Genomic DNA, 57,671 nt, shown 5'->3' with positions numbered 1-57,671 from the left:
TTTTGCCCGCCTTCGCGCATTGTCACGTCCAGCGCTTCCGGATTGGTGGCGATGAAATTGACGGGCGATGCCATGTCGAGCAGCTGGCGCGCCACGAACGACACCACCTGCTCGTGGTGCCGCGACACGCCTCCGATGCCGGTGGTAACGTTGTGCCACCACTGCTGGTTCAGCAGAAAACCCTGGTGGATCAGGTCGAACGGCCATTGCTGCCATTTCTGATCGCGGAAGCGGCGATCCTGGAACAGCGGCTCGATGCACGATTCGCACTGCTCACCGCTCATCCTGCGCTGGACATAGCGGCTCAGGCGCAGCGACTTGCGCCAGGCCTTCTCCACCAGCTTTTGCCATTTCCCCGGCGACTGCGCCAGGTGCAGCGCCCAATCGGTGTAAGCCAGTGCCAGGCTGGCAGGCGAAATGCCGAGGGTGGCACGCCCGTACGCGGCATGCAACACGCGGTCGATCGTTTCCGGCGGTTCGATATCCGGCGCCGCGCCAGGCACCAGCGCCGCCTTGGCCGGCAGCGCCGCCCCCATGTCCACCCGTGGCTTGTCCATCTCTTGTTCTCCTTGTTTGTGGCTGCGCCAGCCGGCGCGACACGTCGTGCGGAATTAATGCGACATCAGCACCGGCACTGTCATTGCGTCGAGCACCGCGCGCGTGACGCCGCCCAGCAGCACTTCGCGAAAGCGCGCATGGCCATAGCCGCCCATCACGATCAGGTCGGCGCCGAAATAGGCGGTATGCGCCAGCAGTGCGCCGCCGACATCGCCCGCCGAGGACAGCAGGCTTACCTCGACCTTGACGCCGTGGCGGGCCAGGAACAGCGCGATGTCGGCGCCCGGCTCCTCGCCATGCGCCTGCGGTCCGATTTCCGCGTCGAATATCGCGACCTGGACTTGGGCGGCCTGCCGCAGCAGGGGAATGGCGGCATGCACCGTGCGCGCGGCCTGCATGCCGCCGTCCCAGGCGAGCAGCACGCGCGGCGCGTCCAGAGTAAATGTCCCCTCAGCGGGCACGATCAGCACCGGGCAAGCCGAGTTCATCATCACGTATTCCGTCAGCGTCTGCCCCCGCAGGGAGTCGGAGAGGTCATGCTGACCGATGACCAGCAGATCACTGTAGCGCGCCTGCAGGCAAAGCGCCGCCCCCGCATCGTCCTCGATCACGCGTTTTTCGAACGACTGCACGCCGGCTCGGCCGGCGGCGCGCGCGAACCGCCCCAGCGCGGCGTACGCCTGCTCCTTGAGCTGATCCAGGTAGGCCGGCGCCGCCGCCGCTGCGACACCTGTCAATCCGCCGAGGTGGAAATACGCCGGCAAACCGGTTGCCGCCACGCCCACCAGATGGGCGCCGCAGCCCACCGCATAGTGCGCGGCCAGCGCGATGCGCGACTGCGCCTGGGGCGAATCGTCGACGTAGACACCGATTGTGCTGTACCCATGAACCATGTGACACCTCCCTCCGGCCGTTGCGCGCCGTGTTGCAAATAGTTATTAAAAAAATACTATGGTCAATGCCCAGCGATTTAAATGACCAAGATCAAAAAATCCCCTGTGTGTGCGTGCCGGAATTCATTGACTTGAGTCATGCAATTTTCCTGACCGGCGTCTTACCATGGGCCGCTCGCGTCGCACCAGCCAGCGCCATCCTTGCAGTGCCGGCGGTGCGCGGCGCTTTTACCCACACAGGGAGAACCCACATGACTTATCGCATCGTCGCCGTTCATGTCAACGAATCACAGCATCTGATCGACCGCATCAACGTCGCGGCCCAGGTCGCGCGCGACGCCGGCGCACATCTCGTCGGCGTGGCGTGCAGCGGCCCGGCCGACAACTACTACATGGCCGACCTGCTCGGCGCCGGCGCGGCCGGGTTGAACATTTACCGCGACTTCATGAAGGAACAGTGCGCGACCAATCTTGCAGCCTTCGAGGCGGCGGCCGACAAGGCCGGGGTGCCGTTTTTCGAAAAGCGCGTGATCGAGGACGAAGCCGGCATCGCCCTGTGTCTGCAGGCGCGCTACAGCGACCTCTTGGTCGTCGGTCAGCCGGATCCGGACGAAATGCCGCCGGCGCAACGTGCCGACATGGTCGAATACGTGCTGATGCATAGCGGCCGGCCGCTGCTGCTGGTGCCATATGCATGGAAGGCCGGCGCCATCGGCAAGAGGGTGATGGTGGCCTGGGACGGCAGCCTGGAAGCGGCGCGCGCCGTCTCCGGCGCCATTCCGCTGCTGCGCAACGCAAGGCTGGTACAGGTCAACGTATTCAATCCCGAGGTCGGCCCGGACGCGCACGGCGAAGAACCCGGCGCCGATATCGCGCTCTACCTGGAACGGCACGGCATCGAGGTCGAAGTCTCGCGCCAGCACGTCGGCCACCAGATCGATGTCGGCAATGCGATGCTGTCGCACGCGGCCGACATCGGCGCCGACCTGATCGTGATGGGCGGCTATGGCCATGCGCGCTTTCGCGAAGTGCTCATGGGCGGCGTCACGCAAACCATCCTGCGCTCGATGACGGTGCCGGTACTGATGTCGCACTGACGCCGGCGACCAGGCCCGGGCACTGCCGAGCACGTTCGGGCGCGACGTTGCATAATCCTTGTTTAAGGATTACGCATGGAGCGCACATGACTTTCGCCGCCTGGATCACCTTTTTCTTCGCCGCCTGCATCATCGCCGTCTCTCCCGGGTCGGGCGCCGTACTGTCGATGTCGCACGGCCTGTCCTACGGCGTGCGCAAGACCACCGGCACCATCCTCGGGCTGCAGCTCGGTCTGCTGCTGGTGCTGTTCATCGCCGGCGCGGGCGTCGGTTCGCTGCTGCTGGCATCCGAAGTCGCCTTCCGCGTCGTCAAGACCGTCGGCGCGCTGTACCTGATCTATCTCGGCTTTGCGCAATGGCGCGCCAAGGTGCAAGTGCGCTCCGACCTGCCGGCGCGGGAACCGGCGCAGACAGCCGTGCCGCCGCTGCGCCGGCGCCTGTTGCTCGGCTTCCTCACCAATGCCACCAATCCGAAAGGCATCATCTTCATGGTGGCGGTACTGCCGCAATTCATCACACACGACGCGCCGGTGCTGCCGCAGTTGCTGATCCTGGCGGCCACCATGTGCACGGTGGACCTGGCCGTGATGCACGGTTATGCCTTCGCCGCATCATCGATGCAGCGCTTTTTCCGCGACGCACGCGCAGTGAAAATGCAAAACGCGTTTTTCGGCAGCATCCTGATGGCCGTCGGCGCGGCGCTATTTTTTGTCAAGCGCAGTCCGAACGCCTGATCGCGTTTCATGCAACGACACGTTGCGGCCGGCGCAAGACAACATGACTTGCAGCGCCGGCCTTTCTTCCCTCTCCTTTGCCCGGAAAAAATGATGGCCTTCGCGCACGGCGTGCAATAACGCCGGCAAGCATCAATGCGGCGCGCATGTGATTGCCGCGTGCGCGCCGCCCCCCAAACTTCGCCGCTTTTGGCCGGCACCTTGAGCTTCTACAAACCGCACGCAGGAAGGCGAAATATCTTGAGTAGTACTGCGCCCGCGATCGATGCCGCTTGATCGCAGGCAGCTTGCCCGACCATCCATCAAACTCCGCAAAGGAGAATGACATGCAGCATGCCGCCTGCTCCTCCGCCATCCGCCTGCTTTGCTGCATCGGCATTACTTTGTTGACCGTTACCGCCCGCGCCCAGGTCAGCGAGTTCGCCAACGCGGCCGAGTGCCGCATGCATTGGGACGATGAATTCGCCAGCTATGCGCGGCAATACAAGGCTTGTGGCCCTGAGTGCCTGTCGAGCGAAACCAGGCGCCACGAATACCTGCGGTACAGCGACTGGCTCAACCGGCTGGAACAGTGGCATGAATTCTGCCGCGCCATGAACAGCACCGAGCTGCAGCTGCGCGAGCGGGAAGCAGCTGCCGCCTGGCGGATTTCCCTGCGCGCGGAGGGACAGTCGAGCTGCGAACTGATCCGCTCCGGCGAAGTGAAGTTCCGCTTTCAGTGGAAGGAAAAAGGCGGCAAGCGGTGCTATTCCAATTCCGGCATGCACAAGCGCGCCGCAGCGTGCTGTTAGACGTCACACTGGGTCACGCAGCTATAAGTTGTACCACGCCTTAATCCAGTGGCCGGTCGGTATGCCGCCATACCGCGTCCGGCTCGCTCCTGGCGACGATGCGCTCCCACTTGGTGCCGCAGGCATGGCAAACGTAGTACTCGACGTGGCCGGTCGCGGTGGCACCGAAATTGATGCCCGCCTGCGAATGCAGCAGCAGTTCGGCGTGTGGCGACACGGCGGCGTTGCGCCCAACGAGCGCCTTGCAGTCAGCGCACTCGGCCATGTGCCGCTCCGCTGCTGCATGAATACGCTTGCATTGCCATAGTCCCTCCAGAGTTTCGCACGGATTGGCGAGTTATCTTCACCTTCATACGGTGCGTTGACCTTGACGACAACACCTTGCGCCGTATCAGACGCGGGATTTGAATCGCCGCAAGACTGTGCCGCCGGTTTTCCGTTGCACATGTTCCATTCCGAAAGCTGTTGTATGCACGCTGCAGCGGTATCGGGACGCGTGAGATGGATCAACGCGCGCAGCAGCCCGGCAAACGACAGTTAACCCCGGCTCGACAACCCCGGCGGCGCCCCCTACTCCGACATGCACCGCCGTTTGCGGCGCCCGTTCCGGCGAGGAAGGCGCCCCGGTCCGACGCCTTCCCCCCAACCACCAAAAAGGAATCCCCATGATCGCATTTCAGGCAAAGGAAAGCACCGCGCAACTGCAGGACGCCGACGTCACCGATGTCGACACCCAAACCGACATGCATGCAGCCGCCGGCAACGAGGGCGCGGCGGCGGTCAAGGAAAGCATCGTCAGTCGCCTGTCGGGCAAGGCCGCCGATGCCGACATCGTCATCGTGGTCAGGGCCACGGTGTCGGACGCGCTTAAGGCCGGCGGCGGCGCGGCGGCCGAACTCACGCAAGTCATCCACAACGTGGTCACCGGTGCCATCCAGGCCGCCGAGCAGGTCGGCCTGGACCTGACCGCCAGCATCAAGAGCGTCACCAAGGGTGTGGTACAGGGCGTGCATGAAGTCGGCGGCGACGTCATCGCCGCGGCGGCCGAAACCGCGCATGCGGTCATCAAGCATGCCTCCATGGTCGGCAACGACGCCGGCCGCGCTGCACGGCATGCGGCCAATGGCATCATCGAAGGCGCCGCCGACACCGGCGGCAACGCCGCCCACGCGGCAAAGCGCGCCGCCGAAGGCGCCATCGTCGAGGCCGGCAAGATCGGCAACCTGGCGGTCAGGACGGTCAAGGAAGTCGTGATCGGCGTGAGCGACAGCGTCGGCCAAGTGGTCGCCAGCGTGCTGCCGCACTCGGTGCGCCGCGCCGCGCAGACGGAGCACGCGCCACAGGATTGAGCGAGCCGCGCAAGCGCTGCTGGAAAACTGGCCGGGCCACGAGCCCGCCAGTGCCGCGCTTGACGGCGTGGTGAATGCGAGCACCGCTAGCGCGGCGTCTTCAGCGGGTGAGATTCCACGACTGCTGTTGCGGATACCGGTCCCAGAACTGTCCCCACTGCGCCAGGTTATCTCGCCTGCCGGATTTCAGGATGCAAGCGCGCCACTGTTCGCTGCCCTTGGCATAGCCGGCCTTTTCGCATCCGGGACCATACTGCGGCGCCATCGCGAGGGCCGGGTCGGCATCGTACGCAGCTCGCTGGTCGGCGGTCGAGCAAGCCGCGAGCAATGCCATCGCGGCCAGCAACACAATTGGTGTACGCATCGCGATCTCCTTCATGCTTAAGTGAAACACCTCCACGATGGAAGCGGTTCCCGCATGAAGGATTGGAGCGCGGCGCGGAAACGGAAGTTCGATCTGCCTGCAATGTCGTTACGGCAATCACAGCATCAGGCTGCGTTCTGTTCCCGGGCGCGCAATGCCATTGCCATGCCGAACGCCGACTGCATGAAGGCCAGCACGCTGGCGAATTCCTGGTCGTTCAATTCGCGCGCATCGTCGCAGGCGCGGTAGATGTTGGCGAACTCGCGCTCGCGCCCGGCCTGCACCAGTAACCGGCCAAAGCCGAGGTCTTCAATGATCTTCCACAACTTCGGGTTGTAGCTGCGCGTCAGGTTCAGGAAAAACACCACCGGGTCCTTGCGCCCGAGGATCGCGGTCAGGCGCAAGATGATTTCGAACGGCAGCGCCGCCTTGCCGTTTTCCGCCAGGTCCAGCAAGACCGGGTCCTGCAAGTCCACCGCCTTGCCTAGTTCCTCCAGGCTCAGCCCGGCCGTCTTGCGCGCGCTGCGCAGCAGGTCGCCGGTTTTTTTCAGCATGTCCTTCTGTTCGGGGCTGCTGATGCGTTGCCGCGCCAGCGTGATCGTGATATCGGTGGCGGCCACCGATATGTTGAGCAGGGAATCGGTCCATTCCCGCACTTGCCGCACCAGGCGGAACACGGCCGAATCGGAGGCCGGCGGCGCCGTGAGCGTTGTTTTCCGGGAGGGCTTCTTGCGCAGGGCGCGAACAGGTTGCGCCGCGCCGCGCGCGCGCGCCGCTGTGGTTTTCTTTGGTGTAGCCATGGAACGTGATCCGTTTTCTTGTCATCCGACGGCAGTGGTGAAGCGCCGCACGTTGTAGGGAGGCATAAAAAGCCATCTGCGCTGCGCAGTTTGCCGCGCAATCTCCAAGGGCGGCAGCGGAATGTGGATGGCGCTTGATAAAAATCTAGTGCCGATTGGAAATGCGGCGATGCAAAACGATTGCTTGATCGCGTTCAATAGCACTTTCTCGGCAGGCAGATTGCGTAGCCAGCGCGTCGCGTTAACGACCCTTTCCTTTGGCACGGAAAGCAGTTACATTTAGTTACCGTAGGGAAACAGCCAGCCGTGAGTCCGGTCATGGCTGGACGGCACCGTTGTCACCGAAGGGTTCTCGCATGCGCTCGCTTTCTTCCGTTTGGAACCTTCTCGTCAGCACCGATGAAAAGATCCGGCGCCAGCTCGGCTATTGGGCGGTCACCGCCGGGATGTATTTGCTGTGCACTGCCTTGCTCTGGCTCGAAGTCAGCTTCGGCGAGGCGCCGCGGCAGGCGACGATATGGACGTCGATCGTGATGCTCGGCGGGTTGCTGCCGTTTTTCCTGCTCATCCGCCTGAGCGCCCGGCTGTCACTGCGGCCGTCGCAGCTGGCGCTCGCCCAGGGCATCTTGGCCATTATCTGCACGGTCTTCTTCTACGCGCTGAGCGGCCCGGCGCGCGGCGCGACACTCAGCATCCTGCTGGTGGTGCTGGTATTTTGCACATTTACGCTGGAGGCGGACAAAAGCCACAGCCTCAGCGTGTTCGCCATCGGCTTGCTCGGCTTGACGATGGCCGCGCTCCCGTGCATCGATCCGGTGCGCTTCCCGCCACGTCTGGAAATGATCCACTTTTTCATCGCGGCAGCGACGCTGCTGGTGGTCGCCTTCCTGACCGGCAAACTGAGCCAGCTGCGCTCCCATCTGAAAGCGCAAAAGGCGGAACTGGCCGACGCGCTGGCGCGCATCCGGATCCTGGCCACGCAGGACGAACTGACTTCGCTGGCCAACCGGCGCCACATGAGCGAAGTGCTGGCCGACGAAGAGCGCAGGCTGCGCACGTCCGGCCAGCCGACCTGCCTGGCGCTGCTCGACATCGACTGGTTCAAGCAGATCAACGACAAGCACGGCCATGACGCCGGCGACGCCGTGCTGCGCCTGTTCGCCGGGCAGGCGCAAGGCGCATTGCGCGCGACCGACGTGCTGGCGCGCTGGGGCGGCGAGGAATTCCTGCTCCTGATGCGCGATACGAGCCTCGACGACGCCACTCAGGTGCTCGGCCGCGTGCGCGACCGCATTGCGCTCGCCTGCGCCGTCGAATTGCCGCACCTGCCGGTGGTGACGTTCTCCGCCGGGCTGGTCGCCATGTCGCCGGGCGAGGGAGTCGCCGCCGGCATCCGCCGCGCCGACCAGGCACTTTACCGCGCCAAGTCCGAAGGGCGAAACCGCGTCATGTTCGCCTATTCCTGAGCGACGGCCGCCTGCTGCGACAGGTTGCGGATCTGCTGGATGTCGTCGAAATCGCGGCGCAGGATTGCCACGATATCACCGTCTAGCGCGCCGTCGCACACCTGCTTGTCGAGAACCGCCAGACACTCGGCGCGTGCCATGCCGCGGCGATAAGGCCGGTCTTCGGTGATGGCGGTAAATACGTCGGCCACGGCGATGATGCGCGCGCCAGGCGGAATGTCGCGTGTACGGAATGGATAGCCGGTGCCGTCGAGGCGTTCATGGTGCAGCGAGGCCCAGATATCGACCTGCTCCAGGCCCGGCACCGTCGACAGGATCTGATGCGTGTAGTACGGGTGCTGCTTGATGACGAACATTTCCTGCGCCGTCAGCCTGCCCGGCTTGTCCAGGAGCGCCGGCGGCACCGCCAGCTTGCCGATGTCGTGCAAATAGCCGGCCACGCCGATCAGCCCGCGCTGCGCCGGCGCCAGCCCCAGACGCGTCGCCAGTCCTTCGCTGGTGGCGGCCACCCCGCTTGAATGCGTCGCGGTAAACGCGCTGCGGTAATCGATGATCCGGCCGAAGATCCTGGACAGCGCGCGCAGGCCGTCCAGGTCGAACGGCACGGTGGCGCCGCCGAAGCGGCGCATGAGGATGCGCTCCTTGTGGCGGCTGGTCAGGTCGAGCCAGAAGGACTCCTTGTGCGAGAGCGCGTCGAACGCGTCGGCCACGTCCGGATGAAACAGGCGATTGCGCCCGGAAGCGACCGCCGCGCGCAGGCCCGCAGCCTGCGCCAGCACATCGGCGCTGTCGCCGGGCAGCACCGCCACGCGGTCCGCCAGGCGCAGGATATGGCTCGACAGCGGAACCGGGATGCCGCCGAATTCGCCGCCGCGGCCGAAATCCCAGTCGACATGATGAAAGCGGATGGCATGCGCGGCCCGGGCGAAAGGCAGGCAGTCGCGCAGCATGAGATAGCCCTGCATGCCATGCCGGTGCACTTCATCCGATATCTGGGTACGGCTGAGCAAGTCCTGCGTCAGGGCGTCCTCCAGCAGCCCGGCCCAGGCCGGCGAGCTGACGGCGGCCAGGTCGTGCAAGGCGCCGGCGATCAGCACATCCTCGATCTGCGCGCCGCTCAAGCCGAGTTCCTCGGCCACGCAGGATGCCGCATAGGCCACCCGCAGGTGATGTTCCGACACGGCGGGATGCAGGAAATCGATGGCGCGCGCCAGGCACAGCACCATGTCAAACGGGTTGACCTCGATTCCCTCGGCGGCAGCGGGCACGGTCGGCACGGTCATTCCAGGCGGGATAAATCAGCTGGCCTCGATGACCGGGTAAAAGTCGGTGTCTTCCTTGCGCATGCGCTCGTACAGCACCTTGAGCACGCTGTTGGCGTCGGCGCGGAATTGTTCCGGGTTGCCGGAGACGGTCGCCGGCGTGTTCCAGCGGCGCGCGAAATCGAGGTAGGCCTGCGCGATACTCGTCATTTCATCCTGAAACCGTTTCCCCATGCGCGCGAGTGCGGGATTTTTCGTCGCCTGCAGCGCCGGATACAGGATCGTGTCCTCGACTGCCAGGTGCAGCTTGATGGTCGAGCTCATCCCGATGATCATGCGGGAGATGTCGGCGGCATTGTCGCGGATCCCGCTCTTGACCAGGTCCCGCAAGGTCGCGATGCACGTGAGGATTTCAATATGCTGATGCTTGAACTTGTCGATGTTCATGAACACTCCCTACGATCTGTTTGAAAAGGGCTCAAGCGACTGCCGCTGCCGCGCGCCGGTGAGCGCCGGGTTCGCAATCGTTGATACAGAGCAATTTTAAGCACGCGGAATAAAAGATGCAAACAAAATATATCTTTTAGGAATTTCTGTTGCCATCCTCGTTACCAAAGCAGATAGCCACTGCTATTACGCGCTGAAAAGTTGCATTTATGCACTATTTTGGCGCACGGGAAGACTTGTCCCCGGCACCTTTTCAGTCGACTTAAGCCGTTTCGAGACCGCTTGCCAGACCCGGCGCTCCCGCAACAGACGCGCTTCTGCCGGCTGCTGCCCGTTCGCCAGCCGCACTCAGGGCGGCCATTCACTGACTTGGCCTGCTCCTTGCAATATTGTTGCAGCGCACTATTTTGCGCCGTGCATGTGCCAGGCCGCCCTCAACCCTTTGCCGAGAAAAACAATGACGAGCGATACCGACTCCCTGCCGATCGATACCTTCCTCCCCTACATGCGCGACGTGATGCGCTGCGAGCAATCGCTGCGCGAGCTGAACCTGATGTGGCGCATGATCGAGGCGTCGGCCAAGATGAACTGCCCCGTCGAGGCCAAGGCGATCCTGCCGACCATGGCTGCCACCCGCGCCGGGTTCAACCGCCTGGAGCAGGATCTGGTCAACAGCCTGGTACGCGAAAAGGTCGGCAACGTGCTCGCCGAGATTGCCACCAAGGCGCAGTACGTGATCGACATCGTGGTGCGCAACCTGTACGAGCGCACTGCCGACGTCGGCTTTCTCGCCACCGACCGCGAGCTGTGCGCGTTCGTCGCCGGCCAGCGCGACGACGCCGACGCCATCCGCCTGCGCCTGCGCGCCTACCGCAGCAAGTACACCGTGTACGACGAGATCATCCTGCTCGACACCGAAGGCAATGTGCTGGTGCAGATCAATGAGGACACGCCGCTCGAAGGCAGCACTGATCCGCTGATCGCCGCGTCGCTCGCTTGCGACGGCTATGTCGAAACTTTCCGCCACAGCGACCTGCGGCCGGGCAAGCAGGAAGCGCTGATCTATTCGCGCCGCATGCTGCACCCGGATTCTGGCGCGCCGGTCGGCGTGCTGTGCCTGTGCTTTCATTTCGAGGAAGAGATGGCCGGCATCTTTCGCTCGCACCGCGACCCGGACGGGCGCTCCAACATGCTGCTGCTCGACGCCCACAACCGCGTGATCGCGAGCGCCGACGAACGCTGGATTCCGGTCGGCGCCACGGTTCCGGTCAACCGCGAGGCGCAGCCGCAACTGCTTCTGTATGGCGGGCGAGAGTACCTGGTGCGCACTTTTTCCGCCGCAGGCTACCAAGGCTACATGGGGCCGCCCGGATGGCAGGGGCAGGTGATGGTGCCGGTCAACGTCGCCTTCCATGGCGTTGGCGCGCACACATTGGCGGCGCTCGACGGCGATATCGCCGACGGTCTGCTGTCGCATGCGCGTTCGTTCTGCCCGCCGCTGTTCGAGATCATGACCGCGGCCGACACCATCCGCCGCGTGGTGTGGAACGGGCAGGTGATGACCGCCGGCCAGCGCGGCGAACTGCTGAAGCTGAAAACCATCCTCGACCAGATCAGCGAAACCGGCAACCGCAGCGATGCGCTGTTTTCGCAGTCGATCCGCGACCTGTACGAAACGGTGCTGGCGTCTTCCCTGCGCGACGCGGAGTTCGTGTCGCACCTGCTGGTCGATCTGCTCGACCGCAACCTGTACGAGCGCTCGGACGACTGCCGCTGGTGGGCGCTCACGCCGGAGCTGCGCCACGTGCTGTCCTCGTCCGACCGCTACAGCGCGCCACTGGACGGGGTCACCGAGGTGCTGGAGTACATCAACAAGCTGTACACGGTGTACACCCGCATTTTCGTGTACACCGAAACCGGCGAAATCATCGCCAGCACCAATCCGCTGGAAAACGGAGTGCCGGTGATCGGCAGCCGCATCGACGCCGATACGCTGGCCAAGGTGCGCGCCCTGCGCAGCGAGCAGGAGTATGTCGTAACACCGTTTGCGCCGACGCCCTTGTACGGCGACCGTCCGACCTATGTCTATCATGCGGCGATACGCGATCCGTCGCGCGAATCGACGGTCGTCGGCGGCATCGGCATCGTGTTCGACGCAGAACCGGAGCTGGCAGCGATGCTCGGCGGCGCACTGCACGACAAACCCGGCACCACCGCTTTTTTCACCGACCGCACCGGCCGCGTGCTGTCATCCACCGACCCGGCGCGCCCGCCGGGCTCGTGGCTGGACATCGACCCGGCACTGCTGCAGCTGGACAACGGCAGCAGTGCCTCGCGCATCGTCATCCATGACGGGCATTATTCGGTCATGGGCTGCACCGCATCGAGCGGCTACCGCGAATTCAAGGTGACCGATGGCTACCGGGAAGATGTGCTGGCGCTGGTGTTCACCCCCTTCGGCGAAGCACGCGGCAGTAGCGGAGGCGCGAACCGCAACGACACGACAATCGAAACCGACTTGACCATCAACGGCGGCACAGAATACGCCACCTTCTTCGTCGACGGTGCACTGTTCGCCTTGCCCGCCGCCTGCGTGCGGCAAGCATTGCCGGCGTCGCAGGTAGCGCCCGTATCGATGGGCGGCCGGCGCGAGCGCGTCGGCTTGCTCGCGGTGGAGCAGCAAGGCGAAGATAAAGGCTATGTCTGGGTCTTCGACCTGGCCCATCTGATGCATGGCAAGCCGACCTCGCTCGACAACGGCAGCCAGGTGGTGGTGGTGAGTCACGGCGAGCGGCAAGTCGGCCTGCTGGTCGGGGACTTGCACGGCGTGCCGGAATTTCAGCCCGCGCAAATCGTGCCGACACCGTTTGCCGCCCAAGCCGATGGCTTGCTGGTCAAGCAGGTGATCAAGGCCAACGGCGGGCGCCTGCTGATCCAGGCCATCGATATCGCGCAGCTGTTTTCCTGCCTGGCGGATCCATCGCTGCCGACCTTGCTGAATCTGGTCGACGCGAAACAGTTGATTACGGACGTGCATGCCGCACAATGCGAAAACGGCGGCATCATCGTCGGGGAGGCGGCATGAGCGGCGGTGACGAGGATGCCGATCCCCGGTTACCGGCTACCCGGCAACATACGCCGCAAGACTTGGTCCTTCCACAGGTAATGATGCATCAATGCCGCGCCGGCATGCAGAGCCGCGAGCACGATGACGATGTTCGCGGCAAGTTCATGCAGCTCCTCTATCGTTTCTCGCAACGGTTTGTTGGCCGGATCGAGTTTCGGCACAGTAAACAGGTTGAAAATCGTGTCGCCCCTTACCCAGACATTAGCAACACCGATTACGACAGTAGCGACGACCCCGGCATACAGCAGAAAATGTATGGCCGTCGCCAGCGTCTGAAGCTTTCCGGTTTCGGCCGGCGGCAAGCGCACGCCTCCCGTACTGCGCCACCAAATGCGATATGCAATCACCAATCCAAGAATGACACCCAGGCTGATATGCAAGCTACGCATCGTGACACGCGGCGTACCTCGAGGAAACCAGTCGATCGTCTCTCCCAGACACCACAGCAGGATTACGAGCAGCGCCGTGATCCAGTGCAGTCGTATCGTCTTCCCGTCATAGTGGGCCGGAATCTGGCTATCAATGCTCATGGGGCACCTCCGTTTTCCTCAGTAAATGCACTGGCAAGATCCGGTCATGATACAACGCTGCATATTCCGAAAAAATGATCCTTTTCGTAATGGCGATCCGGATCAATTGCGCGAAGAAGACTTTTGGATAGAATCTGCCCTCCCTTAAAAACGCCGCATCAACATGACAGCATTGCATCACCCTGCCCCATCCGTTTCGCACAATCACCCGATCATCGGTAACCGGGCCGAGCTGAACCTGTTCACCACGCTGCGCTGCAACCTGAAGTGCACCTATTGCTCGGAAAGCGCGGTGGTCGGCTCGCAAGGCAAGGTCAGCTATTCGCTCGATGCGCTCGACCATTTCATTCGTACTCATTTGAGCGCGCATGAAATCTATGTCACCTTCTACGGCGGCGAGCCGACCCTGAACGTCGGGTTCATGGAGCAGGTGATGCAGCGTTACCCGAATTTCCGCTTCCAACTGCAGACCAACGGCACCCTGCTGCACCGGCTGCCCGACCATATCCTTGCCCGGCTGTCGAATGTCCTGGTGTCGGTCGACGGCGGTGAGAACATCACCGATGGTTTTCGCGGCAAGGGAATTTACCGGCGCGTGCTCGCCAAGACAGCGGAAATCCGCGAGCGGCTGGCCGGCTCGCTGACCGCGCGCGTAACCTGGGGCAGCGCCGACACGACCTTTGAAGAGCTGGATGCGCTACTGGAATCCTTCGACTACGTGTACTGGCAATTCGTGCAGGATGACAAAGCATACGATGAAGATGCAGTCGCGAAAAAACGGCGCGTACTGAGCCGCCTGGTCGAGCGCTTTTTCGCCGGAGGCGAGCTCTACCGTTTCATCCCGATCATGGGCGTGGTGCGCAACAAGGTGCTGCCGTCGCGCGCGATGGAACTCACCTCCGGCTTTACCCAGTGCCGCTCGTCGACGCACATCCTGAACGTGCTGCCGGACGGCTCCATCTATCCGTGCCCGGACATGACCGACAAACCCGCCATGCAGCACGGCAGTGTCGTTGAAAACTGGCTCAGGAGAAGCCCGCTGCAACCGCATTCCGACATGCCGTGCGGCAGCTGTTCTGCCTATTCATTCTGCCGCGGTAATTGCATGAAGAACCTGCATGTTGCCTATGTCGAGGGCGATGCACATTACCGCAGCAAGGTAGTGGAGCCGGTTTGCGAACTGGTGAAGTTCCTCGGCGAAGAAGTGGACCGGCATGACCCGCACGCTTGGTATGCAAACGCGCCGCTGGCGGTGCGCAATGAAGTCGCCAATTGCGAAGTGTACGAGTACGTCGAAGTCATGCCCTGAAAACGACGCGGGGCGCGGTTCGCCCCGCGCCCCCTTACAACGGCATGCCGCTGGCGTCGAACATGCCTTCGAACAGCACCGAACTCAAGTAGCGTTCGCCCGAATCCGGCAGCACCACCACGATGGTCTTGCCCGCGTTCTCTTCGCGCCTGGCCCAGCGCAAGGCGGCCGCGGCTGCCGCACCGCTGGAAATGCCGCACAGGATGCCCTCCTCGCGGATCAGTCGGCGCGCGCAATCGATCGCTTCCTCGTTGCCGACGGTTTCGATCGCATCCACCAGACTCATGTCGAGCACTTCCGGCACGAAGCCGGCGCCCAGGCCCTGGATTTTGTGCGGAGCCGGCTTCAAGGGCTCGCCGGCCCGGGTCTGGGTCAGTACCGGAGACGCGCTCGGCTCCACCGCGACCGATACGACATTGGCGCCTTTAGCCTTCTTCAGGTAGCGCGACACGCCGGTGATGGTGCCCCCGGTGCCGACGCCCGACACGAAGATGTCGACCTTGCCGTCGGTGTCCTGCCAGATTTCCGGGCCGGTGGTGGCTTCATGGATGGCCGGGTTGGCCGGATTTTTGAACTGCTGCAGCAACACGTACTTGCCCGGATCGGAAGCGACGATTTCTTCCGCCTTGGCGATGGCGCCGTTCATGCCCTTCGGCCCTTCGGTCAGCACCAGCTTGGCGCCGTAACCGAGCAACAGCTTGCGGCGCTCGATGCTCATCGTCTCCGGCATGGTGAGCGTGAGCGGAATGCCGCGCGCGGCGGCGACGAACGCGAGCGCGATGCCGGTATTGCCGCTGGTGGGCTCGACCAATTCCTTGCCGGGCCCGAGCAAGCCGCGCTTTTCCGCATCCCACACCATGGCCGCGCCGATCCGGCATTTGACCGAATAGGCCGGGTTGCGGCCCTCGATCTTGGCCAGCACGGTGGCGGCGGCGCCGTCGGTGACGCGGTTCAGGCGCACCAGCGGAGTGCGGCCGATGGACAGCGAGTTATCTTCGAACCATTGCGACATGAAATCTCCTTGTAATGTTACGGAAGGCGGCGGCGCATGCTCCCGCCTGGGCCGGCGCCTTGTTGCTACTACACTATTTTATGCCGCTGCCAGCGCCTGATCCAAATCAGAAATCAGATCGTCGATATGCTCAATTCCGACAGACAGGCGCAGCATGTCTTCTGATACGCCCGCTTTCGCCAGTTCTTCCGCGTTGAGCTGACGATGCGTGGTCGATGCCGGATGGGTGACCAGGGACTTGGCATCGCCGATGTTGACCAGCCGCGTAAACAGCTTCATTGCGTCGAGCACGCGGGCGCCGGCGGCGCGCGGGTCGGTTTTGTCCGCCGTTTTTAGTCCGAAGGACAAGATGCCGGACGCCTTGCCTTCCATGTATTTCTGCACCAGTGCATGGTCCGGGTGGTCTTCCAGCCCGGCGTAGTTGACCCAGGCGACCTTGGGGTGTGATTTGAGGTGCCGCGCGATCGCCAACGCATTGTCGCAAATGCGGTCCATGCGCAGCGCCAGCGTTTCGATGCCCTGCAGGATGAGGAAGGAATTCATCGGCGAGATCGCCGCGCCCATGTTGCGCAACGGGACGACGCGAGCGCGTCCGATGTACGCGGCCGGGCCCAGCGCTTCGGTATAGACCACGCCGTGATACGAAACATCGGGTTCGTTGAGGCGCTTGAAACGCTCCTTGTGCTCGGCCCACGGGAATTTGCCGCTGTCGACGATCGCGCCGCCGATACTGTTGCCGTGGCCGCCCAGGTACTTGGTGAGCGCGTGCACGACGATGTCGGCGCCGTGCTCGAACGGACGGCACAGATAAGGGCTCGGCACGGTGTTGTCGACGATGAGCGGAATGCCATGCGCATGCGCGATGTCGGCCAGCTTGGCGATATCAGTGACATTGCCCAGCGGGTTGCCGACCGATTCGCAAAAGATCGCCTTGGTACGGCCATCGATCAGTGGCGCAAAGCTTTCCGGCTTGCGCGAGTCGGCGAAGCGCGCCTGGATGCCCATTTGCGGCAGCGTATGCGCAAACAGGTTATACGTGCCGCCGTACAGCGTGCTGGCGGAAACAATGTTGTCGCCGGCTTCGCAGATGGTCTGGACGGCGTAGGTGATGGCGGCCATGCCGGAGGCGACGGCGAGCGCGGCGATGCCGCCCTCCAGGGCTGCAACACGCTTTTCCAGGATATCCTGAGTCGGGTTCATGATGCGGGTGTAGATATTGCCCGGCACTTTCAGGTCAAACAAGTCGGCACCATGCTGCGCGCTATCGAACGCGTAAGCCACTGTCTGGTAGATCGGCACCGCCACCGACTTCGTCGTCGGATCGGGCGTATAACCGGCGTGCACCGCAAGAGTTTCGATTTTCATTGTTTTCCTTGAAATGATTGAATTCACGCGACGCACCGCGCATGACGAATGTGCCATGTGCGCGCATTGCGCGTTCGGTTCGCTTTTATAGGCTCCCAGGGCCCGTCATCGCAGCCGCATCGCTCTCCCATGACAAAGTTGTTTGATGACCCGTTCAGATGACGGTGCGGAGCGCATAACAGAGCCGGGCCCAATAATTAAATCGTGCTTTCGCGTGAAACCAGTGTCCGGCAGCAGGAACGATGAAAAACCTTGATTCAGATTAGTTTTTCGATATGCTTGGGCTCATGCCCGCGAGGACAAGCATTTGGCTTCGTACGTCACCCCTCCCTGATGGGCAGGCTCCCGGCGTTATCATAGCATCAAGTGTTTTCCGCACGGACCACTCGGGCGAAGCGGTTGAAGATGGACAATTTGGGGTGAGCGATGAGATTTTCCGAAGATAGGCTAGCGACGCTCAAATGCAGTGACCACGTCGAACGCTGCATACATATCTGGGAACCCAAACAGCCAAGAGCGATCATCCTGGCCTTACATGGCGGCATGGCTCACGCCGGCGACTATGTGACGCCCGCTCGCTATTTCCGCGAACGAGGTATCGCGACGGTGAGTTTTGACATGGTTGGCCACGACCGCAAGAAGCGCGTCGACATTCCCAGCTTCGGCAGCTTTCTAGACGATGCGGAGCTGTTTCTGCACTGGGTAAAACGCAACTACACAGGGCTGCCGATCTTCGTGATGGGGCACTCGATGGGAGCGCTGATTGCCACTCACCTCGGGCTGGAACGGTTCGGACGCGATCGCGATATCAAGGGTTTCATCCTTTCCTCTCCTTACTACGTGAACGCAATCAAGGTGCCCCGGCTGCTGGTTTCGCTGTCTACCGTCCTGGCCACGCTCTTTCCGAAGATGAAAGTGCCGCTGGCATCCATGACGAACGTACTGACCCACGATCCGATTATCACGGCACGCCATTTCGCGGACGAGAAAGACCATGTGCGGGCAACCGAAGTCACCTTCCGTTTTGCCCATGCCCTGCAACAAGCGCAGGCAACACTGGTTGGAAAGCTGTCCACATGGCCTTATCCCTTGTTTGCGGTGGTTGCCGGCGATGACAAGCTAGCCGACGCCAATGCGACGGAAGCCATGCTGAAAACCGTGAGCCCCGATTTGCTCGAATATCATTTTTATCCGGGCAACTATCATGAGAATTTCAACGAGCTTAATCGCGAAGAAATTTTCATGAAAATTCTAGACTGGCTAAATAATCGACTGACACTCGTGCAAAATGCCGCATAAGCGCTGACTTGGATTGCCTGCTTTGCTGCCTGCCAGAAGTAGGCAGCGAATTACGGCGGGAGCAGGATGAGGTGGGTAGTGCAAAGCAAAACGCCCCGAGCAGTTGGATGCTGGGGGCGTTTTTGGGTAACAAGCCTGACGATAACCTACTTTCACACTGGTTGCAGCACTATCATCGGCGCGAAGTCGTTTCACGGTCCTGTTCGGGATGGGAAGGGGTGGTACCAACTCGCTATGGTCATCAGGCATAACTTGTAAAGCCGGTTGTTCAGCGGTTGCTGCAACAAACGGCCCAATCTGGAAAGAAGTAGCAATCAGGGGTACTACAAATTTTGGCGGGTGTGATGAATCAGTCATTCACACGCTTACTTGCCTATACCTGCTAAGGTTATAGGGACAAGCCGCACGGGCAATTAGTATCAGTTAGCTTAACGCATTACTGCGCTTCCACACCTGACCTATCAACGTCCTGGTCTCGAACGACCCTTTAGGGGAATCAAGTTCCCGGGAAGTCTCATCTTGAGGCAAGTTTCCCGCTTAGATGCTTTCAGCGGTTATCTCTTCCGAACTTAGCTACCCGGCAATGCCACTGGCGTGACAACCGGTACACCAGAGGTTCGTCCACTCCGGTCCTCTCGTACTAGGAGCAGCCCCCCTCAAACTTCCAACGCCCACGGCAGATAGGGACCAAACTGTCTCACGACGTTTTAAACCCAGCTCACGTACCACTTTAAATGGCGAACAGCCATACCCTTGGGACCGGCTACAGCCCCAGGATGTGATGAGCCGACATCGAGGTGCCAAACTCCCCCGTCGATATGAACTCTTGGGAGGAATCAGCCTGTTATCCCCAGAGTACCTTTTATCCGTTGAGCGATGGCCCTTCCATACAGAACCACCGGATCACTATGTCCTACTTTCGTACCTGCTCGACTTGTCAGTCTCGCAGTTAAGCACGCTTATGCCATTGCACTATTAGCACGATGTCCGACCGTACCTAGCGTACCTTCGAACTCCTCCGTTACACTTTGGGAGGAGACCGCCCCAGTCAAACTGCCTACCATGCACTGTCCCCGACCCGGATAACGGGCCAAGGTTAGAACCTCAAACAAACCAGGGTGGTATTTCAAGGACGGCTCCACGAGAACTAGCGTCCTCGCTTCAAAGCCTCCCACCTATCCTACACAGATTGGTTCAAAGTCCAATGCAAAGCTACAGTAAAGGTTCATGGGGTCTTTCCGTCTAGCCGCGGGTAGATTGCATCATCACAAACACTTCAACTTCGCTGAGTCTCGGGAGGAGACAGTGTGGCCATCGTTACGCCATTCGTGCAGGTCGGAACTTACCCGACAAGGAATTTCGCTACCTTAGGACCGTTATAGTTACGGCCGCCGTTTACTGGGACTTCAATCAAGAGCTTGCACCCCATCATTTAATCTTCCAGCACCGGGCAGGCGTCACACCCTATACGTCCACTTTCGTGTTTGCAGAGTGCTGTGTTTTTATTAAACAGTCGCAGCCACCAGTTTATTGCAACCCCTTCACCCTCCTGGCGCAGGCCAGTCAAGCTACAAGGGCGTACCTTATCCCGAAGTTACGGTACCAATTTGCCGAGTTCCTTCTCCCGAGTTCTCTCAAGCGCCTTAGAATACTCATCTCGCCCACCTGTGTCGGTTTGCGGTACGGTCTCGTTAGACTGAAGCTTAGAGGCTTTTCTTGGAACCACTTCCGATTGCTTCGCGGCACAAGGCCGCTCGTCCCATACCCTTGAATTACGCCAGCGGATTTGCCTACTGGCCTTCTTTGATACAGGAACCGGGACATCCAACACCCGGACAACCTTCCGCGATCCGTCCCCCCATCGCATCTAACGACGGTGCAGGAATATTAACCTGCTTCCCATCAGCTACGCATCTCTGCCTCGCCTTAGGGGCCGACTCACCCTGCTCCGATGAACGTTGAACAGGAAACCTTGGGCTTACGGCGTGCGGGCCTTTCACCCGCATTATCGCTACTCATGTCAGCATTCGCACTTCTGATACCTCCAGCATCCTTTACAAGACACCTTCGCAGGCTTACAGAACGCTCTCCTACCATCTGCATTACTGCAGATCCGCAGCTTCGGTGACTGGCTTAGCCCCGTTACATCTTCCGCGCAGGACGACTCGATCAGTGAGCTATTACGCTTTCTTTAAAGGATGGCTGCTTCTAAGCCAACCTCCTGACTGTTTTAGCCTTCCCACTTCGTTTTCCACTTAGCCAATCTTTGGGACCTTAGCTGGCGGTCTGGGTTGTTTCCCTCTTGACGTCGGACGTTAGCACCCGGCGTCTGTCTCCCAAGCTCGCACTCACCGGTATTCGGAGTTTGCAATGGTTTGGTAAGTCGCGATGACCCCCTAGCCATAACAGTGCTCTACCCCCGGTGGTGATACTTGAGGCACTACCTAAATAGTTTTCGGAGAGAACCAGCTATTTCCAGATTTGTTTAGCCTTTCACCCCTATCCACAGCTCATCCCCTAGTTTTTCAACACTAGTGGGTTCGGACCTCCAGTGCGTGTTACCGCACCTTCATCCTGGCCATGGATAGATCATCTGGTTTCGGGTCTACACCCAGCGACTGAACGCCCTATTCGGACTCGCTTTCGCTACGCCTTCCCTACACGGTTAAGCTTGCCACTGAATGTAAGTCGCTGACCCATTATACAAAAGGTACGCAGTCACCCCTTACGAGGCTCCTACTGTTTGTATGCACACGGTTTCAGGATCTATTTCACTCCCCTTCCGGGGTTCTTTTCGCCTTTCCCTCACGGTACTGGTTCACTATCGGTCGATATCGAGTATTTAGCCTTGGAGGATGGTCCCCCCATGTTCAGACAGGGTTTCACGTGCCCCGCCCTACTTGTCGCAAGCTTAGTTCCACAATCCAGATTTCGCATACGGGGCTATCACCCGCTATGGCTGCACTTTCCAGAGCATTTTGCTATCTCGACTGCTAAATCTTGCAGGCTGTTCCCATTTCGCTCGCCACTACTTTGGGAATCTCGGTTGATTTCTTTTCCTGTAGCTACTTAGATGTTTCAGTTCGCCACGTTCGCTTCACACACCTATGTATTCAGTGTGAGATGACCCAAAGGGCCGGGTTTCCCCATTCGGAAATCTGCGGATCAAAGCTTGTTTGCCAGCTCCCCGCAGCTTATCGCAGGCTACAACGTCCTTCATCGCCTGATATCGCCAAGGCATCCACCATGTGCACTTAGTCGCTTGTCCCTATAACGTTAGCTTCTCTTGCAAGAAACGCTATAGAGCTTGAGTTTGCGTGCCGTATTCCAGAACTTGTCGCTCGTATTTCTACTTGCGAGAACTCTTTCATACTAATGATTGATACAATCACAACCCACCAGTCGTCACCAATACGTCATCACAACATATCAGCTCCAACTGATAAATCTTTACTACTTCTTCCAGATTGTTAAAGAACAAAAACAGCCTATCGATCGTAAAAGATCAAACCTAAATCACCTCGCCACCCTGGCGATGACTTAGGTTTGATGTCTTGGTGGAGGTTGACGGGATCGAACCGACGACCCCCTGCTTGCAAAGCAGGTGCTCTCCCAGCTGAGCTAAACCCCCAATATCCGATGGTGGGTCTAGTTGGGCTCGAACCAACGACCCCCGCGTTATCAACACGGTGCTCTAACCAGCTGAGCTACAGACCCATTGCTGTTCTCGAATAACACACCGATAAGTGTGAACGCTTGATTTCTGCGCGGATACTCTAGAAAGGAGGTGATCCAGCCGCACCTTCCGATACGGCTACCTTGTTACGACTTCACCCCAGTCACGAATCCTACCGTGGTAAGCGCCCTCCTTGCGGTTAGGCTACCTACTTCTGGTAAAACCCGCTCCCATGGTGTGACGGGCGGTGTGTACAAGACCCGGGAACGTATTCACCGCGACATGCTGATCCGCGATTACTAGCGATTCCAACTTCATGTAGTCGAGTTGCAGACTACAATCCGGACTACGATACACTTTCTGGGATTAGCTCCCCCTCGCGGGTTGGCAGCCCTCTGTATGTACCATTGTATGACGTGTGAAGCCCTACCCATAAGGGCCATGAGGACTTGACGTCATCCCCACCTTCCTCCGGTTTGTCACCGGCAGTCTCATTAGAGTGCCCTTTCGTAGCAACTAATGACAAGGGTTGCGCTCGTTGCGGGACTTAACCCAACATCTCACGACACGAGCTGACGACAGCCATGCAGCACCTGTGTGATGGCTCCCTTTCGGGCACTCCTCAATCTCTCAAGGATTCCATCCATGTCAAGGGTAGGTAAGGTTTTTCGCGTTGCATCGAATTAATCCACATCATCCACCGCTTGTGCGGGTCCCCGTCAATTCCTTTGAGTTTTAATCTTGCGACCGTACTCCCCAGGCGGTCAACTTCACGCGTTAGCTGCGTTACCAAGGAAATTAATCCCCGACAACTAGTTGACATCGTTTAGGGCGTGGACTACCAGGGTATCTAATCCTGTTTGCTCCCCACGCTTTCGTGCATGAGCGTCAGTGTTATCCCAGGGGGCTGCCTTCGCCATCGGTATTCCTCCACATATCTACGCATTTCACTGCTACACGTGGAATTCTACCCCCCTCTGACACACTCTAGCCGTGCAGTCACAAAGGCAGTTCCCAGGTTAAGCCCGGGGATTTCACCTCTGTCTTGCACAACCGCCTGCGCACGCTTTACGCCCAGTAATTCCGATTAACGCTTGCACCCTACGTATTACCGCGGCTGCTGGCACGTAGTTAGCCGGTGCTTATTCTTCCGGTACCGTCATCCCTTCCGGATATTAGCCAGAAGGATTTCTTCCCGAACAAAAGTGCTTTACAACCCGAAGGCCTTCTTCACACACGCGGCATTGCTGGATCAGGGTTGCCCCCATTGTCCAAAATTCCCCACTGCTGCCTCCCGTAGGAGTCTGGGCCGTGTCTCAGTCCCAGTGTGGCTGGTCGTCCTCTCAGACCAGCTACTGATCGTCGCCTTGGTAGGCTTTTACCCCACCAACTAGCTAATCAGATATCGGCCGCTCTAAGAGCATGAGGTCTTGCGATCCCCCACTTTCACCCGTAGGTCGTATGCGGTATTAGCTAGTCTTTCGACTAGTTATCCCCCACTCTAAGGCACGTTCCGATATGTTACTCACCCGTTCGCCACTCGCCGCCAGGCCGAAGCCCGCGCTGCCGTTCGACTTGCATGTGTAAGGCATGCCGCCAGCGTTCAATCTGAGCCAGGATCAAACTCTTCAGTTCAATTCCTGTTTTGTGCCGTTTTACCGGCAGGTTCCTAAGAACCGTCGCTCACTCAAAATACTGACTAGGTCCGTTCTTGCGAACTTACCTGTATTTCTTGCGAGCACTTGATATGCTTTGAGCTTCGGCAGCTTCCGCCACCGCCGCACGCCCACCAAGCGCCCACACTTATCGGCTGTTACTTGTTAAAGAACTTGTCCTGCCGTCGCCGCTTTCGAATCGTTTTGTTCGCTGCGTTGCGCGACGGGAGGCGAACTATAGCAAGCCAAAATCCAGTGCGCAAGGGTTTTTCTAAAAAAACTCGAAAATGCTTGAAAAGCAGCGCTTTTCGTTAATACTTAGTCATCAAAACGCGCCACAACGCCTAAATTTACTCGCTTTCCCGCACGCGCAGGAAACTGGCGAACTTCGGCAAGCCGGTTGCTGTGAAGTCACGGTAACGGTAGGTGACGGTGCTGCCGATGGCCGGCGGAGCGCGACGCATTGCATCACTCAACCCGGAACCGAGGCGAAGACGGCGTCCATCTGCGGTCCTGACGATGAGGGCGCCGAGCATGCCCTGATACTTGCCGCGGCCGGCCTCGTACCCGAAGACCACTGCTTCGGCATCCTGTTGAGGCTTTAGTTTCAGCAACACGTCGGAACGCCCGGTTTGCCACTGCGCGTCCGCACGATGCAGCATCAAGCCTTCGCCGCCTTCACCTAAGACTTGGACCAGTTTCAGCTTCAATGCAGTGTCATCGGCCACCTGTGTCTGCGCCACGACGTGCAGCCATGGCGCCCCCATCTGCGCGACGCTGGCTTGCAGGCGGGCGATGCGCTCGCTGAAGCCACCTTCGCCGCCGGGCAATTCGTAGAGTTGATAGGTGATGCGCTCCCACTCGGCATCCAAGGGCTCTTGCCGGCGCACTGCGGCGGACAGGCGTTCGAAGCTATGCCGCCCCATCCACAATTCGCCGTCCAGCGCATGCGCGGGCAACTTCGCGATGAACCAGGCAGGCGCATGGATGAGCCGGCCGCTGCGAAAGCGCAGGCTCTTGCCATCCCAGTAAGCGCGCACGCCGTCCAGCTTTTCGCTCACCAGATAGTGCGCAAGATCGTAGCCATTTGTATACGTTTGCGCCAGAAGCAAGGGTGGCAGCGGCGTGCCAGCAGCGGCTTGCTCGGCTGCACGTGCCGGGACAGGAGACGGCAAGGCTGCGCCAAGCAGTAATAATGCGAGCAAAGGGGATAATGCGGGGAATGGGGTCGGCTTCATGTCGATAGTGGTTTGGCTTGAAAGAAGGAGCGTTGTGCCAGACCAATTTTATTACTAGTTTAATAAAACTACCCCCTCAGATCTCTTAGCCTGGCGCAAACAACTTGCCGTAGCCGCCAGCAAAATCGGATGCATTGCGCTGCCTTGCGTGCCCGCTGCGAGCTTTCCAGGCCGAAGAAGCGATCGTTGCGCTCCAGCAGCGCCTCTGCTACAAAGAAAGTCAGGCCAAATATGCCAGCGACAGCGCTTCACTTTGGCGGACCTCTGAGCGCCTTGCGTTTATCCATGCAAATTGTGCCCGCTCCAGCCATGCGCTGGGTGGGGGCGGCTACGGCCCGGGCGAATGGTCGATAGCAGCTCGTGCAGCTGCGTGGCGTCCAATGGCTTGACGAAATAGAAATCGAATCCGGCGGCCAGAGCCTTTTCCCTGTCGTATTCGTTTCCGTACCCGGTGACCGCAATCAGCGTAGCCGCAGCCGAATGTGGTGTCCGGCGCAAACGGCGAGCCAATTCGTTGCCGGTCATTCCAGGCAAGCCGATATCGAGCAGATAGACGTCTGGCGACGCCACTCCGGCGTGCGCCAGCACGCTATGGGGGTCATGTTCGACCGTGACTTGGTGGCCGCACGCGTCGAGGACCATCGTCAGCGCCTGTGCGGCATCGGCATTGTCATCCACCACCATCACGCGCAGCGGCTGGCATGAACGCTCCAGTACGGCGGGCACGGCGCGCGGCGGCATGCCCGCCGGTCCTTCGCTCCGGCAAGGCAGGATCACCGTCAATGTCGATCCCTTGCCCTGCCCTTGCGTGGCCACGGCAACGCGCCCGCCATGCAGGGCAACCAGGTTCTGCACCAGAGCAAGACCCAGGCCCAGGCCGCCCTGCGACCGGTCCGACGAACGTTTACCCTGCGTGAATAACTCAAACACATGCGGCAGCAGCTCGGCGTCGATGCCGATGCCGTTGTCGCGGATTTCGATGACGACCTCTCCGGTCCGTGTTAGCGCCACAAGAGAAATGCGCCCTCCTTCCGGCGTATATTTGGCGGCGTTCTGCAGCAGATTCGTGAAGACCTGCACCAGGCGCTTGTGGTCTCCCTGCACGAACACCGGACCGACAGCGAGATTCACGTCCAGCTGATGGCGGCGCGCCGCGATCAGCGGCTGCACCTGCTCGACCGATTCCGCCACGATTTGCCGGATGTCGAGCGGCTGCTTATCGAGCACGATCAGGCCGCTGTTGACCCGCGATACGTCGAGCAAATCATCGATGAGGCCGGTCATGTGCTTGACTTGGCGCGAAACGAGTCCGTGAACGTGCCGCAAGCGCGCATCGTCCTGCGGCATCAGGCGCAACAGGTCGGCGGCGTTCTTCAGGGGCGCCAGCGGATTGCGCAACTCGTGGGCGAGCATCGCCAGGAACTCGTCCTTGCGGCGATCCGCATCCTGCAGCTTTTTTTTCGCGAGCGTGCGTTCAGTGACATCGAAGCCTTCGATAAATATGCCGGATACGGAACCGTCCATGTCGATGATCGGCTGATACACGAAATCGACGTATGCCTGCGTAGATGGGCCGTCGGGCTCTCGCCGCAGCAACAACGGTACATCCATCGCAGAGAACGGCTTGCCGGTACAGAACACCTCGTCCAGCAATTCGAAGAACCCCTGTCCGTCGACATCCGGCAGCGCCTGCCGCACCGGCTTGCCCACCAGCGTTCGCCCGCCGATCAGGCGCAGGTATGCTTCGTTGGCAAACTCGAATACATGATGCGGGCCGCGCACGATTGCCATGAAACCGGGCGCTTGCTGGAACAGCGCGTGCAGTCGCTCGCTTTCAGCCTTTCGCTGGTCGGCCAGCAGACGCTCGGCGTTGAGGCGTTCGGCCATTTCGAGTGCCTCGCGCTGTTGCGCCTCTTCACGCTCGCGTATCTGCTCGACCAGTTGCCGGTTCAATTCCCGCAACTGCTCGCGCGACTGGTGCTCCACCGTGACGTCGGTGCAAACGACCAGCACGCCCTGTACGCCGCGGCTGTCTTCAATCGGGCTGTACCCGTATGTCCACCAGACGTCCTCGCGCGACCCATGCCGCGTCACCGGCACCAGTTGGTCTTCATGCCAAGTCGCGCCGCAGCCAGCCATGACAAACTCGATCTGCGGCCCGATGATGTCCCAGATTTCATCCCAGCATTCACGGCCGCGCTGCCCGAGCGCACTAGGATGGCGCTCGGGGCCCATGGTTTTGCGGTAAGCGTCGTTATAGAACTGGATCAGGTCCTTGCCCCACCAGATGAACATCGGGTGATTGGACGTCAGCAGCAGGCGCACGGTGGTCTTGAGGATTTCCGGCCAATGCCGTGGCTCTCCCAGCGGCGTGGCGTTCCAGTCATGGGCGCGCATCAGGGCACCCATTTCGCCGCCGTTGGACAGAAAGTCGAAAGTGGGCTGCATCGTCATTGCGGCTTCATGCTGGAGGTTGCGCTCGAAACGCTAGGATGCGGCCGGACACCGCATCATGCCCGGAGGAAGATCAACGACCATTTTGAAAAATGGCGGGATTGCAGATGCACAAAAAACAACTGCCCAATGGATATGGCATGTAGCGGCGGGCGTTCCTGGAACAAGCGCACGATCCGATTGACTGGGGCCAACAAGCTCGGAGACACTTCCATCGTTGAATTTACTTCCGCTTCACAACTAGCGCTGCGCATTCTTTCACGGCATTACCCGCGCTTTTTACGGGGGCGCTGACCCATTCACATGAGGAACCGAGCATGTCCCTCCCGCCATCGGCACTAGAAACGTCGGTTCACCGCGCCGAGCAGGCGTGGAACCAGCAGCAGCTCGCCACGGCCGTGACGCAGCCGGATTTCCGGCTCTGGACTTACTCCGCCCCGGCGGTCGTGCTTGGCTGTTCGCAACGCGGATTGGTGAGCGAGGAGCAAAGCGTGCAGCGCGCCGGCCTCGACCTGGTGCAGCGCCATGCTGGCGGCGGCGCGGTGCTGGTCGGGCCATGGATGCTGAGCGCATCGGTCGCGCTGCCGTCGTCGCACCCGCTGGTGACGGCCAGCGCGGTGCAAAGCTACCGCTGGCTTGGCGAGCTGTTCGTGTCAGTGCTGAGCGAGGCCGGCATTGCGACCGAGGCGCTTACGCCGGAAGCGGCAAAGGCCAGCCAGCAGCGCAATGCCAACAGCGAACTCGGCTGGGCATGCTTTGCCGGCTTGTCGCCGTGGGAAGTGGTGGTCGGCCGGCGGAAAATCGTCGGCCTGGCACAGGTGCGCCGGCGCACCGGCAATCTGCTCGTTGCCGGATTGCTGCTGGGCCGCCCGGAATGGCCGCTGCTTTGCCGCGCCATGGGCAAGCCGGTCGAGCAAGCCATGGCGCTGGAGAGTTGCACGACGTCGTGCGCCGAACAGGCAGGCCGGATTATCGCGGTGACGGACATGGCGGCGGCGCTAGATCGGGCGCTGCGCGATGTGCTCGCATTGGCGGTGGCTGAACGCTAGCGCCGCGCAAGTTCACGATTGCCGTTCAAGCCAGGCGAGCGCGCCCAGTCCGGCCGCGCGCCCGCTGGCAAAGCAGCCCGTCAGCAGGTAGCCGCCCGTCGGCGCTTCCCAGTCGAGCATTTCGCCCGCGCAGAACACTCCCGGCACATCGCGCAGCATCAAGCGCGCATCGAGCGCCTCGAACGCCACGCCGCCGGCGCTGCTGATCGCTTCATCGATCGGGCGCGGCGCAACGAGCTTCAGCGGCAGCGCCTTGATCGCCTGCGCCAGGCGCCGCGAATCGGCGTATTGCTCTTTCGACGCCAGTTCACGCAGCAGCCCGGCTTTCACGCCGCGCAGGCCGACCCGGCTTTGCAAGTGCGACGCCATCGAGCGCGAACCGCGCGGATGCGCCACCTCGTCAATCACGCGCGGCAAGTCCTTGCCCGGCACCAGGTCGAGCGTCAGCGTCGCTTCGCCGTGCAGCGCAATCGCCTCGCGCAGATGCGACGACAGCGCATAGACCAGGCCGCCCTCGATGCCGGTTGCAGAGATGACGAATTCGCCTTGGCGCGTGTACGTCTGTCCGTCCGCGCCGATCACGCTGGCGACCACCGACTTCACCGGCTCGCCAGCATGGCGCGTGCGGAAGTGCTCGCTCCACGGCGCATCGAAGCCGCAATTGGCCGGTTGCAGCGGCTTGACCGCAATGCCTTGCGCCGTGAGCAAGGACACCCAGGCACCGTTGGAACCAAGGCGCGCCCAACTGGCGCCGCCGAGCGCGAGCAGCACGGCATCGGCATGCACCACTTGTTCGCCGTCGGGCGCATCGAACCGCAGATTGCCATCGACCGGTGTGCCGTTCCATCCCAGCCAGCGATGCCGCATGTGAAAGCGCACGCCGGCTTCGCGCAGACGATGCAGCCAGGCGCGCAAGAGCGGCGCGGCCTTCATGTCGGTCGGGAAGACGCGCCCGGAGCTGCCGACGAAGGTATCGATACCAAGCCCGTGTATCCATGCGCGCAGCGCCTGCGGGCCGAAGGCGTCGAGCAGCGGCGCGATCTGCTCGCGCCGTGCGCCGTAACGCCCGAGGAAGGCGTCGATCGGCTCGGAGTGCGTGATGTTCATGCCGCCCTTGCCGGCCAACAGGAATTTACGGCCGACCGACGGCATGGCATCGAACACCTCGACCGGCAAACCGCGCCCGCTCAAGGCTTCGGCCGCCATCAGGCCGGCCGGCCCGCCGCCGATGATGACGGCTCTCTTCGTGGACTTGTGTTCCTTATTCATGGGCGACATTATCCGATCTTTCGGCCCGATCCATTACAAGAGGTTGGGTTATCCGCGATCTCGACCGGATTCAATGCCATTGCCTGTCTACCCGGAACAATGTGAAGGACTGAGTCATACGGGAAGACCAACACCTGGATGACGCCGGAGTTTCTGTCCATAGACAACGCGCTCCGGACGGTCGGTGTATATATACGGGGTCAGATTCGACATGGCCGAATAGTCGAATCTGATCCTACATAGTTGTGCCCCTACATAGTTGCGGCATTCGACTGATCTCTCGCAAAGCCTCCCGCCTCCCTTCCCCCATACTTGGTCCGGCTCTTGAGTGAGCCGGCAGTCCATGGATATTTCGACGAAATCATTAATGCAAGCGCAGAAATAACGCGACTTCACGACGATCAGTTAGGAGGGAAAAATGCATGAAATCATCCAACGCTTGATAGCAAAGACTGGCCTGCCGGAAGACCAAGCGGCGATAGCAGTGGAAACGGTCATTGGTTTCCTGAAGGAGAAGTTGCCCCCGTCCATCGGATTGCAACTCGATAGCCTGGCAGGCGGAGAATCCGGCGTCATGGACAAGCTGGGCGGAATGGGAGCCAGCCTCGGCGGCATGTTTGGCAAGAAGGAATAACAGCCGTCAATTCTGATCAAGCCTCTTTTTGATCCAGAAAAGAAGCGACGAACTTACACTGAATCTACAGCGAACGCCCACGATCCTGCTCGTGCAGCGTCGACTCTGTCATTGTGCGCCTCATTTATTCCTCCATCACTCTTTAAAGGAACAGCATGAGTATCTTTGGCAACATACTATCCAAGCTCGGCTTTGGCCATGACAAATCAGCAGCGACCGCCAACAGCACACCTGCCGCAACTCCCGCAACGACAGCGCCTGCGACAGAGGCGCCCGCCGTGCGGCAACCCGAGGCCGGCGTGGCTGCGCCGGCAGCCATCAGCACGGTCGACGTCGTCGCCAAGCTGGAGGAATTGTCTCGCTCTCACACCGAAAAGCTCAACTGGAAGACGTCAATCGTCGATTTGATGAAACTGCTGGGCCTGGACAGCAGCCTTGCCGCACGCAAGGAACTGGCAACGGAACTTGGCTGCCCCGCCGAAAAAATGTCTGATTCGGCACAGATGAACATGTGGTTACACAAGGCCGTCATTCAGAAACTGGCTGAAAACGGCGGGAATATCCCGGCGGATATGCTGGATTAAACGCCTCGTGCCCCTCCCGGGACAAAACCGGACATGCCGTCCCGGCGCTCCCTTCATCCCGTAGATGAAGTAAATGGGGCGGGATCGAGATCAGAGAATCATCGAGCCTGCCCCCATCTATTCGAACCCGGCTCGCCAGGATCGCGCGAAATTACGAACCGAAGCACGGCGTCACACTGTCATGCCGGCTTCGAATCGCATGTCAGCGCACCACGCCCAGCCGCACGCGCTGGCCGCCCTTGAACGTGTACAGCGTGAGCGCGCCGTTCTTGATATCGCCCTTGGCGTCGAACGCGATCTTGCCGGTGATGCCGTTGTAGTTGGTCTTGGCCAGCTCCGGCAAGTACTTCGCCGGTTCGGCCGAACCGGCCTTCTTCATCGCCTCGACCATCAGCATCACCGCGTCATACACGTATGGCGCGTAGATCTGCACGTCGGTACCGAACTTCTTCTTGTACGCGGCGCGGAACTCGTCCACGCCCTTCTTCTGCGTATCTTCCACGCCGCCGGCTTCGGCGCACACGACCCTGTCGTCGCCCACCGCGTCGCCGGCGAGCTGCACCAGGGTCTGGCTGCAGATGCCGTCGCCGCCCATGAACTTGGCGTTGATGCCCAGCGCCTTCATCTGGCGCAGCATCGGACCGGCCACGGCGTCCATGCCGCCGAAGAACACGACGTCCGGATTCTTGGCCTTGATCGCGGTAAGGATGGCGTTGAAGTCGGTCGCCTTGTCGTTGGTGTACTGCTGAGAGACCACCTGCACGCCCTTGGCCTTGGCGCCCTTGACGAACTCCTGCGCCACGCCCTGGCCATAAGCGGTGCGGTCGTCGATCACGGCAACCTTCTTGGCCTTCATCTGGTCAGCCGCATAGCGGCCCAGCGTGCCGCCCAGCTGGCCGTCGTTGGCCACCACGCGGAAGGTGGTCTTGAAGCCTTGCTGGGTGTATTTCGGGTTGGTTGCCGACGGCGAGATCTGGGGAATGCCGGCATCGGCATAGATCTTCGAGGCCGGGATGGTGGTGCCGGAATTGAGGTGGCCGATGACGCCGTTGACATGGGCGTCGACCAGCTTTTGCGCGGCCGCGGTGCCCTGGCGCGGATCGCCGGCATCGTCTTCGGCCAGCAGTTCGAACTTGACCTTCTTGCCGCCGATGGTCACGCCCTTGGCGTTCAGTTCGTCGATCGCCATGCGCGCGCCGTTTTCATTGTCCTTGCCCAGATGGGCCGCCGAGCCGGAGGTGGCGCCGACGTGGCCGATCTTGACCACCTGGTCCTGCGCCGTTGCTGCGCCCGCGAATGCCAGCGCGATCGCGCCCACCAATGGAATCATTTTGCTGTTGAACTGCATGAGGAACTCCGAGAATGAAGACAATTTGACGTGAACGATGAAGCTTGCCGCACCCGTGGCGGCAGCACGTTCATTGTATTAAAAGCAATGCGAGTGCGTGTTTCACCGATCGAGACAATACCATGCCAAACCGTTCGGGGGACAGGCCCCCATATACCTCGCTTAATTAGAATCCGTTTCCGACCGCAGTGTTTACGGGGGGATGAACGCCGGATTACGACCTGGCGATCCGATAGCGCTGCTGCCGTTCTGCAGGAGCGACGCGCGGCGGCGCAACGGGCAATAACGAAGTGACCGTCGCGGATGGGAGCGCCCCATTACCGGCCGGCTGCGTGGCGGATACCGTGCGCAAGCTTTGGGAGCCTTCGAGCTTGAAGACGCTGACGGCATGAATCAGGTGGTCCGCCTGCTCATGCATGCTGGCGGACGCAGCCGCCGCCTGTTCGACGAGCGCGGCGTTTTGCTGCGTGACTTGTTCCATCTGGCTGATGGCTGCATGGACATGGCCGATGCCGATGCTTTGCTCGTTGCTCGCGCTGGCGATTTCCCCCATCAGGCCCGCAACCTGGCGCACCGAATTGACGATCTCGTCCATTGTGGCGCCGGCCTGGTTGACCAGGGCGCTGCCGGTATCGACCTTGTCGACGGAATCGCTGATCAGCGTCTTGATTTCTTTCGCGGCGCCGGCCGAACGCTGCGCGAGGTTGCGCACTTCGGCCGCCACCACCGCGAAGCCGCGCCCCTGTTCGCCGGCGCGGGCCGCTTCCACCGCGGCGTTGAGCGCCAGGATGTTGGTCTGGAAGGCGATACCGTCGATGACGCCGATGATGTCGACGATCTTCTTGGCCGACGCGTTGATGTCGGCCATGGTATCGACCACCTGCCCCACCACCTCGCCGCCCTTCTGCGCCAGGCCGGATGCCGATACCGCCAGGTGATTGGCCTGCTGCGCGTTTTCCGCGTTCTGCTTCACGGTGGAAGTCAGTTGCTCCATCGAGGATGCCGTTTCCTCGAGCGAGCTGGCCTGCTGTTCGGTCCGCGCCGACAGGTCGTGATTGCCGCTGGCGATTTCCGACGAGGCGGTGGCAATGGCGGCGGTACTGGCGCGCACGTCGTTCACGATTTGCACAAGGCCGGCATCCATCTGCTGCAGCGCGCGCAGCAGATGGCCCGTTTCGTCGTTCGAGGTCGGCTCAATCCGCGTCGAGAGTTCGCCAGCGGCGACGCGCTGCGCAATGCCGACGGCTTCGTTGAGCGGACGGGTAATGCCCACGGTGAGCCGCCATGCGTAAACAATGCCGATGGCCAGCACCAGCAACCCCAGTCCTATCATCGCGTTGCGGCTTTCGAGATAGATTGTGTGGATGTCTTGCGCGATGCCGTTTATGCTGTTGCGCTGCTCGTCCATCAACTGATGCACCAGTTCCTGATATGCATTCGCCGCGGGAACGAAGTCCTGTTGCAGCAGGCGCTCCGCCTCCTCCATGCGCCCCTCGGCCTTGGCCTTCGCGATCGCGTCACGCGCCACGGTATACACCTTGCGTTTTTCGCCGATGGCCTTGTAGAGCGATTTTTCCTTCTCGGTCACGAGCATCGGCTCGATCGCCTTCTGCATGTCCGACGCACCCTTGCTGGTCGTCGCCGCGTCTTCCGCAAAGAACGCGCTCAGCGACGGATCGGCGCTTTTCGCGATAGCGATCGTGCGGCGCACGCCGGAGTGAATATAGCGATACCAGTCGCTCACCATCTGTTCCTTGGCATGCGGGCTTGCCATCATGTTGTCGGTCGCGTCGGAAATCACTTTCAGGCGCCAGACGGCGACACCCGCCGTCAGCAGGGAAAAAGCCAGAATGACGGAAAAGCCAATAGCCAGGCGATGCCCGATTTTGAGATTCGAGATATTCATGAAATCAATGTGATGAAGTACCGCAAGGACAGGCGACTTGCCGCCGCCTGCATGGTAATCATGCTGGTCGTCGCCCTGCATTCCGTGGCGGGATAGAAGCGTGTTGGCAGACAACCGTGCTGCCCTGCGGGCAGCGGCGAAGGCTTTCCAGATTATGTAGCACTTATTTCCTAGCAGCAATAAGTGCTACAACTAATTGACCTGATCCGATTTATGTAAGAGCAGCCTTGCGAAATCGGGAGCCCAGTGAGCTGCAGACGGGTAGCGAGGCAGGCAACCCGGGACGCAGGCATGACGGCCAACGCTTCCAATCCACAAGAAAAATTTTCCGTTGTCGAGAAATGGCGCACAGCACTATTCCTTAATGCCAGAAGAATGACATGGATATCCGGTGCTTTATTGCCAATTAAATATCCGGCATGGGAATTGCTATATTGAAAATCCATCTTAATGCCATGGCGCTGCATTGAGTTACCGGCACCTTGCAATGCCCAAGCAGGCAAAGCAGCCACCGATCAAATTTCAGGAAAGCAAAAATAATGTATCTGACGTGGTCCAATGATTTGGCAAGCCTAAACGTGCTTAACGCTCAAGCTCACAAGAACTTCCCTGGCACGGATGAAAAAGTCTTGGGCACGAAACCCATGCAGAATTTCCGGTGATCGACATGGCTGCCCTCATCAATCGCCTGCCGCTCTGGAAAAAATTTGCCATCCTGGGCCTGTTGAGCCTATTGCTGGTGTCCGCCCCTTTCATCATGTATTTGAACGAATCCAGCAAGGCAATCGCTGCCGCCAAACTGGAATCGCAAGGTATCGCTCCGACCAAGCTGTTGTTCAAGGCGCTGCAATTGGCACAGCAACATCGGGGTCTGTCAGCGTTGTTCTTGAACGGGAATACCGCCATTGGAGAGCAGCGCGCCGCGAAGATGGACGAAGCGGACAAGGCTTTCGATGCAGCCGACGCGTTCATCAAGAAGAACATCGACAATCGCGCGCTCGGCAGCGCGTGGCAGCAAATACGGTCCGACTGGATGGCTCTTAAGGAGAAGGTGTCGCAAAAATCGATTCCGGGGAAGGAAAGCTTTGCGGCGCACACGGCAATGATCAAGCAACTCATTGCGCTCAACAATCTCGTGCTGGACTATTACGGGCTGAGCTTTGATCCCACTTTCGAGGGAAGCTATCTGGTCAGCGCCACGCTCGTTGCCATGCCCGCACTGACCGAAACGTTCGGACAAATGCGCGCCAACGGCGCAGGCATACTTGCGGCAAAAAGCGCCACGCCGGAGGAACATGCCTTGTTCGAGGCGCTGATCGACCGAGCCAACGAACGCAATGAAGTACTCAACGTCGCGCTCGAAAAAGTGAATGCAACCAATCCCGCTGTCAAGGCGCGGCTGGCGGAGCCGAGCCTGATTGCCTCGGGCAGCGCGAACAAGGTCATCCAGCTGGCCCGGACCAACATCGTGAAGGCGGAACAATTCACGTTCTCGCCTTCGGACTACTTCGCACAATACACGGAAGCGATCGATACACAGTTCAAGTTGAACGACGCGGCCATGGCGACACTGGACGAACTGCTGCGCGCCCGCATCTCCCGGCTCACCGGCAACAATTACCTGCTCAGCCTTGGCATCCTGGGGATTTTTCTGCTGGCGAGCGTGATCGGGATAGTCATCAGCCGGGGGCTGTTAAAGCAACTCGGCGGCGAACCGGACTATGCCGTCGCCGTGGTCGGGAAAATAGCCGCGGGCGACTTGAGCGTGGCAATCGATACCAAATCGGACGATCAGGGCAGTCTGCTGTCGGCGATGAAGTCGATGCGCGACAGCCTGGTCAATATGATCGGCCAGATACAGACCGATGCCGGCACCATTGCCGCGGCATCGAGCCAGATAGCGGCCGGTAACGTGAACTTGTCGGAACGCACCGAACAACAGGCCAGCGCGCTCGAAGAAACCGCTTCTTCCATGGAGGAATTGACCAGCACGGTCAAGCAAAACGGCGACAATGCGCAGCAGGCCAATCAAATGGCTCAATCGGCTTGCGCTGTGGCGGTGAAGGGAGGCGCGGTCGTTTCCGAGGTGGTCAATACGATGGCGGCGATCGAAGCCTCGGCGAAGAAGATCGTCGACATCATTGCCGTGATCGACGGTATCGCCTTCCAGACCAATATCCTGGCGCTCAACGCTGCGGTGGAAGCGGCCCGCGCGGGGGAGCAGGGGCGCGGCTTTGCCGTCGTGGCCGCCGAAGTGCGCAACCTCGCGCAACGCTCGGCCGGTGCCGCGAAAGAAATCAAGAACCTGATTGGTGATTCCGTGGAAAGAGTCACAGCGGGCAGCACGCTGGTCGCTCAAGCCGGCGCCACCATGGAAGACATCGTCGCCAGCGTCAAGCGCGTTACCGACATCATGAGTGAAATCACGTGTGCGACACAGGAGCAGATTGCGGGCATCGAGCAAATCAATCAAGCCATCATCGAAATGGACAGCATGACGCAGCAAAATGCAGCGCTGGTCGAGCAGGCGGCCGCGGCCGCACAGTCGCTGCAAGACCAGGCCAGACATCAGGAACAGGTGGTCGGCGTCTTTAAGCTGAGTGAGACGCACGTCATGGTGGCTGCGCGCGCCGATTTTCCGGCAGCGGAACAGCCCAGGCCCTCCGAAAGCAGGAAGGCGCTGCGGCTGAATATGGGTCGGCTCGCAGCCTGACGACGGCGCGGTGGACCGGCTCTTTCTTGGCCTTAAGCCGGCTTCATAGATAACGACGAGACAGCAAAGGCTCCACCTGTTCCGCCGGGACGGGGGGAGCGAAGTAGAAGCCCTGCCCGTAATCACACCCCGCCTGGATCAGGAAATCGGCTTGCTCCTTCGTCTCGATCCCCTCGGCAATCACTTTCTGGCCGAGCTTGTGCGCCATCACGATGATGGTTTCGGCGATGGTGCAATTCCCGGGATTGGCCGGGATGCCGCGGATGAACGACTGGTCAATCTTGAGGTAATCGATGTCGAACTCTTTCAGGTAGGCCAAGGAGGAATAACCGGTGCCAAAGTCATCGATGGCGACCTGGATGCCTGCGTCCCGGTACTCGAGCAGCTTGTCTGCCACCTGCGATGACGCATGGAGCAGGATACCCTCGGTAATCTCCACGACAATCGAGGATGGCGACAGATCGAGTTCGTGCAGGTACTGCAACCAGTCGGATTCCATGTAACGCTGATTGAACTGTACCGGCGACTTGTTGAGCGCAACCTGGAATGCGACACCCGCCCGTTCGCTCCATTGCTTCGTACGCGTCGCCGCCTCGCGAAACACCCAGTTTCCGATATCGCCCATTAGCCCCGTTTCCTCGGCGATCGGTACGAAGATCGATGGCGCCACCTTCCCCAGCTTCGGGTGTTCCCAGCGCAGGAGGGCCTCCGTCTTCACGACATGGCCATCGTGCAGGTCGATCACCGGCTGGTAATACAGAGTAAACTGACGGGACGATATGGCGCGCCGCAACTCGGCCGCTACCCGGAGCCGGCTATGGGTCTTTTCATCCATCGACGGGGAAAAGTAGCCGAACTGGTTCTTGCCCGACGCTTTCGCCGCATACATTGCCGTATCGGCCTTGCGCAGCAGTTCGTCGCCGCTCTGTGTATCCACAGGCGCAATGGCCACCCCGATGCTTGCGGACACATAAGCAACTTCGCTGCCGACCGTGAACGGCTTGGACAGGCTCGCAAGAATTTGCTGGCAAACGTATTCGACGTGATCGGGCTTGCGCAAATCCTTGAGCAGCACGGTGAATTCGTCGCCGCCGAGGCGGGCCAGCTCGTCCGAGGACCGGATCGATTTCCTGATGCGATATGCCGCCTCCATCAGCAGCAGGTCCCCGGCATCATGCCCGAACAAGTCATTCACCTGCTTGAACCCGTCGAGATCGATGAACAGGAGAGCGACCTTGGTTTGCTGGCGTGGCGCCCGGCGCAATTCCGCTTCGAGACCGCTGAGAAAATGGCGACGATTCGGCAGTCCAGTGAGCGAATCGAGATTTGCATGCCGCCATGCCGTTTCTTCCGATTCCTTCTTGTCCGTAACATCGGTGACGATGCCCGCCATGCTGGTTGGCGTGCCGTGCTCGTCCCGCGCGACGACCACGCCGCGGGACAGTATCCACTTCCATACGCCGTCCCTGGTGCGGATGCGATACTCGCAGCGGTAGGTGCGCGTGGCGCCGTCGATACATGCGCGCAGGGCGGACAACATGCGCTCCACATCGTCGGGATGCGTGATCCGGATCCAGTCGTTCGCGTGATGTATCGCACTCTTGTGGGGACGGCCAAGAATCTCGTTCAGCCCGCCGGAAAGGGTGTACATGTTGGTGGGGAGGTCATAGTCCCAGATTCCCTCGCCACTGCCCTCCACCGCCAGCTTGAGCCGCTCGCTCGCCAGGCGCAGCGCATCTTCCGCGCTTTTTTTCTCCGTGATGTCGATTGCCGCCCCGGTCAGCCGGACCCGATGCCCCTTTGCATCCCGCACCAGGCTCCCGTGCGCTTGCAGCCAGATAATCTCTCCCGTTTCGCGCCTGGCGCGAAACTCCACGCGGTAAGGTTTACCCTTGGTATAGGCGAGTTTGAGGAGCTGCTCGACATACGGAAGATCCACCGGTTCGATCCGCGCACGCCATTCGCTTGGGGAAAGCACCGTGAATCGCGGTGGCATGCCCAAAACACGCGCCATATTTGCGCAGATACTCGCATGCGCTGACTTGAAGTCGAATTCCCACATGCCAATCCCGGCCGCTTTCAGGCCGCGTTCGTAGGCGGCTTGATCGAAGCCCGACAGCGTTGGCAAGGAATCAGATTCCGTCATCATTTCGCTTATGCCCCCGCGGGCTGTCCACAGGTGCAAGAAAATGAATTTGAGCGGCCTCCGGAAACCCAAGTTCAACCGATTCGGCACGATAGACGGTGTCTCGCCGCGTATTCTTGCTGACGAAGTGTTCCGGCCTGGGTCCATTCCTGCGTTGCCGGCCCGGCCATGAGCATAGCCTGCCAAGGTCGCAAGTTGGAGGAAAGGAAGGGGAAAACAAAACGGGATCAAGTTTGGCAATCAACAGATGTGTGGTTGCAAGACCTGATCCCAACTTCCTTCCTGATACATAAAAAAGTCGGCCCGCGTGGTGCGGGCCGATTTCAACATTGTGCAGCGGGCGGAATTTATCAGAGCAACACCCATCGCTCTCGGCCGTTGCTATCACTCAGCACACTGGCCAGACTCTGCCTATCTTGCCCTCAATTGATATACGAGACATAGCTTAGGTCTTCCTCGGAAATATGCCCCAGGGCCAGCTCGCGTACGGCGAAACTTGACAACGTGCTTGACGGTGCTTGGCCGGTACGGAATTGATCCAGCAGCAAGCGTCCCTTTTGGTTGAGCCGCGCGTGTTCCTCGCCGTGCTCCTTCAGGTGCGGGTATCCGCTCTTTCGCAGTACGCCTTCTTCGTAACGGAAATGGCGTTCGGTTTCCCTCAGCAAGTCTTCCATCAGTTCGACGACTTCCTTGTCGTCGCGTCCGCCGCAACGTTCGAGCAAAAGGTTGGTTTTGCCAAACAGGATCTGATGCTGCTCGTCGATTGCCGGATGGCCGCAGGTAAAGCCAGGCGCCCAGCGCAGCGACAGAGGGGAAGCGGATGCAAAGTCCGACACTTCCTTTTCCACCCGGTTGCGGCCGCGTGACTTGGCGCGGTACAGCGCATTGTCTGCCCGACGTATCAAGGTTGCCGGGTCGTCGTCAGCGCGCAGTTGCGCCAGGCCGGCGCTGATCGTAATGGCGCCGACCTGCGGGAATGTATGCTGCTCGATATGGCGACGCAGCTTGTCGGCGGCCTTTAACGCATCGTCATCCGCGGCTAGCATTAAGAGAACGAATTCCTCGCCGCCCCAGCGGCACAGCAAGTCGGAGGCGCGCGTCATTTTGCTGGCGCAGCGCGCAACTTCCACCAGAACCTCGTCCCCCGTTTGATGGCCGTGCTGGTCGTTGACGCGCTTGAAATGATCGATATCGAATATGACCAGCGAGACAGGCTGGCCATAGCGCGACGCCCTTTCGATTTCGCGCCGGAATTCCGCTTCGAAGTGCTGGCGGTTCCTCAAACCTGTCAGGGTATCGGTGCGGGAAGCGAGCTCCGCCTTGCCGCGCGCTTCTTCCAGCTCCCGCTCGATGCGGGTATGCGTAATCAACAGGATGCAGAACCACAGAATGAGCGCCTGCGCCATTCCGACCAGCATGATCATCCGTATCCCGACATCCTGCTGGAGCAAGGAGGTGATCGGCGGCGCGTCGAGGAGCAGATAAATGCGCGTCAGCGACACACATGCCACCGTCAGGAATACCATGAACAGGGCCGCATACGGCCCCCGCTGCTGCGGGTTGCGCGATTGCGCGATCATCGCCAGCATGCGCACCGAGATGAACAGCTGAAAACCATGGAACAGCAGCACCCGCCCATTGATGCTGACGCCATTGAACGCGTAATGCAGCAGAACGCCTCCCGCAGCCAGCAGCGCCATGCCATGGTTAACCAGGTTCATGCGTGTCCTACCGGTACGGCCATGAAAGCGTGCCAGCCCATCGTAAAACAGGCACATGCTCAGGAAGACGCCGTAATTGAGACCAAGAACGCTGACGATATCCGGGATCCGGCCGCGCAGCTGCAACGCCAGAAAGGAAAAAGCCAGCACCATCAGCGCGACTGCCCAGCATTCATTGCCGGGATAGCTTTTTGTCGTCAGAAGGTAAAACATCGCTTGGAACGCGACCGTGAACAACACGATGGAAACGGCAATGCCGAGGGTATGGGGGTCGAGGGCGGCGAGCATGATGCTGCGGGTCTCCCTTTTTGAAGTGGTACGGCCTGCCGCCTCCTATGAGGGGGACATGGCGGCCAGCGCTTCAGCAACGATTGATCAGGTTTCTAGTATACGTGATCCGGAAACTTGTCATAAGGAAAATTAGTGGTATGTCAGGGAAGCGTGAAGAATAGCGAGAATAGAGCCACGTATTGCAATCACATTTCTGCATGACTGCAAGACCTAGCCCCGTTTATTCGCTTGCTGCCGATAATTTGAAAAAATATTTTTTTGAATTCAAGTCAGCCCCCTCCCTTTGTGCGCAATTTGCGAATTGATGGCGTCAGATTCGTCATACGTCATTAATCGAGTCTGGCGCCATATATATGCGTAGGTTTTGGCAGCTTGGGGATGTGGCTTGCGAGGCGGCAAAAACGGCTCCATTTGCACCCGCAGCCGTTCCGGCAATCTCCAGCCGTCGTCTTGCTTGACCATGCCCATGTCGAATCTCCTCATCCACATGGGCGTGGATTGTGATCTGCCTTGCAGTTTCCCTTCCTGTCGACCTAATGGGATAGCCCCTAAGCTGATAGGGGTCAATTTACCGAGTAGTAGCCGGCTCTAAGATCAATGAAGGGTTGGAGTTCGGCATGCGACTTCGCCCGCAATCAATCGTTGATCAACTTCTTGGAGTCATAAAATGAAAACTTCAATTAAAGTATGGCTGATTGTTGTTGGCATGGCGACCTGCAATGGGGCTGTCTTCGCACAGCAACAGAAAATAGACCTTGGCAAGCAGGAATTCGAGGCAAATTGTGCCGCATGCCATGGTGTGAATGGCAAGGGCGGCGGCCCGATGGCGGATCAACTGCGCAGCAGCCCTGCGGACCTGACTCAACTCGCCAAGAAGAATGGGGGAGTATTGCCGACGGCGCGATTATACGAAGTGATCGAAGGCGCCAACGTGCCAAGCCATGGCACGCGGACCATGCCTGTTTGGGGCAGGGAGTTCCAGATCGAGAGCGCCGAGTTCTACAAGGAAGCGCGCGGCAACTACGACGCGGCAGCGGTAGTTCGTGGACGCATCCTGATGCTGATCGAATATCTTAGTCGCATTCAAGCGCACTGAATGCAGGGCGCTTGTGTTCGATTGGACTGCAGTCCGCATGGGAAGAGTGGCTGCGAATTCGGATAAAGAATGAATGTTGCTCGCAAGCCCAACGTAGGCATTTCAACCGCTTTCGGACCAAGTCTTGCAATCACACATCTGCTTGATTGCAAGACCTGCCTCCGTTCTCCGTATGCGCACGAATAAAAGGCGAAGTCTCAAGGCTCCGCCCTTTCAAACTCAGATCAACCTTAACCCAGTTATTCCACCTTCGGCAGCCTCTCCAACGCCGCCTTGATCGCATCCTCCGGATACGCATAATCCTGCAGCTTGCCGCTGAAGTAGCTGTCGTACGCGCCCATGTCGAAGTGGCCGTGGCCGGACAGGTTGATGAACAGCGTCTTCGCTTCCCCCGTCTCCTTGCAGCGCATCGCCTCGTCGATGGCCGCGGCAATCGCATGGCTCGACTCCGGCGCGGGGATGATGCCTTCCGTGCGAGCGAAGCGCACGCCGGCCTCAAACGTGGCGAGCTGCGGCACAGCGACTGCCTCCAGCAGTTTTTCGTGATAGAGCTGCGACACCAGCGCGGAGTCGCCGTGGTAGCGCAGGCCGCCTGCATGTATCCCTGGCGGCATGAAGTCGTGGCCGAGGGTGTACATCAGCGTCATCGGCGTGAGCTTCGCGGTGTCGCCGTAGTCGTACGCGTAGTGGCCGCGCGTCAAAGTCGGGCAGGAAGTCGGCTCGACGGCGACCAGGCGCACGTTCTTGCCAGCGGCCTTGTCGGCAAAGAAGGGGAAGGCCACGCCGCCGAAGTTGGAGCCGCCGCCGCAGGGGGCGAAGATCATGTCGGGGTAGTCACCCGCCTTGTCGAACTGCTTCTTCGCTTCCAGGCCGATCACGGTCTGGTGCAGCAGCACGTGGTTGAGCACGGAGCCGAGCGCGTAGTTGGTGTCGGCGCGCGAGGCGGCTTCTTCCACCGCTTCGGAAATGGCGAGGCCGAGCGAGCCCTGGTTATCGGGATTTTCCGCGAGCGCGGCGCGGCCGACGTTGGTCTGCTCGGAGGGGCTGGCGAACACTTCGGCGCCCCAGGTCTGCATCATCGAGCGGCGGTACGGCTTCTGGTGGTAGCTGACCTTGACCATGTAGACGCGCACTTCGAGGCCGAACATCTGGCCGGCCAGCGCCATCGAGCTGCCCCACTGCCCTGCCCCGGTTTCGGTGGCGATGCGCTTGATGCCGGCTTCGGCGTTGTAGTAGGCCTGCGCAACGGAGGTATTCACCTTGTGCGAGCCGGCGGGGGAGACGCCTTCGAACTTGTAGTAGATCTTGCACGGGGTGCCGAGCGCGGCTTCGAGACGGTGCGCGCGGAACAGGGGCGTGGGGCGCCAGAGCTGGTAAATCTCGCGCACCTTTTCCGGGATCGCAATCCAGCGCTCTGCTGACATCTCCTGTTCGATCAAGCTTGCCGGGAAAATCGCGGCCAGCGCATCCGGCGAGAGCGGCTTGCCGTCGGGACCAAGCGGGGGCGCCGGGGGATTCGGCATGTCCGCCACGATGTTGTACCAGTGCGTCGGGATATCGGATTCGTCAAGCAGGATCTTGGTTGTCGACATGGTGGATTCCTCTGGAGATGACAGGTGTTGATGGAGACGGCGTTCTACATGTTTTGCTCTGATACGGAATAAACCTTGCGGACTGGGCAGTCGCCGCGATGGCATTTGCGCTTGCCGCAACGGAAGGAAGAATAGCACCGTCGCCTTGCAAATTTCGCAAAAAACGCTGGAAGTGAAAAAGCGGGCGGCAAAAAAATGCGCACTGCGACACCGATTGGGGTAATCGCAGTGCGCCTGTCTTCGGTGAGCGCGGTTATGGCGGCCTACGCGCCGCCTGTTACGGTTCCGTTATTTGCCGTCCCGGGCGTCCCGGTTGTCTTCCTTCGACACCGCATAGCCGATCACATTGCCCTCGGCATTGCGCACCGGCTGCACGGAGACGGTATTAGCAAACACCGGCGACGCTCCCGGCAGCACGAAGTCGGTCATGCCGGTCGGCGTGACTTGCCGTACCGCGTTCAGGGCCGACTCGGTCTTTCCTGCCAGCGCAGGTTCCTGCTTCACAGGCGGTTGCGGCTTCACCGTAATCTTTGGCGCGTCTGCCGCTTCGGGGGTCTTCTCCTTCCTTTCGTCCTTGTCGTTGGCGACGGTTGAGCTCGTTGTGCCCGGCAAAGCTGCAGTAGTCGTCGTACTTACTATGCTGGTCACGCTGGTTGTGCTCGTCGGGCTGGTCGTCGTACCGCTTGCGCTGCTGATGGCCGATGCAGTGGACGTTTCAGTGGAAACCGGTGCTGGCGCAACGGGAGCGGCCACGGCGGTGGTCACGACCGGTTCCGGCGCCGGCAGGACGAGCACCGGCTCGGACGCAGTCCCGTTCGACACGCCCTGCGCCGTCATGTATCCGCGGTTGCGCAATTCGCCGCTGACTCCGCCGGCCACGGCAGCCTGCATTACCGGGCTGGCAAAGCGCTGTGCGTAGATGTCCATGTTGCCGTTCTGGTCGGTGTACCAGGTGACGGTGTAGCCGTTGTCTGCGGTGGCCGCGACAGTCGGCTCCCATTGGCCGGCCACGCCGCCGGCGACCAGCTTGGGCGCAGCAGCCGGCAGGCCGTTGGCGCCGAAGCGTTGCGCGTACACGTCCGCGTTGCTGCTGCCGGTGCCGTTCTGGTAGCTCTTCCATACGATGACAAAACCGCCGTCGGCCATCGGCGTGACCTGCGCAAAGGACTGGCCGGAGCCCCCTGGCGCCATGCCTACCGGCGTGTCGCCCTGGATCATCACGCCGCGTGCATCGTAGCGCCGGTAGAACATGCGGGTGGTGTACGACGAATCGATCGTGGTGTCCCACACCACCACAAATCCACCGTCAAGCAGACCTTTGGTCGTAATGCGCCAGTCGTCCCTTGTAGTCGCTGCAATGGTGAATTCCGGGCCGACCGGAACGCCGTTGCGGTCGAAGCGGCGGCCGTAGGCATCGGCGTAATACGATCCGGAGGCAATGGCATGATAGGTCACGACGAAGCCGCCGTCGGCCAGCGGCGCAATGTCGGGACGGTATTGCGAGCCCTTGTCGGCGGAGCCGGTCATGTTGATGGTGAATGGCGCGCCGACCGGATTGCCCCTGGCATCGACCAGCTGTGCGCGAATATCGATCACCAGCGGCGATATCGACGACCGGCTCGACCAGGTCGTCAGGATGCGGCCGTCGGCGAGCGTGGCGAGCTTGATGTTGTCCTGGTCGCCCGCGTCGGAGGACAGCTTCAGGTCGGCCGTGACCGGCATGCCATTGGCATCGAAGGCGCGTGTCCAGACTTCGCGCCGTCCGGTGCGGCCGTCACTCCAGGCGATCAAAAAGCCGCCGTCGCGCGTGGGCGCGACCGATGGATAGGATTGATTGCCCGTCACGCTGCCGATCTGGATGCGGCCGCCAAGCGACTGCCCGTTGGGCCCGATGCGCTGCGCGTACACGGTGGAATACTTCACGTCCCACAGCACGTTGGGCGGAAGATCCATGCTCATCCAGGTGACGACGCTGCTGCCGTCGGCCAGGGTGGTCACGGTCGGGTACATGTCCTTGCCGGACGAGAGGGTCACGGCGAACTGGCCGGCAGCCGGCATCGCATCCACCGGCGCGGAGCGCAGCATCACGCGCACGTCGCCGTTGGGCGCACCCGCCACTTTGGCCGAGGCGTGCACGTTGCCCATGCCGCTGGCTACCGGAGATACCTGCAGGTCATAGGCAATCAGGTCGATGAGGCCACCGCTGCCGCCCTGGCTGCTGCCGTCGGCGGCAACTGAGGCCTGCGCACCGATTTTCAGCCGGTTGCCGGCATTGAGCGTAATGTGACCGCCGCTGTCGCCCATCTCGCCGCTGGCATTGATGGCACCGCCATCGGGAACGGTGATATCGCGCGCGGCCATCAGCAGCACTTCGCCGGGGCCGCCGCCGGTCGCAACCTGCCCGCCGTGCACGATGCTGTCGGCGAACATGCCGACCGCACCGCGTTGCGCGGCGACGCTGCCATAGCTGTCGATCGTGTTGGCGCTGCCGGTCGCCACCGTGAAGGTCATGTTGCCAAGGCTGTTGCTGCCAACTTGCAGTTGCGTGCCGGCGGCAAGCATGACCTGCCCGTCCGGCGCGTTGATATTGCTGCCCTGTTGTAATGCAACCTTGTCGGCAAACAGCCAGACCTGCCCGTTCGGGCCGTGCGAGGCAGTGGTGATCAACGCGCCCTGGTCGACCGTGATGCGGCCGGGGCCCGCGCCCTCGAACAGGTAATTGCCGGCCAAGAAATTGGCGTTGCTGATGTCGCGCGTCGAGGCGATCAGGCTTTGCGTGTCGATCACGCTGCCCGCGCCGAACAGCACGCCGTTCGGGTTGATCAGGAATACGCGGCCGTTCGATTCGAGCCGGCCCATGATCTGCGACGGATCGGCGCCGGTCACGCGGTTCAGGATTGAGCTGGCAGGCCCGGCCGTCTGATTGATCGTCACCACGGATGCCGAGCCGATCGAGAAGCTGTTCCAGTTGACGATCGCACCGGGCGTGTTGGTGATCTGCATGGTGTTCGCCGCGGGATTGTTGATGGCGACGGTACCGTTTACCACGGTAGGCCCGACAGGCAAGGTGCCGGACGCGATCTGCGCATAGGCGCCTGCCGAAAACGCCAGGAGGATGGCGAAAGTCATCGGCTTGATGCTGAATACGGAAGCGTTTTTCATTTTTCTTCTCCCTCTTTTTTTTAGATGAATCGCCAAACGGCGCTGATATGAACCGCATTGCTGCCCGCCGGGGTGACAAGCGTTCCGTTGACCACGCGCGCCCAGTCGAGCGACGTGGATATTGAGTCCTTGAGCGTCCAGCGCCAGCCCAGGCCCCAGCTCAGCATCGTGGCAACGGACGTGTCGCCGGGCTGCGGGTTAAGCCGGTACGGCCGGCCGGCATCGACGAAGGCGAGCAGGCGGTGCTGCCCGGCGATGGCCGGCGCCAGCGCCTCGTTGCTCAAACGCCAGCCCCGGTCCCCGAGGGCCTCGCGCTCCTCGAAGCCGCGCACGGAATACGCGCCGCCCAGGCCAAACTGTTCCGAAGAAATCAGCGGCGCGGAAGCGTACTGGGTTTCGAGCACGCTGTGCAGGCTCCATTGCGAGGCCGCGACGACGGTGACATCGGCGTTTGCGCGCCACGCGCTCCACGACGCACTCGCACCGAGGCGGCTGCGGTCGTAGGTCGCATCGTCGTTGCGCGCGCCGCCGGGAATGTTGCGCACGTGGCCAACACTGGCCCGGATGCTGCTGGCACCGCTGCGGGCGCCGAACACGTAATTGACGCTGACCGGGCGGCCGTTCACGTCCACGCCGAGGTTCGTGCCGGAGTAGTCGACCGTATTCTTGTAGCGCTTGTCTTCGATGCCGAATTCGAGCAGATGGCGCGTGTCGGCGGTGCGCATGAGGTTGTGCTGCAGGCGCAGGCTGGCGATCGAACCCTGGCCCGACACGTAGAATGCGTTATCGACGCGGCCGGCATTGGTATTGGAATAGCTGTAGCCGAACTGCAGGCGGTCGCCCAGTGCCGGCAACGGCAACTGATACGACAGCGTGTACTGGTGAACGCTGCCGGGCGATTCCGGCGAGGTGGTAAGGCCGGCGGTCGCCTCATGGCCGGCGCCCCACAAATTGGCGTGGGTGGCGATCAGCGTGGTGCGGCTGCGCCCGGTCGCGGGCGTTCCGGTGTTGTCGGCGCTGACCGCGACGCGCACCGGATCGAGGTCCTTGACCTTGATGTCGACGTCGGCCGTGCCTTCGGCGCCGGGCGCGAAATTCAACGCGACCTGGTGGCCCGAATGATCGTTTGCCAGAAACAGCTGGCGCGCCAGCACCGCAAAATTGGGGCTGCGGTTTTCCTGCAGCGCCGGCAGTGCGGCACGAAAATACGCGTTGGAATAATGCTCGTTGCCGCTGATATGGACGCGGCCTACCGCCATCTCGCGCACCCGCAGGCGAATGATGCCGTCCAGGCCGATGGTGGACGGTAGTTCGACCGACACCATCGCATATCCGGCTTCCTCGTAGAGCCGGCACACCGTCTCGTGCGCCTGCAACAAGGCATCGGCCGGTTGGGATTCACCGAGATAGGGACGCAGGGAAGCGAGGATGCGCTCGGTGGCGACCATCGAGTTCCCATCGATGATGAAACCGCGAACCGGAAAGCGCGCGCTATCGGTCGGCGCGGCGAGCGGCTCTACCGGTTCGGGAGCCTTAGCGCAGGCGGTGGCGGCGCCCCCCATCAGCATGGCGCCGAAAATAAGTGAAAGCCGGGACATATCCCTGTATGGTCATTTTTATGCTTATTTCCATGCTAACACCGTGGTTTTTATTCTCAATTATCTTGCGTCAAGGAAACAAAATCAGGCTTTCCGCTTCGCTAACGCGGCACTTCCATGCCGGCCATACCCGCTACCCCTGCTGTTTTCCGACGCCGCCGGTTTGACGGGAGACGGCGTAGCCCGCCCTCTTTTGCGGCGCAGTGGCAAGCAGGATGCCGGCCAGCGACACGGCGAAAGCGGCCATCTGGATGCCAGAGAGCGTCTCGCCAAGCACCGCCACGCCCACCAGCGCCGCGCTTACCGGCAGCATCACGGTAAACACGCCGGCCTGCGCGGCGGGAACCGACTTCAGGCCCGTCATCCACAGCCACACGGTCCACACGCTCGCCGCCAGCCCATAAAACACCAGCAGCAGCCACATCCCCGCCCCTACCCGCGCGAAGTCGAAGCCGATCGCCGCGTACAGCCCGAGCGGCGTCATCAGCGCGAAACCCCACAGGTTGATGACGGCGCTGATGCGCTTGGGGCTCATCACCACGGTGAGCTTCTTGCCGATCACCGCGTAGGACGCCTCGCACAGCACCGCCGCGAACACGAGCAGGTTGCCGAGCCAGGCCGCCTGCCGGGCGTCGCCCGCCGCATGCGACGGCTTGGCCAGCGCCAGCAGGCCGATGCCGAGCGCGCCGCACGCCACCGCCGCCCAGACGCGCGCGCCGATGCGCTCCTTCAGGAAGATCCAGCTCATCAGCGCGATCACCGCCGGGATGGTGGCCATGATCACGCCGGCTGATACCGCGCTGGTCATGGAGACGCCGGTGATCATGCAGATCGTGAACATGAAATTGCCGAGGAAGGATTCGAGGAACACCAGTTTCTTGGTCTGCCATGACAGCGGCAGCTCGGTCGCCGGCTTTTTCAGCCAGCGCAGCATCGCCAGCCCGCCGATGCCGAAGCGCAGCCAGGCCAGCAGGAAAACCGGAAAGACGACGGCCAGCGGCTTCGACAATGCGACATAGCTGCCCACCAGGGACATGGAGAGGGCGAGGCAGCCATAGGCCACCGTGCGGCTCGGTGTGTAACTCATTGGAGGGAATCGGTTGTTGATGGATGAAATCGCCTCGCTCTGGCTGCGGGAGCGAGGGCCGAATCCCCTATTGTCCTACATCGGCGCCGATCCGGCAGCGGCATCCGCCGATGCCCGCGCCTTCCACATCGCCGCACAAGCCGCGCCGAAGCTTCTCGCCATGGCGTCATGGTCGAAAAGCGGCGATGTCGAGAGCCGGTTTCGCATCGTCGCGCGTTCTTCGCGCAGCCGTGCCGGCTCGCCAACGATCTGCGCCGCGCGGGCCGGGAACTCGGCCGGCCTCGCAACGACATAGCGCTCCAGCCCGGCTGCCCGCGCGACGGATTCCCCAAGCCGGCTGGCATGGTGCACGCCGTCGACGGTCAGCGTCGGCACTCCCATCCAGAGCGCGTGCATCGTCGTGGTGTGCCCATTCCACGGCATGGTGTCGAGAATTACATCGACCTGGGAATGCGCGGCCAGGTATTCCTCCATCGTTCCGGGGCCGCGCAGGATCAGCCGCTGCGCATCGATGTCGGCGCCGGCAAACAGGGCAGCAAAGCGTTCCCGTGCGGCCACCGCCGACAGGCCGCTCGACATCACCATCAGTCTTGCATCCGGCACCGCCTTCAATGTCGCAATCCACATGTCGATGGTGGCAGGGCTGATTTTTTTGCGCTGCGCAAACGAACCGAACGTCGGATAGCCGTTGGCGTCCATCGGCAAAGGCGATACCGGCACGGTGCCGGCGGGAGGCGTGTAGGTAGCGAGCACCGGTCCGAGCCGAACGACTTGTTCCGTGTAGTGCGACTCAGCGTCGCTGTCCGGCACGAGCACCGTATCCGACAACACGTAGTCCATCTGGCGCAATCCGGTCGTGCCGCTATAGCCGAGATACGTTGCCTGCACCGGCGCCAGACGGCGCGCATACGCCGTCATCCGCGATCCGTTCGTATGGCCGACGAGATCGACGAGAACATGCAATGCATCCAGGTCCACCCGCTCAACGAATGCATCGTCTCCAAGGCCGGCGGTTTCCCGCCAATGGTCGCCCATTTGCCGGAACCGCTCGGTCACCTCGTCCGGCTTGCGCACTTCCGAGTACACGAACACTTCCAGCTGGCTGCGGTCGAGCCACGCCATCAAGCCTTCGAGGAAGAATGCGACCGGGTGCAGCCGCAAGTCGCCCGAGACGAAACCCACGCGCAGCCGCTCGCCCGGCTTCAGCTCCCTGGCGATATGGCGTGCTTCGATACCCGCCGTCAGCGCCGCCGTCGCGGCTTCATGCGCCTCGCGCAATGCCCGGGGGTCCACCGGGTCGATATATTGCTGGGCCAGCAAGCGTGCCGCGCCGGCATCCGGCCGCGCGCATTGCGACAAGCTGAGCAAGCCGTCCCCAAGGCGGCCCGCCTCGATCTGGGCGAGGCCGAGATTGAGGAGCGCGGCATCGTCGCCAGGCTTGGCGTCGAGGGCCGCCCGGGCGTGCGCTGCCGCGCTGTCGAAGTCCTTGAGAACGCTGTAGCAGCTGCTGAGATTCAGGTGAATCGTGTAGCCCGTTATGCCGCGTTCGAGCGCTTTCAGGTTGGCTTGCAGCGCATCTTGGTAACGCTCCATGCCCTTGTAGCACATGGCGAGCAATGCCCACAGGTCGCCCGTGTCCTTGCGCGGAATCGTTTCTTCATAAACGGTGGCCGCTTCCTGGTAGCGGCCAAGTTCGAGCAGCGCGGAGCCGAGGTTATGGTAAATGTCGGAATGCGCGAGCGGCGCGCACATGACCGCCTTGGAAAACGCATCCGCCGCCGGCTGGAACATGCCGCGCGCGGAATAGGACAAGCCGAGGCAGTTCCATCCGTTGATATCCCTGGGCAGAATCGCCACGGCCCTCCTGAAGCATTGCTCCGCGCCGGCGTGATCGCCAAGATACCCCTTCGCTTGCCCATACAGGAGCCAGCACTGGAAGCCCTTGGGGAATTTTTGGACGGCCTTTTCCAGGTCAACGAGCGCAGCGTGCGCGTCGCCCGCATTCAGGTTGGCTTGTGCGCGCTGAAGCGCTTTCGCTACACGTTCCGGATACATTCATTGCTCCTGTTGCCACCGGACGGCGAACGCGGCGCCGATGCGGTTCGGCTGAAATTCACGCGGCTATCGTGATGCGTTGATTCGCGCCATCCAGTCGCTAGCCGTTCAGCCGCGCATGGCGAATGCCCGGCCCCGCCCGCACTCCGTTTGCCGGAGCATGGGCAGGCCGGGTTTTAACCGTTACTCAGCCGCAGGCGCCGATCGCGCCGCAGGAGGTGCAGAATTCGCAGCCGTCCTTCTTGATCACAGCGGCGTTGCCGCATTCCTTGCACACCTTGCCGTGCATGGTCGGCGCGGGCTTGGCGGGATGAGTCGGCTCGTCGGTGACGACGCCCATCGCCTTCACCGGCAAGCCCTCTTCGGTGAGGATGCCGAGCATCGCGTAGCGGTGGATCACCAGTTGCGCGATGTAGGCAACCGTCGACGGATAGCTGGCCTGCTTTTCGCTGCCTGGCACGCGCGCCAGGAAGTCGCCGCGCGGCTCGGCGTAGTTGAGGAGTTTGCGCAGCTTCATGCCGATCCAGGCCGGGTCGACCACGCGCATGTCGTGCGACAGCAGCTTGCACAGGCCGTCCAGGGTATGCGGATGGCCGCCGGTGAGCCACATGCTGTACGGACGGCGGGTGCCGTCGGGCATCTGCAGTTCCTTCAGCATCAGCACGAAGTCGTCCTCGGTGGCCGGGTTGCATACGTCGGCGACCCAGGCGAGCGTGCCGTCGGTGCCGGTCTTGGGTTCGTGCGGCGCGAACAGCGCGTCGAGCACCGGAGTCGCTTCGTTGTCCTGCTTGTCGAGCGCGCCCAGCTGGTTGTAGCGCCATTCGACCAGCTTGGCGAAGGCGGCGATCACGCTGGGCACCTGCACCATCTGGCCGTTGGGCGGCATCGGCATGTTAAACGGGTCGCCGTAGGCGTTGGCCAGCAAGGCCAGGCGGCGGCGCATCCAGCCGCGGTCGTTGGCGCGCATGTCGGTCGACAGGGTCTTGGCGATGGCGTCGAGGCCGCGCGGCGGCTGGCCACCGAGCACCCAGACTTCGAACGGCATGTTGCCCTTGTCGGACACGCCTACCGCGAATTCGCCCTGCGGCGTGTCGATGATTTCGCTGATCCAGGCCGAGGCACCGGCCGGCAAGCCCGGGCGCGACGGCCAGCGCAGCGAGGCCAGCACGGGCTTGGTGGCAAGCTCCTTCAGTACCAGACGCTTGTCTTGTTCGGGCAGGATCATCGGCTGCGGATTGGCGGCGGCGGCCGGGACCGACAATACGGCGCCGAGCACGCTGTTGGGGCGATAGGTGGTGATGCCTTTCAAACCCTTCTTCCACGCCTGCAGGTACAAATCCTGGAATTCATCGTAAGGATAATCTTCCGGCACGTTCACGGTCTTGGAGATCGCGGCGTCGATATACGGTGCGACGGCGGCGACCATCAGCATGTGGTCGGTGGCGGAAATCTCGAGCGCCGAGACAAAGGCTTCCGGCAGCTTGGCGGTATCGTGGCCGAGCGCGCGGTAGACGCGGTAGGCGTGGTCTTCGACGGTGTAATCCTTCTTGCTGCCGTCGGGCATGCGCTTGGTGCGGTTGTAGAACCAGGAGAAAGGCGGCTCGATGCCGTTGGAGGCATTGTCGGCGAAGGCGAGCGAAATGGTGCCGGTCGGCGCGATCGAGGTCAGGTGCGAATTGCGGATGCCGTGCTTCTTGATCTGCTGCTTCAGTTCTTCCGGCAGGCGCGAGGCGAAGCCACCCACCAGGTACTTGTCGGCGTCGAACAGCGGGAAGGCGCCGCGCTCCTTGGCCAGCTCGACTGAGCTTTCATAGGCGGCGTCGCGCATCACGCGCGAGATCTCGCCGGCCAGCGCGCGGCCTTCGTCGGTGTCGTAGCGCACGCCGAGCATGATCAGCGCATCGCCCAAGCCGGTGAAGCCCAGACCCAGGCGGCGCTTGGCGTCGGCTTCGCGCGCCTGCTCCGGCAGCGGCCACTTGGTGGCGATCAGCACGTTATCGAGCATGCGCACGGCGATCTTGGTCACCTTCGCCAGCAGGTCGAAGTCGAACCTCGCGGCGTCGGAGAACGGGTCTTTTACATAGGCGTTCAGATTCAGGCTGCCCAGGCAGCAGCAGCCGTAGTCCGGCAGCGGCTGCTCGCCGCAGGGGTTGGTCGCTTCGATGACTTCGCAGTACGCGAGGTTGTTTTCGCCGTTGATGCGGTCGAGGTAGAGCACGCCCGGTTCGGCCGCGGCATAGGTGCTCTTCATGACCAGGTCCCACACCTCGCGCGCACGGATCTTGCGGTACACCCACTTGCCGTCGTCGCGGCGGTAGGCGCCGCGGCTCTTGATGTCATTGTTGGGCTCGGTCACGTGCGCCAGTTCGAACTCACCGTCGGTTTCCACCGCGCGCATGAAGGCGTCGGTCACGCCGACCGACACGTTGAAGTTGTTGAGCTGTCCCTTTTCCTGCTTGACGGTGATGAAGTCGAAGATATCCGGGTGGTCGACGTTGAGCACCGCCATCTGCGCGCCACGGCGGGCGCCGGCCGACTCGACGGTTTCGCAGGAACGGTCGAATACCTTCATGTACGAAATCGGCCCGGAGGCGCTGCTGCCGGTGCCCTTCACCATCGCGCCCTTGGGGCGGATCGCGGAAAAGTTGTAGCCGACGCCGCCGCCGCGGCGCATCGTTTCGGCCGCCTGCGCCAGTGCGCGGTAGATGCCGGGCTTGCCGGCGGCGTCTTCGGTGATGGAGTCGCCCACCGGCTGCACGAAGCAGTTGATCAGCGTGGTCTGCAAGCCGGTGCCGGCGGCGCTGGAGACGCGCCCGGCGGGGATGAAGCCGTTCTGCATCGCCCACAGGAATTCCTCGGCGTGCTTCTTGCGGGTTTTCTGCGGCTCGACCTCGGCCAGCGCGGACGACACGCGCGTCTGCACCTGCTCGATGGTGGTCTCGTCGCCTTTCGCGTATTTCTCGATCAATACTTCTGTGGAAATATCTTGCGGCTCGGCGAGCGCGATCACGGGATTTTCAAGTTGATGCATGGAGGTCTCCTGGGCATCGGCATGCGAGCCGGCCCGTCGAAAAAATTACAGGGAATCGGGGAAATCGGTGTCAACCGGCTGCGTGGAATGTGGAATGCAAGCGCGGTGACAAGCGGTCATGGGCAGCTCGCGATGCCCTTCATTATGCATCGCCTACGCCGACTCTCATTTAGCTGTATCACCTTGTTTTCATTCCGTCGAAATGTCACGGCGCGCTGGCTGACAGCGGGTCATTCTATAAGACGCGAACAGCGATATTGCTTGATTCAGGTCAAGAATTTCCGGGTGGATTTTACACCGACGCGCCGGCCGGCGTCGGCCGGATTTTCGCTACCAATGCGTCGCCACACCGGCGAGGAAGGAGGTGCATCGTCATCGCCCCTGAGCGGCGAGTTAGCCCTCACTTCTTCCATAATCATTGTAGTACAGGAGATTCCGGCTAAAGACTGGATTTACGCGCCAATTTCCTTACGTAAATGGCCGATCGCCACACCGACGGCGCTGGAAGCTTGGTAATAGCTGGTACCGCCGCCGAGCATCGCCTCGGCTTGGTCGAAATTCTTCGCGTTGATCGCATGCGCGACCTTGCCGGCTTCGGCATGGAAAGTGGCATGTTTCAGCAAACATTCGGCGTAGCTCGGCAGCGAACCGTAGCGGGATTTGGCATCGCCATGCAGCCATTTTCCCAGCTCGCAGCAATTGTCCTTGGCGATGGTGAGCGCATCCATCGTTTCCTTTTTCGAGATCGCGCTGCGAAACTTTACTTTCCATTCAGCATGCTTTTCGACTGCCTGATGCAAATCCATGTTTTTCTCCAGTTGATGAAGCTAGTCTTTCTTCCAGCGGTTATGGCCGAGGAATTCTTCCCAGCTCAGGAAGCCGTCGCCGTCCTTGTCGTACTTGGCGAAATGTTCGGTCATGTACGGAAAAGCGGCAGCGACTTCTTCCTGGGACAGCTTGCCGTCCTTGTCGCGGTCAGCGGTGTCAAACTTTTCCTTGGCTTTTTGCTGCACCAGGCGCGCCATGTCGCCCTTGCGTCCGGGTTGGTCAAGCGTAGGAACGATGGTCTGCGCCGGGAGCGCACCGGCGGCGGCAAGCAGCACTGCCGCTGCGACGATTCGCTTCATCGCGCGCTCTCCTAGGGCGGCATTACCATTGGAGGAATGCTTGACGACCACCCCATCTTCCAGCCACGTGAGATAAGTCATTTTTCCCCCCTGGGTTTTGGATGAATAATGTGTCCGGCAATGGGCCGGGCATAGATTTTCCATGTAGCAAATGACGTACCACGCTCACAAGAAGCATTAAGTCATTGTTTTTATGAGCAAATATTCAAGCGGCGGCACCCGGGAATTCCTAGGAATGGAAGAGATTTTCTTAGTCGTTGGAATGTTGCCAGTTATTAATGTTTATAAAGGAACAGGATGGTAAGCACACTGGGAAGGTTGTTCGGAATAGGCATGCTCGCTCTGGGTCTTGCCTCCTGCGCGCACGTGGGCGAGGATCAGCTGTCGCACCCGCTTGCCGGCAAGGTTTGGAATGTTTCGCAGCAGCGCTTCATCGAGCCCGGAGTATTGGCGCAGCAGACATCCGAAGCGCGCTTCGTACTGCTCGGGGAAATTCACGACAACCGGATGCACCACGACATTCAGGCGACACTGTTGCAACAGATCGCACAAAGCGGCAGGCGCCCGGCGCTGGTCATGGAACAATACGACCGCGACCAGCAAGGCAAGCTGGACGACGTCCTGAATAGCAGCCAGCCGTTCGGCGACAAGCTCAAGGCGCTGGGCGATCTGATGCGCAAGGGATGGGAGTGGCAGGCTTATGAACCGCTACTGAGCTTGGCGCTGCAATACGGGTTGCCGGTGGTGGCGGCCAACCTGTCGCGGGAAGAGTTGCGGGTAGTGTCGCGTCAAGGATTTGGCGCGCTCGGAACGGGCGAGGACGAGCGTTTGGCATTAGAAACCGTGTGGACACCAGAACGTCAGGAACGGCTGGCCAGGGATATCTATGACGGACATTGCGGCAAGGTGCCGCAACATGTGGTCGACGCGATCGCCAAGGCGCAACGCGCGCGTGACGCGGTCATGGCAGATACGATGTTGCGGTTCGCCGACAAGGGTGCCGTTGCCATTATCGGCAGCGGCCATGCGCGACGCGACATGGCAGTTCCGCTATATATCGCAGCGCGGGCGCCGCAAGCGGTGCTCATATCTGTGGGAATGATGCAAGTGGATACGTCGCAAAATCCTGCGGCCTATGCGAACGGACCGCTGGGACAGATGTTCGATTATGTGTGGTTTACACCGCGTGTATCGCGGCGGGTCAATCCATGCGACACCATTCCGGCGGCGCCAGCCACGTCACCCGCCCCGCCCGGGCTCAAGCAGCAGTCTTGAATTTTTTTACTTCACTGGCGGCTTGCACCAGCGCCGCGACCCAGTATTTCAGCTTTGCATGCAGACGCGGCGTAAAGCCATAGGTGCTGCGCGCAAATTCGAGTGCGGTGAGATCGAACGATACCTGGGCCTGCGACGTATTCCACCAGTGTTCGACATATTGCTCAAACGGCGCACGATCACCATCGATATCAAAAGTGAACAATGCGGCGCCACCGTCGGCCGGAATTTGCACCCAGCCTACGCGCGTCGCATCACGATAAATCGATGCCGTTATGCCGGCACCATCCAGGCCGCGTATACGCCGAATATTTTTTAGTAAATACAATTTGTTCTTTTCCTGTCGGATAGTTGGATCGTTATCGGGAAAACGCAAGTGTCATGCCAGACGCATTGAAGAGGGCAAGGTGCACGCTTAGACAGGCAGCGGACTACTAGTTCCCATATGCATCATTTGGTGCGATAACTGCATCCATAGAACCGGTCGCGGATCAGGAAAGCGAAGTCGATTTTTCGCCGACCTCTTCTTTTGGCCAGATCGACCACAGGAAGGCCGTGGTG

Annotated in this window: 41 protein-coding genes, 2 tRNA genes, 3 rRNA genes and 1 pseudogene (2 of these 47 cut by a window edge); 14 read left to right on the top strand and 33 right to left on the bottom strand. The window is 60.9% G+C overall.

Features of this window, described 5'->3' with window-relative positions:
* Positions 1-557 carry the beginning of an alpha/beta hydrolase gene (locus tag FAY22_RS19450; RefSeq protein ID WP_246860576.1) on the bottom strand. 1,231 nt of this gene lie to the left of the window's left edge, so only the first 557 of its 1,788 coding nucleotides appear in the window; it begins with the start codon at positions 555-557; the stop codon falls past the left edge of the window.
* 54 nt (positions 558-611) lie between these two features.
* Positions 612-1,451 carry a universal stress protein gene (locus FAY22_RS19445; RefSeq protein ID WP_146332257.1) on the bottom strand — a complete coding sequence of 280 codons (840 nt, stop codon included), beginning with the start codon at positions 1,449-1,451 and terminating at the stop codon, positions 612-614.
* Positions 1,452-1,702: 251 nt separating this feature from the next.
* Between FAY22_RS19445 and FAY22_RS19440 the strand changes: the two genes are divergently transcribed.
* The 3 genes from FAY22_RS19440 (at position 1,703) to FAY22_RS19430 (ending at position 4,073) form a co-directional block, all read left to right on the top strand.
* Positions 1,703-2,548, top strand: a complete 846-nt coding sequence (locus FAY22_RS19440; RefSeq protein WP_146332254.1) for a universal stress protein — start codon at positions 1,703-1,705, stop codon at positions 2,546-2,548.
* Positions 2,549-2,634: 86 nt separating this feature from the next.
* Entirely contained in the window at positions 2,635-3,282 is a 648-nt protein-coding gene (locus FAY22_RS19435) for a LysE family transporter (RefSeq protein ID WP_146332252.1), read from the top strand.
* 326 nt (positions 3,283-3,608) lie between these two features.
* On the top strand, positions 3,609-4,073 hold the full coding sequence (locus tag FAY22_RS19430; RefSeq protein ID WP_146332250.1) for a hypothetical protein: 465 nt from the start codon (positions 3,609-3,611) through the stop codon (positions 4,071-4,073).
* A 40-nt stretch (positions 4,074-4,113) separates the two neighbouring features.
* Here the strand turns inward: FAY22_RS19430 and FAY22_RS19425 are convergent, their stop codons facing one another.
* The gene (locus FAY22_RS19425; protein WP_146332248.1) at positions 4,114-4,338 is read right to left on the bottom strand and encodes a hypothetical protein; all 225 of its coding nucleotides are present in this window, start codon (positions 4,336-4,338) and stop codon (positions 4,114-4,116) included.
* A 400-nt stretch (positions 4,339-4,738) separates the two neighbouring features.
* Here FAY22_RS19425 and FAY22_RS19420 point away from each other — a divergent pair, with 400 nt between their 5' ends.
* Positions 4,739-5,422 carry a hypothetical protein gene (locus tag FAY22_RS19420; RefSeq protein WP_146332246.1) on the top strand — a complete coding sequence of 228 codons (684 nt, stop codon included), beginning with the start codon at positions 4,739-4,741 and terminating at the stop codon, positions 5,420-5,422.
* Between the two features lie 100 nt (positions 5,423-5,522).
* On the opposite strand, the gene FAY22_RS19415 is transcribed toward FAY22_RS19420, so the two are convergent.
* Positions 5,523-5,786 (bottom strand): hypothetical protein, encoded by a 264-nt coding sequence (locus FAY22_RS19415; RefSeq protein WP_146332244.1) that lies wholly within the window; start codon positions 5,784-5,786, stop codon positions 5,523-5,525.
* A gap of 125 nt (positions 5,787-5,911) precedes the next feature.
* Positions 5,912-6,586 carry a helix-turn-helix transcriptional regulator gene (locus FAY22_RS19410; protein WP_146332242.1) on the bottom strand — a complete coding sequence of 225 codons (675 nt, stop codon included), beginning with the start codon at positions 6,584-6,586 and terminating at the stop codon, positions 5,912-5,914.
* A gap of 356 nt (positions 6,587-6,942) precedes the next feature.
* On the opposite strand from FAY22_RS19410, the gene FAY22_RS19405 reads away from it, so the two are divergent.
* Complete coding sequence (locus FAY22_RS19405) at positions 6,943-8,052, top strand: GGDEF domain-containing protein (protein ID WP_146332240.1); 1,110 nt, start codon at positions 6,943-6,945, stop codon at positions 8,050-8,052.
* Here the strand turns inward: FAY22_RS19405 and FAY22_RS19400 are convergent.
* Together FAY22_RS19400 and FAY22_RS19395 are read right to left on the bottom strand one after the other, a co-directional pair.
* Positions 8,043-9,329, bottom strand: coding sequence for an HD-GYP domain-containing protein (locus FAY22_RS19400; RefSeq protein WP_168204893.1), 1,287 nt, complete (start codon positions 9,327-9,329; stop codon positions 8,043-8,045). The two genes, FAY22_RS19405 and FAY22_RS19400, sit on opposite strands and share 10 nt — an antisense overlap.
* Positions 9,330-9,350: 21 nt before the next feature.
* Entirely contained in the window at positions 9,351-9,761 is a 411-nt protein-coding gene (locus FAY22_RS19395; protein WP_146332236.1) for a hemerythrin domain-containing protein, read from the bottom strand.
* Positions 9,762-10,218: 457 nt separating this feature from the next.
* On the opposite strand from FAY22_RS19395, the gene FAY22_RS19390 reads away from it, so the two are divergent.
* Positions 10,219-12,846 (top strand): chemotaxis protein CheW, encoded by a 2,628-nt coding sequence (locus FAY22_RS19390; RefSeq protein WP_146332234.1) that lies wholly within the window; start codon positions 10,219-10,221, stop codon positions 12,844-12,846.
* A 29-nt stretch (positions 12,847-12,875) separates the two neighbouring features.
* Here FAY22_RS19390 and FAY22_RS19385 read toward each other — a convergent pair whose 3' ends face one another.
* The gene (locus tag FAY22_RS19385) at positions 12,876-13,418 is read right to left on the bottom strand and encodes a cytochrome b (protein ID WP_146332232.1); all 543 of its coding nucleotides are present in this window, start codon (positions 13,416-13,418) and stop codon (positions 12,876-12,878) included.
* 163 nt (positions 13,419-13,581) lie between these two features.
* Between FAY22_RS19385 and FAY22_RS19380 the strand changes: the two genes are divergently transcribed.
* Positions 13,582-14,727 carry a radical SAM/SPASM domain-containing protein gene (locus tag FAY22_RS19380; RefSeq protein WP_146332230.1) on the top strand — a complete coding sequence of 382 codons (1,146 nt, stop codon included), beginning with the start codon at positions 13,582-13,584 and terminating at the stop codon, positions 14,725-14,727.
* Between the two features lie 34 nt (positions 14,728-14,761).
* Here the strand turns inward: FAY22_RS19380 and cysK are convergent, their stop codons facing one another.
* Entirely contained in the window at positions 14,762-15,739 is a 978-nt protein-coding gene (gene cysK, locus FAY22_RS19375) for a cysteine synthase A (protein ID WP_146332228.1), read from the bottom strand.
* A gap of 78 nt (positions 15,740-15,817) precedes the next feature.
* Positions 15,818-17,104 carry an O-acetylhomoserine aminocarboxypropyltransferase/cysteine synthase family protein gene (locus FAY22_RS19370; protein ID WP_146332226.1) on the bottom strand — a complete coding sequence of 429 codons (1,287 nt, stop codon included), beginning with the start codon at positions 17,102-17,104 and terminating at the stop codon, positions 15,818-15,820.
* Between the two features lie 426 nt (positions 17,105-17,530).
* Here FAY22_RS19370 and FAY22_RS19365 point away from each other — a divergent pair, with 426 nt between their 5' ends.
* Positions 17,531-18,403: an alpha/beta fold hydrolase gene (locus tag FAY22_RS19365; RefSeq protein WP_146332224.1), complete on the top strand. Its 873-nt coding sequence runs from the start codon at positions 17,531-17,533 to the stop codon at positions 18,401-18,403.
* A 133-nt stretch (positions 18,404-18,536) separates the two neighbouring features.
* Here the strand turns inward: FAY22_RS19365 and rrf are convergent.
* The 7 genes from rrf to FAY22_RS19330 form a co-directional block, all read right to left on the bottom strand.
* Positions 18,537-18,649 (bottom strand): 5S ribosomal RNA (rrf, locus tag FAY22_RS19360).
* A 146-nt stretch (positions 18,650-18,795) separates the two neighbouring features.
* Positions 18,796-21,671, bottom strand: a 23S ribosomal RNA gene (locus tag FAY22_RS19355).
* 287 nt (positions 21,672-21,958) lie between these two features.
* Positions 21,959-22,034 (bottom strand) — tRNA-Ala (locus tag FAY22_RS19350).
* Positions 22,035-22,043: 9 nt separating this feature from the next.
* Positions 22,044-22,120: transfer RNA gene (locus FAY22_RS19345), tRNA-Ile, on the bottom strand.
* A gap of 63 nt (positions 22,121-22,183) precedes the next feature.
* Positions 22,184-23,714: ribosomal RNA gene (locus tag FAY22_RS19340) — 16S ribosomal RNA — on the bottom strand.
* The 16S, 23S and 5S rRNA genes sit together here with 2 tRNA genes alongside, the layout of an rRNA operon.
* Positions 23,715-24,084: 370 nt before the next feature.
* Positions 24,085-24,909 (bottom strand): DNA ligase, encoded by an 825-nt coding sequence (locus FAY22_RS19335; protein ID WP_246860575.1) that lies wholly within the window; start codon positions 24,907-24,909, stop codon positions 24,085-24,087.
* Between the two features lie 342 nt (positions 24,910-25,251).
* Positions 25,252-27,426 (bottom strand): ATP-binding protein, encoded by a 2,175-nt coding sequence (locus tag FAY22_RS19330; protein WP_146332220.1) that lies wholly within the window; start codon positions 27,424-27,426, stop codon positions 25,252-25,254.
* Positions 27,427-27,743: 317 nt separating this feature from the next.
* Between FAY22_RS19330 and FAY22_RS19325 the strand changes: the two genes are divergently transcribed.
* Positions 27,744-28,475 (top strand): ligase, encoded by a 732-nt coding sequence (locus FAY22_RS19325; protein ID WP_146332218.1) that lies wholly within the window; start codon positions 27,744-27,746, stop codon positions 28,473-28,475.
* A 12-nt stretch (positions 28,476-28,487) separates the two neighbouring features.
* Here FAY22_RS19325 and FAY22_RS19320 read toward each other — a convergent pair whose 3' ends face one another.
* Positions 28,488-29,744 carry a TIGR03862 family flavoprotein gene (locus tag FAY22_RS19320; RefSeq protein WP_146332216.1) on the bottom strand — a complete coding sequence of 419 codons (1,257 nt, stop codon included), beginning with the start codon at positions 29,742-29,744 and terminating at the stop codon, positions 28,488-28,490.
* Between the two features lie 418 nt (positions 29,745-30,162).
* Here FAY22_RS19320 and FAY22_RS19315 point away from each other — a divergent pair, with 418 nt between their 5' ends.
* Complete coding sequence (locus tag FAY22_RS19315) at positions 30,163-30,378, top strand: hypothetical protein (protein ID WP_146332214.1); 216 nt, start codon at positions 30,163-30,165, stop codon at positions 30,376-30,378.
* Between the two features lie 155 nt (positions 30,379-30,533).
* Positions 30,534-30,962 (top strand): DUF3597 domain-containing protein, encoded by a 429-nt coding sequence (locus FAY22_RS19310; protein ID WP_146332212.1) that lies wholly within the window; start codon positions 30,534-30,536, stop codon positions 30,960-30,962.
* Between the two features lie 202 nt (positions 30,963-31,164).
* Here the strand turns inward: FAY22_RS19310 and FAY22_RS19305 are convergent, their stop codons facing one another.
* Together FAY22_RS19305 and FAY22_RS19300 are read right to left on the bottom strand one after the other, a co-directional pair.
* Complete coding sequence (locus tag FAY22_RS19305; protein ID WP_146332210.1) at positions 31,165-32,310, bottom strand: branched-chain amino acid ABC transporter substrate-binding protein; 1,146 nt, start codon at positions 32,308-32,310, stop codon at positions 31,165-31,167.
* A gap of 214 nt (positions 32,311-32,524) precedes the next feature.
* Positions 32,525-34,216 (bottom strand): methyl-accepting chemotaxis protein, encoded by a 1,692-nt coding sequence (locus FAY22_RS19300; protein WP_146332208.1) that lies wholly within the window; start codon positions 34,214-34,216, stop codon positions 32,525-32,527.
* Between the two features lie 667 nt (positions 34,217-34,883).
* On the opposite strand from FAY22_RS19300, the gene FAY22_RS22620 reads away from it, so the two are divergent.
* Positions 34,884-36,929 carry a methyl-accepting chemotaxis protein gene (locus FAY22_RS22620; RefSeq protein WP_168204892.1) on the top strand — a complete coding sequence of 682 codons (2,046 nt, stop codon included), beginning with the start codon at positions 34,884-34,886 and terminating at the stop codon, positions 36,927-36,929.
* Positions 36,930-36,972: 43 nt separating this feature from the next.
* Here the strand turns inward: FAY22_RS22620 and FAY22_RS19290 are convergent, their stop codons facing one another.
* The 3 genes and pseudogenes from FAY22_RS19290 to FAY22_RS22475 all read right to left on the bottom strand — a co-directional run.
* Positions 36,973-39,078 (bottom strand): bifunctional diguanylate cyclase/phosphodiesterase, encoded by a 2,106-nt coding sequence (locus tag FAY22_RS19290; RefSeq protein WP_168204891.1) that lies wholly within the window; start codon positions 39,076-39,078, stop codon positions 36,973-36,975.
* A gap of 419 nt (positions 39,079-39,497) precedes the next feature.
* Positions 39,498-41,084, bottom strand: a complete 1,587-nt coding sequence (locus tag FAY22_RS19285; protein ID WP_146332204.1) for a diguanylate cyclase — start codon at positions 41,082-41,084, stop codon at positions 39,498-39,500.
* Positions 41,085-41,462: 378 nt separating this feature from the next.
* A pseudogene (locus tag FAY22_RS22475) lies at positions 41,463-41,555 on the bottom strand (IS5/IS1182 family transposase); the annotation flags it as partial.
* Positions 41,556-41,754: 199 nt separating this feature from the next.
* On the opposite strand from FAY22_RS22475, the gene FAY22_RS19275 reads away from it, so the two are divergent.
* Positions 41,755-42,183, top strand: a complete 429-nt coding sequence (locus FAY22_RS19275) for a cytochrome c (RefSeq protein ID WP_146332202.1) — start codon at positions 41,755-41,757, stop codon at positions 42,181-42,183.
* Positions 42,184-42,422: 239 nt separating this feature from the next.
* Here FAY22_RS19275 and FAY22_RS19270 read toward each other — a convergent pair whose 3' ends face one another.
* The 8 genes from FAY22_RS19270 to FAY22_RS19235 all read right to left on the bottom strand — a co-directional run bounded on the left by FAY22_RS19270 (position 42,423) and on the right by FAY22_RS19235 (position 55,916).
* Positions 42,423-43,775 carry a TrpB-like pyridoxal phosphate-dependent enzyme gene (locus FAY22_RS19270; RefSeq protein ID WP_146332200.1) on the bottom strand — a complete coding sequence of 451 codons (1,353 nt, stop codon included), beginning with the start codon at positions 43,773-43,775 and terminating at the stop codon, positions 42,423-42,425.
* Between the two features lie 288 nt (positions 43,776-44,063).
* Entirely contained in the window at positions 44,064-46,937 is a 2,874-nt protein-coding gene (locus FAY22_RS19265; protein WP_146332198.1) for a filamentous hemagglutinin N-terminal domain-containing protein, read from the bottom strand.
* Between the two features lie 20 nt (positions 46,938-46,957).
* A complete protein-coding gene (locus tag FAY22_RS19260) occupies positions 46,958-48,535 on the bottom strand; it encodes a ShlB/FhaC/HecB family hemolysin secretion/activation protein (RefSeq protein ID WP_146332196.1) in 1,578 nt (525 codons plus the stop codon).
* A 133-nt stretch (positions 48,536-48,668) separates the two neighbouring features.
* Entirely contained in the window at positions 48,669-49,622 is a 954-nt protein-coding gene (locus FAY22_RS19255; RefSeq protein WP_146332193.1) for a DMT family transporter, read from the bottom strand.
* A 75-nt stretch (positions 49,623-49,697) separates the two neighbouring features.
* The gene (locus tag FAY22_RS19250) at positions 49,698-51,677 is read right to left on the bottom strand and encodes a glycosyltransferase family 41 protein (RefSeq protein ID WP_146332191.1); all 1,980 of its coding nucleotides are present in this window, start codon (positions 51,675-51,677) and stop codon (positions 49,698-49,700) included.
* Between the two features lie 187 nt (positions 51,678-51,864).
* Entirely contained in the window at positions 51,865-54,708 is a 2,844-nt protein-coding gene (locus FAY22_RS19245; RefSeq protein WP_146332188.1) for an adenosylcobalamin-dependent ribonucleoside-diphosphate reductase, read from the bottom strand.
* Between the two features lie 452 nt (positions 54,709-55,160).
* On the bottom strand, positions 55,161-55,436 hold the full coding sequence (locus tag FAY22_RS19240; RefSeq protein ID WP_246860574.1) for a CZB domain-containing protein: 276 nt from the start codon (positions 55,434-55,436) through the stop codon (positions 55,161-55,163).
* A 99-nt stretch (positions 55,437-55,535) separates the two neighbouring features.
* The gene (locus tag FAY22_RS19235; RefSeq protein WP_168204890.1) at positions 55,536-55,916 is read right to left on the bottom strand and encodes an EF-hand domain-containing protein; all 381 of its coding nucleotides are present in this window, start codon (positions 55,914-55,916) and stop codon (positions 55,536-55,538) included.
* A gap of 252 nt (positions 55,917-56,168) precedes the next feature.
* Between FAY22_RS19235 and FAY22_RS19230 the strand changes: the two genes are divergently transcribed.
* Positions 56,169-57,110 carry a ChaN family lipoprotein gene (locus FAY22_RS19230; RefSeq protein ID WP_168204889.1) on the top strand — a complete coding sequence of 314 codons (942 nt, stop codon included), beginning with the start codon at positions 56,169-56,171 and terminating at the stop codon, positions 57,108-57,110.
* Here the strand turns inward: FAY22_RS19230 and FAY22_RS19225 are convergent.
* Entirely contained in the window at positions 57,094-57,486 is a 393-nt protein-coding gene (locus tag FAY22_RS19225; protein WP_146332180.1) for a hypothetical protein, read from the bottom strand. The two genes, FAY22_RS19230 and FAY22_RS19225, sit on opposite strands and share 17 nt — an antisense overlap.
* Positions 57,487-57,601: 115 nt before the next feature.
* Positions 57,602-57,671 carry the final stretch of a VanZ family protein gene (locus FAY22_RS19220; protein WP_246860573.1) on the bottom strand. 344 nt of this gene lie beyond the right edge of the window, so only the last 70 of its 414 coding nucleotides appear in the window; its start codon lies beyond the right edge, outside the window; it ends in the stop codon at positions 57,602-57,604.

The sequence above is a fragment of the Noviherbaspirillum sp. UKPF54 genome (assembly GCF_007874125.1).
Taxonomy (GTDB): domain Bacteria; phylum Pseudomonadota; class Gammaproteobacteria; order Burkholderiales; family Burkholderiaceae_D; genus Noviherbaspirillum.
This window is presented reverse-complemented; position numbering and strand designations above follow the sequence as displayed.

Coding starts and splice junctions, on each gene's coding strand:
- FAY22_RS19445 (WP_146332257.1), bottom strand. CDS start 1,451: ATGGTTCATGGGTACAGCACAATCGGTGTCTACGTCGACGATTCGCCC.
- FAY22_RS19440 (WP_146332254.1), top strand. CDS start 1,703: ATGACTTATCGCATCGTCGCCGTTCATGTCAACGAATCACAGCATCTG.
- FAY22_RS19435 (WP_146332252.1), top strand. CDS start 2,635: ATGACTTTCGCCGCCTGGATCACCTTTTTCTTCGCCGCCTGCATCATC.
- FAY22_RS19430 (WP_146332250.1), top strand. CDS start 3,609: ATGCAGCATGCCGCCTGCTCCTCCGCCATCCGCCTGCTTTGCTGCATC.
- FAY22_RS19425 (WP_146332248.1), bottom strand. CDS start 4,338: ATGGCCGAGTGCGCTGACTGCAAGGCGCTCGTTGGGCGCAACGCCGCC.
- FAY22_RS19420 (WP_146332246.1), top strand. CDS start 4,739: ATGATCGCATTTCAGGCAAAGGAAAGCACCGCGCAACTGCAGGACGCC.
- FAY22_RS19415 (WP_146332244.1), bottom strand. CDS start 5,786: ATGCGTACACCAATTGTGTTGCTGGCCGCGATGGCATTGCTCGCGGCT.
- FAY22_RS19410 (WP_146332242.1), bottom strand. CDS start 6,586: ATGGCTACACCAAAGAAAACCACAGCGGCGCGCGCGCGCGGCGCGGCG.
- FAY22_RS19405 (WP_146332240.1), top strand. CDS start 6,943: ATGCGCTCGCTTTCTTCCGTTTGGAACCTTCTCGTCAGCACCGATGAA.
- FAY22_RS19395 (WP_146332236.1), bottom strand. CDS start 9,761: ATGAACATCGACAAGTTCAAGCATCAGCATATTGAAATCCTCACGTGC.
- FAY22_RS19390 (WP_146332234.1), top strand. CDS start 10,219: ATGACGAGCGATACCGACTCCCTGCCGATCGATACCTTCCTCCCCTAC.
- FAY22_RS19385 (WP_146332232.1), bottom strand. CDS start 13,418: ATGAGCATTGATAGCCAGATTCCGGCCCACTATGACGGGAAGACGATA.
- FAY22_RS19380 (WP_146332230.1), top strand. CDS start 13,582: ATGACAGCATTGCATCACCCTGCCCCATCCGTTTCGCACAATCACCCG.
- cysK (WP_146332228.1), bottom strand. CDS start 15,739: ATGTCGCAATGGTTCGAAGATAACTCGCTGTCCATCGGCCGCACTCCG.
- FAY22_RS19370 (WP_146332226.1), bottom strand. CDS start 17,104: ATGAAAATCGAAACTCTTGCGGTGCACGCCGGTTATACGCCCGATCCG.
- FAY22_RS19365 (WP_146332224.1), top strand. CDS start 17,531: ATGAGATTTTCCGAAGATAGGCTAGCGACGCTCAAATGCAGTGACCAC.
- FAY22_RS19330 (WP_146332220.1), bottom strand. CDS start 27,426: ATGACGATGCAGCCCACTTTCGACTTTCTGTCCAACGGCGGCGAAATG.
- FAY22_RS19325 (WP_146332218.1), top strand. CDS start 27,744: ATGTCCCTCCCGCCATCGGCACTAGAAACGTCGGTTCACCGCGCCGAG.
- FAY22_RS19320 (WP_146332216.1), bottom strand. CDS start 29,744: ATGAATAAGGAACACAAGTCCACGAAGAGAGCCGTCATCATCGGCGGC.
- FAY22_RS19315 (WP_146332214.1), top strand. CDS start 30,163: ATGCATGAAATCATCCAACGCTTGATAGCAAAGACTGGCCTGCCGGAA.
- FAY22_RS19310 (WP_146332212.1), top strand. CDS start 30,534: ATGAGTATCTTTGGCAACATACTATCCAAGCTCGGCTTTGGCCATGAC.
- FAY22_RS19305 (WP_146332210.1), bottom strand. CDS start 32,310: ATGCAGTTCAACAGCAAAATGATTCCATTGGTGGGCGCGATCGCGCTG.
- FAY22_RS19300 (WP_146332208.1), bottom strand. CDS start 34,216: ATGAATATCTCGAATCTCAAAATCGGGCATCGCCTGGCTATTGGCTTT.
- FAY22_RS22620 (WP_168204892.1), top strand. CDS start 34,884: ATGGCTGCCCTCATCAATCGCCTGCCGCTCTGGAAAAAATTTGCCATC.
- FAY22_RS19290 (WP_168204891.1), bottom strand. CDS start 39,078: ATGATGACGGAATCTGATTCCTTGCCAACGCTGTCGGGCTTCGATCAA.
- FAY22_RS19285 (WP_146332204.1), bottom strand. CDS start 41,084: ATGCTCGCCGCCCTCGACCCCCATACCCTCGGCATTGCCGTTTCCATC.
- FAY22_RS19275 (WP_146332202.1), top strand. CDS start 41,755: ATGAAAACTTCAATTAAAGTATGGCTGATTGTTGTTGGCATGGCGACC.
- FAY22_RS19270 (WP_146332200.1), bottom strand. CDS start 43,775: ATGTCGACAACCAAGATCCTGCTTGACGAATCCGATATCCCGACGCAC.
- FAY22_RS19265 (WP_146332198.1), bottom strand. CDS start 46,937: ATGAAAAACGCTTCCGTATTCAGCATCAAGCCGATGACTTTCGCCATC.
- FAY22_RS19260 (WP_146332196.1), bottom strand. CDS start 48,535: ATGTCCCGGCTTTCACTTATTTTCGGCGCCATGCTGATGGGGGGCGCC.
- FAY22_RS19255 (WP_146332193.1), bottom strand. CDS start 49,622: ATGAGTTACACACCGAGCCGCACGGTGGCCTATGGCTGCCTCGCCCTC.
- FAY22_RS19250 (WP_146332191.1), bottom strand. CDS start 51,677: ATGTATCCGGAACGTGTAGCGAAAGCGCTTCAGCGCGCACAAGCCAAC.
- FAY22_RS19245 (WP_146332188.1), bottom strand. CDS start 54,708: ATGCATCAACTTGAAAATCCCGTGATCGCGCTCGCCGAGCCGCAAGAT.
- FAY22_RS19240 (WP_246860574.1), bottom strand. CDS start 55,436: ATGGATGCGCTCACCATCGCCAAGGACAATTGCTGCGAGCTGGGAAAA.
- FAY22_RS19235 (WP_168204890.1), bottom strand. CDS start 55,916: ATGACTTATCTCACGTGGCTGGAAGATGGGGTGGTCGTCAAGCATTCC.
- FAY22_RS19230 (WP_168204889.1), top strand. CDS start 56,169: ATGCTCGCTCTGGGTCTTGCCTCCTGCGCGCACGTGGGCGAGGATCAG.